General features: G+C 66.6%; 47 protein-coding genes (2 of these 47 running past the window's edge). 19 read left to right on the forward strand and 28 right to left on the reverse strand.

Annotated elements, in window-relative coordinates; genetic code table 11:
- From AC07YH_RS09140 to AC07YH_RS09155, 4 genes are all read right to left on the reverse strand, one after another.
- Positions 1-204, reverse strand: partial view of a CDP-glycerol glycerophosphotransferase family protein gene (locus AC07YH_RS09140; RefSeq protein ID WP_494746693.1) — the 5' end (the start) only. The gene continues 999 nt to the left of window position 1, outside the view; 204 of the gene's 1203 nt are visible here — the first part of the coding sequence; the start codon lies at positions 202-204; its stop codon lies beyond the left edge, outside the window.
- A 79-nt stretch (positions 205-283) separates the two neighbouring features.
- Positions 284-1204 carry a glucosamine inositolphosphorylceramide transferase family protein gene (locus AC07YH_RS09145; protein WP_494746694.1) on the reverse strand — a complete coding sequence of 307 codons (921 nt, stop codon included), beginning with the start codon at positions 1202-1204 and terminating at the stop codon, positions 284-286.
- Between the two features lie 203 nt (positions 1205-1407).
- Positions 1408-3468 carry a peptidase domain-containing ABC transporter gene (locus AC07YH_RS09150; protein WP_494746695.1) on the reverse strand — a complete coding sequence of 687 codons (2061 nt, stop codon included), beginning with the start codon at positions 3466-3468 and terminating at the stop codon, positions 1408-1410.
- Entirely contained in the window at positions 3465-4769 is a 1305-nt protein-coding gene (locus AC07YH_RS09155; protein ID WP_494746696.1) for an HlyD family secretion protein, read from the reverse strand. The genes AC07YH_RS09150 and AC07YH_RS09155 overlap by 4 nt, the downstream gene beginning before the upstream one ends.
- A gap of 136 nt (positions 4770-4905) precedes the next feature.
- Here AC07YH_RS09155 and AC07YH_RS09160 point away from each other — a divergent pair, with 136 nt between their 5' ends.
- The 12 genes from AC07YH_RS09160 (at position 4906) to AC07YH_RS09215 (ending at position 20458) form a co-directional block, all read left to right on the forward strand.
- Complete coding sequence (locus AC07YH_RS09160) at positions 4906-5175, forward strand: hypothetical protein (RefSeq protein WP_494746697.1); 270 nt, start codon at positions 4906-4908, stop codon at positions 5173-5175.
- A gap of 59 nt (positions 5176-5234) precedes the next feature.
- The gene (locus AC07YH_RS09165) at positions 5235-6512 is read left to right on the forward strand and encodes a radical SAM protein (protein ID WP_494746698.1); all 1278 of its coding nucleotides are present in this window, start codon (positions 5235-5237) and stop codon (positions 6510-6512) included.
- Positions 6509-7375 carry a hypothetical protein gene (locus tag AC07YH_RS09170; RefSeq protein ID WP_494746699.1) on the forward strand — a complete coding sequence of 289 codons (867 nt, stop codon included), beginning with the start codon at positions 6509-6511 and terminating at the stop codon, positions 7373-7375. Before AC07YH_RS09165 ends, AC07YH_RS09170 begins: the two co-directional genes overlap by 4 nt.
- 2 nt (positions 7376-7377) lie before the next feature.
- Positions 7378-8121, forward strand: a complete 744-nt coding sequence (locus tag AC07YH_RS09175) for a Fic family protein (RefSeq protein ID WP_494746700.1) — start codon at positions 7378-7380, stop codon at positions 8119-8121.
- Positions 8122-8158: 37 nt separating this feature from the next.
- Positions 8159-8371 carry a hypothetical protein gene (locus AC07YH_RS09180; RefSeq protein WP_494746701.1) on the forward strand — a complete coding sequence of 71 codons (213 nt, stop codon included), beginning with the start codon at positions 8159-8161 and terminating at the stop codon, positions 8369-8371.
- 1270 nt (positions 8372-9641) lie between these two features.
- Positions 9642-12824 (forward strand): TonB-dependent receptor, encoded by a 3183-nt coding sequence (locus AC07YH_RS09185; RefSeq protein WP_494746702.1) that lies wholly within the window; start codon positions 9642-9644, stop codon positions 12822-12824.
- A 7-nt stretch (positions 12825-12831) separates the two neighbouring features.
- On the forward strand, positions 12832-14709 hold the full coding sequence (locus AC07YH_RS09190; protein WP_494746703.1) for a glycoside hydrolase family 2 protein: 1878 nt from the start codon (positions 12832-12834) through the stop codon (positions 14707-14709).
- Entirely contained in the window at positions 14709-15824 is a 1116-nt protein-coding gene (locus tag AC07YH_RS09195) for an endo-1,4-beta-xylanase (RefSeq protein ID WP_494746704.1), read from the forward strand. Before AC07YH_RS09190 ends, AC07YH_RS09195 begins: the two co-directional genes overlap by 1 nt.
- A gap of 266 nt (positions 15825-16090) precedes the next feature.
- Entirely contained in the window at positions 16091-17227 is a 1137-nt protein-coding gene (locus AC07YH_RS09200) for a helix-turn-helix transcriptional regulator (protein ID WP_494746705.1), read from the forward strand.
- 276 nt (positions 17228-17503) lie between these two features.
- Entirely contained in the window at positions 17504-17791 is a 288-nt protein-coding gene (locus AC07YH_RS09205; protein ID WP_494746706.1) for a hypothetical protein, read from the forward strand.
- A 9-nt stretch (positions 17792-17800) separates the two neighbouring features.
- Positions 17801-19162, forward strand: a complete 1362-nt coding sequence (locus tag AC07YH_RS09210; protein ID WP_494746707.1) for a radical SAM protein — start codon at positions 17801-17803, stop codon at positions 19160-19162.
- Positions 19163-19174: 12 nt separating this feature from the next.
- Entirely contained in the window at positions 19175-20458 is a 1284-nt protein-coding gene (locus AC07YH_RS09215) for a S8 family peptidase (protein ID WP_494746708.1), read from the forward strand.
- 499 nt (positions 20459-20957) lie between these two features.
- Here the strand turns inward: AC07YH_RS09215 and AC07YH_RS09220 are convergent, their stop codons facing one another.
- The 5 genes from AC07YH_RS09220 to AC07YH_RS09240 all read right to left on the reverse strand — a co-directional run bounded on the left by AC07YH_RS09220 (position 20958) and on the right by AC07YH_RS09240 (position 25126).
- Positions 20958-22427 (reverse strand): serine hydrolase, encoded by a 1470-nt coding sequence (locus AC07YH_RS09220; RefSeq protein ID WP_494746709.1) that lies wholly within the window; start codon positions 22425-22427, stop codon positions 20958-20960.
- Between the two features lie 160 nt (positions 22428-22587).
- The gene (locus AC07YH_RS09225) at positions 22588-22905 is read right to left on the reverse strand and encodes a hypothetical protein (protein WP_494746710.1); all 318 of its coding nucleotides are present in this window, start codon (positions 22903-22905) and stop codon (positions 22588-22590) included.
- 15 nt (positions 22906-22920) lie between these two features.
- A complete protein-coding gene (locus tag AC07YH_RS09230; RefSeq protein ID WP_494746711.1) occupies positions 22921-23907 on the reverse strand; it encodes a saccharopine dehydrogenase family protein in 987 nt (328 codons plus the stop codon).
- A gap of 43 nt (positions 23908-23950) precedes the next feature.
- Positions 23951-24355 carry a VOC family protein gene (locus AC07YH_RS09235; protein WP_494746712.1) on the reverse strand — a complete coding sequence of 135 codons (405 nt, stop codon included), beginning with the start codon at positions 24353-24355 and terminating at the stop codon, positions 23951-23953.
- Between the two features lie 27 nt (positions 24356-24382).
- Positions 24383-25126: an SDR family NAD(P)-dependent oxidoreductase gene (locus tag AC07YH_RS09240; RefSeq protein ID WP_494746713.1), complete on the reverse strand. Its 744-nt coding sequence runs from the start codon at positions 25124-25126 to the stop codon at positions 24383-24385.
- A 137-nt stretch (positions 25127-25263) separates the two neighbouring features.
- On the opposite strand from AC07YH_RS09240, the gene AC07YH_RS09245 reads away from it, so the two are divergent.
- On the forward strand, positions 25264-26151 hold the full coding sequence (locus AC07YH_RS09245; protein WP_494746714.1) for an AraC family transcriptional regulator: 888 nt from the start codon (positions 25264-25266) through the stop codon (positions 26149-26151).
- Between the two features lie 51 nt (positions 26152-26202).
- Here the strand turns inward: AC07YH_RS09245 and AC07YH_RS09250 are convergent, their stop codons facing one another.
- The 8 genes from AC07YH_RS09250 to AC07YH_RS09285 form a co-directional block, all read right to left on the reverse strand.
- Positions 26203-26679, reverse strand: a complete 477-nt coding sequence (locus AC07YH_RS09250; protein WP_494746715.1) for a nuclear transport factor 2 family protein — start codon at positions 26677-26679, stop codon at positions 26203-26205.
- 116 nt (positions 26680-26795) lie between these two features.
- On the reverse strand, positions 26796-27680 hold the full coding sequence (locus tag AC07YH_RS09255; RefSeq protein ID WP_494746716.1) for a LysR family transcriptional regulator: 885 nt from the start codon (positions 27678-27680) through the stop codon (positions 26796-26798).
- Positions 27681-27959: 279 nt separating this feature from the next.
- Positions 27960-28961 carry a LysR family transcriptional regulator gene (locus tag AC07YH_RS09260; RefSeq protein ID WP_494746717.1) on the reverse strand — a complete coding sequence of 334 codons (1002 nt, stop codon included), beginning with the start codon at positions 28959-28961 and terminating at the stop codon, positions 27960-27962.
- Between the two features lie 9 nt (positions 28962-28970).
- Entirely contained in the window at positions 28971-30332 is a 1362-nt protein-coding gene (locus tag AC07YH_RS09265) for a lyase family protein (RefSeq protein ID WP_494746718.1), read from the reverse strand.
- On the reverse strand, positions 30329-31150 hold the full coding sequence (locus AC07YH_RS09270) for a carbohydrate ABC transporter permease (RefSeq protein ID WP_494746719.1): 822 nt from the start codon (positions 31148-31150) through the stop codon (positions 30329-30331). The genes AC07YH_RS09265 and AC07YH_RS09270 overlap by 4 nt, the downstream gene beginning before the upstream one ends.
- Complete coding sequence (locus AC07YH_RS09275; protein WP_494746720.1) at positions 31143-32006, reverse strand: carbohydrate ABC transporter permease; 864 nt, start codon at positions 32004-32006, stop codon at positions 31143-31145. Before AC07YH_RS09275 ends, AC07YH_RS09270 begins: the two co-directional genes overlap by 8 nt.
- Positions 32003-33334, reverse strand: a complete 1332-nt coding sequence (locus AC07YH_RS09280) for an extracellular solute-binding protein (RefSeq protein WP_494746721.1) — start codon at positions 33332-33334, stop codon at positions 32003-32005. The genes AC07YH_RS09275 and AC07YH_RS09280 overlap by 4 nt, the downstream gene beginning before the upstream one ends.
- On the reverse strand, positions 33331-34410 hold the full coding sequence (locus AC07YH_RS09285; protein ID WP_494746722.1) for an ABC transporter ATP-binding protein: 1080 nt from the start codon (positions 34408-34410) through the stop codon (positions 33331-33333). Before AC07YH_RS09285 ends, AC07YH_RS09280 begins: the two co-directional genes overlap by 4 nt.
- Before the next feature lie 152 nt (positions 34411-34562).
- On the opposite strand from AC07YH_RS09285, the gene AC07YH_RS09290 reads away from it, so the two are divergent.
- A complete protein-coding gene (locus tag AC07YH_RS09290; RefSeq protein WP_494746723.1) occupies positions 34563-37439 on the forward strand; it encodes a TonB-dependent receptor plug domain-containing protein in 2877 nt (958 codons plus the stop codon).
- Positions 37440-37591: 152 nt separating this feature from the next.
- Here AC07YH_RS09290 and AC07YH_RS09295 read toward each other — a convergent pair whose 3' ends face one another.
- Both AC07YH_RS09295 and AC07YH_RS09300 read right to left on the reverse strand, forming a co-directional pair.
- A complete protein-coding gene (locus tag AC07YH_RS09295; RefSeq protein WP_494746724.1) occupies positions 37592-38971 on the reverse strand; it encodes a sensor histidine kinase in 1380 nt (459 codons plus the stop codon).
- Positions 38971-39630: a response regulator transcription factor gene (locus AC07YH_RS09300; protein WP_494746725.1), complete on the reverse strand. Its 660-nt coding sequence runs from the start codon at positions 39628-39630 to the stop codon at positions 38971-38973. Before AC07YH_RS09300 ends, AC07YH_RS09295 begins: the two co-directional genes overlap by 1 nt.
- A 71-nt stretch (positions 39631-39701) precedes the next feature.
- On the opposite strand from AC07YH_RS09300, the gene AC07YH_RS09305 reads away from it, so the two are divergent.
- The 4 genes from AC07YH_RS09305 to AC07YH_RS09320 all read left to right on the forward strand — a co-directional run bounded on the left by AC07YH_RS09305 (position 39702) and on the right by AC07YH_RS09320 (position 47058).
- On the forward strand, positions 39702-40838 hold the full coding sequence (locus AC07YH_RS09305) for an ABC transporter substrate-binding protein (RefSeq protein WP_494746726.1): 1137 nt from the start codon (positions 39702-39704) through the stop codon (positions 40836-40838).
- 93 nt (positions 40839-40931) lie between these two features.
- A complete protein-coding gene (locus tag AC07YH_RS09310) occupies positions 40932-43769 on the forward strand; it encodes a TonB-dependent receptor domain-containing protein (protein ID WP_494746727.1) in 2838 nt (945 codons plus the stop codon).
- A gap of 20 nt (positions 43770-43789) precedes the next feature.
- On the forward strand, positions 43790-45739 hold the full coding sequence (locus AC07YH_RS09315; protein WP_494746728.1) for a CocE/NonD family hydrolase: 1950 nt from the start codon (positions 43790-43792) through the stop codon (positions 45737-45739).
- Positions 45736-47058 carry a 2-hydroxycarboxylate transporter family protein gene (locus AC07YH_RS09320; RefSeq protein ID WP_494746729.1) on the forward strand — a complete coding sequence of 441 codons (1323 nt, stop codon included), beginning with the start codon at positions 45736-45738 and terminating at the stop codon, positions 47056-47058. Before AC07YH_RS09315 ends, AC07YH_RS09320 begins: the two co-directional genes overlap by 4 nt.
- Positions 47059-47133: 75 nt before the next feature.
- On the opposite strand, the gene ku is transcribed toward AC07YH_RS09320, so the two are convergent.
- Both ku and AC07YH_RS09330 read right to left on the reverse strand, forming a co-directional pair.
- Positions 47134-47979, reverse strand: a complete 846-nt coding sequence (ku, locus tag AC07YH_RS09325) for a non-homologous end joining protein Ku (protein WP_494746730.1) — start codon at positions 47977-47979, stop codon at positions 47134-47136.
- A gap of 69 nt (positions 47980-48048) precedes the next feature.
- Complete coding sequence (locus AC07YH_RS09330; protein WP_494746731.1) at positions 48049-48312, reverse strand: DUF5961 family protein; 264 nt, start codon at positions 48310-48312, stop codon at positions 48049-48051.
- A 66-nt stretch (positions 48313-48378) separates the two neighbouring features.
- Between AC07YH_RS09330 and ligD the strand changes: the two genes are divergently transcribed.
- On the forward strand, positions 48379-50985 hold the full coding sequence (gene ligD, locus AC07YH_RS09335) for a DNA ligase D (RefSeq protein ID WP_494746732.1): 2607 nt from the start codon (positions 48379-48381) through the stop codon (positions 50983-50985).
- A 1333-nt stretch (positions 50986-52318) separates the two neighbouring features.
- Here ligD and AC07YH_RS09340 read toward each other — a convergent pair.
- The 7 genes from AC07YH_RS09340 to AC07YH_RS09370 form a co-directional block, all read right to left on the reverse strand.
- Positions 52319-53170 carry a DUF4198 domain-containing protein gene (locus tag AC07YH_RS09340; RefSeq protein WP_494746733.1) on the reverse strand — a complete coding sequence of 284 codons (852 nt, stop codon included), beginning with the start codon at positions 53168-53170 and terminating at the stop codon, positions 52319-52321.
- A gap of 2 nt (positions 53171-53172) precedes the next feature.
- Complete coding sequence (locus AC07YH_RS09345; RefSeq protein WP_494746734.1) at positions 53173-53562, reverse strand: hypothetical protein; 390 nt, start codon at positions 53560-53562, stop codon at positions 53173-53175.
- Positions 53563-53654: 92 nt separating this feature from the next.
- Entirely contained in the window at positions 53655-54263 is a 609-nt protein-coding gene (locus AC07YH_RS09350) for a HupE/UreJ family protein (RefSeq protein WP_494746735.1), read from the reverse strand.
- Between the two features lie 3 nt (positions 54264-54266).
- Positions 54267-55256, reverse strand: coding sequence for a P-type DNA transfer ATPase VirB11 (gene virB11, locus AC07YH_RS09355; RefSeq protein WP_494746736.1), 990 nt, complete (start codon positions 55254-55256; stop codon positions 54267-54269).
- Entirely contained in the window at positions 55253-56395 is a 1143-nt protein-coding gene (locus tag AC07YH_RS09360; RefSeq protein WP_494746737.1) for a TrbI/VirB10 family protein, read from the reverse strand. The genes virB11 and AC07YH_RS09360 overlap by 4 nt, the downstream gene beginning before the upstream one ends.
- Entirely contained in the window at positions 56392-57129 is a 738-nt protein-coding gene (locus AC07YH_RS09365; RefSeq protein ID WP_494746738.1) for a TrbG/VirB9 family P-type conjugative transfer protein, read from the reverse strand. The genes AC07YH_RS09360 and AC07YH_RS09365 overlap by 4 nt, the downstream gene beginning before the upstream one ends.
- On the reverse strand, positions 57129-57671 hold the 3' portion of the coding sequence (locus tag AC07YH_RS09370) for a VirB8 family type IV secretion system protein (RefSeq protein WP_494746739.1). The gene runs 174 nt beyond the window's last position; the window shows 543 of its 717 coding nt (coding positions 175-717); its start codon lies off the right edge, out of view — the gene reads right to left on this strand; it ends in the stop codon at positions 57129-57131. The genes AC07YH_RS09365 and AC07YH_RS09370 overlap by 1 nt, the downstream gene beginning before the upstream one ends.

Genomic DNA, 57671 nt, shown 5'->3' on the forward strand with positions numbered 1-57671 from the left:
GGACTTGCGCGTCAGGCCCAGTTCCACGACGGGAAGGCCAGGCCGGCCTCCGCTCAATCGCGTCACTTCGGCGGTCAGCCGGGGGTTCGACGTCGCGATGACGATCTCGGCGTCGAGGTTCGCGTCCAACATCGCCAGGGCGATCGGCAGGCTGTGCGCCACCTGATGGACTTGGTCGTGATTGAAGAGGAAACAGATCCGCATAACAGTCTGACGCCGCCGATCGGGCCAGGCCGTACTGATTGTTGAAAAAGGTTCCCTGCGACGTCTCGCCGCAGTGCGCCTAGACCTGCGAAGACCTGCCCGTGCGAGCGCCCCGCATGCGGATCTTGCGGGCGATATCGATCGCCAGGCCGTGCGGCGAGGTCTTGATCCACTTGGCGTCGAACAGGGTCACCGGCCCGCAGGCGGCCAGGGTGTGGCGTCCGCCGGTGTAGCGGCCGGCGTCGGCGGGGCCCTTCAGGATCGGGCTCGCCTCGGCCTCGAAACGGTCCGGGGTCAGGACGTTCAGCGCCAGCAGGCGCAGGTCGCCGCCATAGGTGCGCGTGCAGTCCTGGACCGGCAGATGCAGGCGGCCCTCATGCACGAACGGCGTGCCGCCCGGCCGGCTGCTGGCCAGGTCGATCCGCACGGGATTGCCCGGATGCGGCGTCCAGGGGCCTTGCAGGCGGTCGGCATAGGCCAGGTGCAGCTTGCCCTGTTTGTCGGCTTGCGTGCCGTCCGGCGAATAGGCGCACCACCAGCGGCCTTCCCACTGGAAGAAGGTCGGGTCGATGGCGGGGGTGTCGAAGGCGATCGTCGTGACCGGCTCCCAGACGTCCGGGAATTGCTTGGCCCGATAGAGCGTGAACGTCCCGGACCGGAAGGCCTCCGGCGTCAGCCAGGTCTCGCCGTCGGCCTCGAACACCACGGGGTAGGAGAGGTGCCAGGACTCGCGGATCACCGTGCTGCGGCGGACCGTCCGATAGTCGGCGTCGAGCTCGAGATGGTCGATGATCCCGTGCCGCGTGCGATAGTCATAGGCCTCGGCGAACAGATGCAGCCGCCCATCGCGCCACAGGCCGAACGGATCGGCCAGGAACGTGTAGCTGGGCTCCTCCGGCAGCCAGCGGACCTTGGCCTGATGCAGGCCGCCCGCCTGGGCGATCTCCTGGATGGGGCACTCGAGGACGCCGACGCGCCAGATGTCAGATAACAGCGGCATGCCCCTGCGCTAGCCCAACGGCGAATGGAATGGCAAGCGCTCTCCGCGTCCTTGCGCCGGGTAGGCGTCTCGCCAGATAGCGATCGTAGCGCTGAATTTCTGTTTTACGCCCGTGTGCTCTGTACGCGCGGCCAAGCGCTCAGTCTCGGCGCCTCTAAGCCGGGGCTCGTTTTCAAGCGCCTGACCGCCGCGACTGTTCGGCCTTAAAGCGAGATCACCCTGTCGGCCATCTCGATGGTCTCGGAGCGGTGGGCGACCACCACGCGCGTAATGTCCATGGCCTTGAGGGTCAGGTTGATCGATTTCTCACGCTTGACGTCGAGATGGGACGTCGCTTCGTCTAGGAAGAGAATCCGCGGCTGGCGATAGAGGGCGCGGGCCAGCAGGACCCGCTGCTTCTGACCGCCTGAAAGGCTGATGCCCATGTCGCCGATCAGCGTTTCGGCCCGCATCGGCATCTGGCCGATCTCCTCGTCGATGTCCGCCGCCTTCAGGCATCGCCAGACTAGGTCCATGTCGATTACGTCGGCGAAGAACGACACGTTGTCGGCGATCGAGCCGGACAGGAGCTCGTCGTCCTGGAGAACGATTCCAATCGAACGCCGGATCGCCCGCCGCCCGTGGCTGTCGAGCGGCTTCCCATCGATCCGGACTTCGCCCTCCGTGAGGTCGTAGAGCCCGCACAGGCATTTCAGGAGGGTGGACTTGCCCGCGCCGGACGGTCCCGTGATCGCGACAAACTCCCCCGCGGCGATATCGAAGCTCAGGTTCTCGAAGATCGGCCGCCCGCTGCCCGCATAGGCGAACTTGATCGCCTCGGCGCGGATGTCGCCATCGAGATCGCGGGCGATCACGGCCGGGCGATCCGCGCCGGTCTCGGCCTTCTGGAGCGCGATATCGACGATCCTGTTGGTGTGGACGTCGAGCAGCTTCCAGCCCACGGCCTGCTCGAACAGGCTTTGGGCGCGCGCCACCAGCTGCGTGCGATAGGCGATGAAGGCGAAGAGGACGCCCGCGCTCATCTGGCTGGCGATCATCGCCTTGACCCCCAGATAGATCGTCGCGACGACCACCAGCGCATCGACCAGGCGCTGGAGGGACGCAAAGCCCTGGTTCCACAGCGTGTTCGACTGCGTCGCGCGGACCAGGCGCGCGAAACGGTTGCTCCAGTCGCTCTCCCGCTCGACCTCGGCGGCCATGGCCTTGATGGTCTGGATGGCGCGCAGGGTCTCGATGCGTTTGCCCTGTTCGGAAATGGACGCGCCGATCATCTCCGACGACTGACGCATGCTCAGCGGGATCGCTACGCTTCGGATGACGGCGTAGACGGCCAGGCCCACACACGAGACCAAGGTCAGTTGTGGCGACAGGTAGATCATGAAGCCCAGCGTGGTCAGCGCCAGCGTCCCGTCGATGACCGCGCCGACCAGTCCGTTGGAGATCGTCGAGCGGATGGGGGTCAGGCTGTCGAAGCGCGCCAGCGTGTCGGCTAGCCGTCGGCGCTGGAACCACAGCAGCGGCAGGCGCAGCATGTGGTGGAAGAGGCGCAGAGACATGTCCCAGTTCAGCTGCGAGGAGATCCGCTGCAGCGTCACGTTCCGCATCAACTCGGCGATCGTGTTGAAGATCGCGAAAGCCGAGAATCCCAGCGCCAGCGCGGTCAGCAGGTGCTCATCGCCCCGGGTCGCCGCCGCGTCGACGGCCACCTTGATGTAGAGCGGTGAGGCGATGACGTAGATCTGCAGGATAAGGGACAGGATGAACGAATGGGCCAGGCTCGACAGCAGTCGCTTGTTGAACGGGATCAGGCTCAGGGCGCTGAGCGCGGGCTGCGCGGCGCGGCGCGTGAAGCCGGGCGCCGGCGAAAGCTCCAGCGCCACGCCGGTGAAGTCGCGTGAGAACTCCGCCTGGGAGACCGTCAGCGGCCCCTTGGCGGGATCGACGATGTGATACTGACCGCCGCGAACCTCGCGCAGGACCACAAAGTGATTCATGCGCCAATGCAGGATCGCCGGCGTCGCAAGATGATGGACAGCCTCCAGCTCGCATCGCACCGGGCGTGACACCAGGTCCAGCGAAGAGGCGATCTCGATGACGTCCTTGAGCGTCAGTCCGCGGGCGCCGACGGCATGGCGCTGCCGCAACGTCGAGAGTTCGAGTTCCTGGCCAAGCAGCGAGGACGCGATCGCGACGGCGACGAGACCACACTCGGCGGCTTCGGACTGGCGGAGCTGAAGGGCGTGGGCGTTCTTCCATCCGATCACTTTGAGCCACCGATCGCCCGGAGATTGTCGTAGAGCCAGTCCATCAGCGATTGCCGTTCCAGAATGATCTCGCCCTCGACGCTCATGCCCGCCGTCAGGGGCCACTTGCGGCCATAGGCGTCGATGTCCTCGCGATCGAGCATGACGACGATGCGATACAGCGCCTCGCTCTCGGTCGACCTGTCGGCCTGTTCGGGCGACCTGGACGGCGCGAGCGCCACTTCCGCGACCCGCCCGCGAGCGACGCCAAACTTCTGATAGGGATAGGCTGCGTACTTCAGGCGGACGCTGTCATGGAGGCGCACGAACCCGATCGACCGGGACGGCAGCCAGAAGACACCCTGCAACTGCGCCTTGCCCGGGATGACGGTCGCCAGGCTCTGGCCGGCTGAAACGGTTTCGCCGGGCTTGACGCCGATCGCGGTCACCCGGCCGGCGATCGGCGCGGTGACGAGCGTGGCCGCATCGCCCCGGGCCCCGATGCGTCTCTCGTCGAGTTCCGCGCGCTTCTGCTCCATGATGGCCAGTTGCCGGAGATCTTCCTGTTCGGCGCCCAACGCCTCGGCGTGGAGCGAGGCCAGATTCAGCGGCTCCTGGGAAATCTGCTTGTCGAGCGACGCCAGGTCCTGTTCGGCGGCGAGTACGGCGTCGTTGCGTTGCCGCACCTGCAGCGGGGAGCCCACGCCCTTTTCGGCCAGGCCCTGGATCGCCTCGAGGGACTCCCGCGCCAGCCTGACGCGCTGTGCCTGCAGGTCGCGCGCCTGCTTTAGCGCGCGGACCTCGGCTTGGAGGGCGGCGCGTTTCACGGCCGTTGCGCCCGCGCGCGCGCTCATGCCGCCGTGCAAGGCCTGCACCTGCCGGTCCACGGCGGCGATCTGGTCCGAAAGGCTGGCCTGGATGGCCTCGCCCGTGCGCCAGCGCTCCTCGGTCTGTCCGTCGGTGGCGAGGGTGACGATCGGCTGCCCCTTGCGGACGCGTTCGCCGTCACGGACCAGCAGGTCCTGGACCTGTCCGGGCCGGAAAGCGACGAGTTTGCCGTCGCCCAGCGTTGGCTCCAGTGAGCCTTTGACGATCTCTGTCCGGTCGTAGCGCGTCAGGGCGGCGGCCAGGCCGGCGGCGACGAGGATCAACGCCATGAAGCCGGCCAGCAGCCAGTTGGTCACCCCCAGCGGTTCGACCGGCGAGCCAAGACGATTGACCGCCGCATCGACGGATTGGGACCGGAAGATGGATACCGAAGACGCCGCTAACGGCGTTCGATCCGCGGCCGGATCTTCTTGGAAAAGATTTCTGTCGAACACTTACGCAGGGCCTGGCGAGTCGCGCCGTTCTCGGTATTTCCATCTAAGGTTATCTTTTCAAGGATGCTACTTGAAATTTAAAGACCCGCCATTAAACCTAAAATTGCGCGATTTTCGCGACAACTCTGGAGGGTGCATGTTATCCAAATTGGACTTCCTCGGCATGGTGAAGGCCGCCGTGGAAACGAACCGCGCGGACGACGCGGTCCGCGGTGTGACGCCGCTGGACAGCTCGCTGCTGGGCAACGTTTCCGGCGGTGGCTGGGGCTGGGGGTCGGACTATGACGACTGGGACGGCTGGGTGGACATCGGCTACATCGACAACGGCCAATACCAGCACTTCGACACGGTGAATGGCGGCGGGTTCAATGAATCCGGCCTGCCGTTCCTCCCCGACAATCCCTGAAACCTGACACTTCATGCGACGAGGCTTGGCCTCGTCGCAACCTCAACTAGGGCGGGGCCATGAACGCTATCAGTCTGATTGATAAATACTATTTTGACAAAAAATCGGAAATAACGCTCGATCTCCACGACAGGAGTTCGCTCGAAGTTGTTTTCAAGATTCAAGAAACTTGCAACATAAATTGCAAATATTGCTACATGTACAATGTAGGGAACGAACTTTACAAAAAAATGCCCACTAGGGCGTCTCTCAAGACTTGTGAGAGTGTCGCTGATCTGATCATCACTGAGTTCAAGCGGCGAAATCCGTCGTACGTGCGCCTCATCCTCCATGGCGGCGAGCCGATGTTGATGCGCCCGGAGGCGTTCGACGAGCGGATGACGCTGATGGCCGATCGGCTTCGCGCCAACCTCGCGCCGGGGCAGTACGCGAAAATCCAGTACGTGATCCAGACCAACGCCACGCTGGTCAATGACGCCTGGATCGCCTTGATCGAGAAGTGGAACATAGGCCTTGGCGTGAGCATCGACGGCTATGCCGAAGCGCACGACCAGCGCCGGATCGACAAGAAGGAGCGGGGAACGCACGCGTCGGTCGTCGCGGGCATCCAGCGCCTTCAGGCGGCCGAGGCGCAAGGTCGGATCGGGCGCTTCGGCGCGCTCTGCGTGGTGAACCCGGACGCCGATGGTGAACGTGTCTACCAGCACCTGGCCCACGAGCTGGGCTTCAGCAGCTTTGATTTCCTGCTGCCCTTCATGAACTGGGACGACGCCTCCGAGGAGACCCTCGAGAAGACGCGGGCCTACATCCTCGGCGCGTTCAAGGCCTGGCGCCGGGACCTGCGCGCGCGGCGTACGGTCAGGGTCCGGTTGTTTACCCGGCTGATGGGGTCCTTGCGGACGCCGGGCGGGGCCTCTGGATCGAAGGTCGAGCTCCCCCACTACGTCGTTATCGTCGAGAGCGATGGCTCCATCCTTCCGGAAGAGAGCCTGCGCCCCGCCTATGATGGGCATTTCTCTCCGATGTCTGTTCATCGGAACACGCTGTCGGAAGTGATCGCCGACCCTCGGTTCTACACGACCCTGGCCGCCACGCTCGAGCAGTCCGAGGAGTGCTCCGAGTGCGCCCTGATCGGGCATTGCCGCAGTGGACAGGCTCTGGGGCGTATCGGCATGCGCTTTTCCTCCGAGCGGCTCTTCGAGCGCAAGTCGGTCTATTGCAGTCTCTTCCAGGACCTCTTCGTCGAGGGCGCTGCCTTACTCTACGAGGACAACAAGGCCGGGCGCACGCCCTTGCTGGGCGATGTCGAGGTCGACAACTGGACCTTCGACGCATGATGCGTCGCCGCTTCGTGATGGCTGGTTTGACCGGCTTGACCCTGGCGCCGTCGTCGGGCCTGACCCAGGTGCTCGGCGACGCCTGCCGACCTGATCCGGCCGAACTGCAGGGCGCATTCGTCGTGACCTTCGGCGACCCCGATCCGGGGCTTTGGTTCGTCGCCACCCGTCACAGCATCAGTGTCGGTAGCCAGACCTTCCGGACAGTCGCCGCGGCGATCGCGCAGGCCGGGCCGAAGGCCGTCATCGTGGAAGGGCTGGCGACCGCGGCCGGGGACAGTCCCGACGTCGAGACGCTACGGGGGCTCGACGACGCCACGTTCAAGGGCGGGGAGGCGCGATACGCGGCCATGATCGCGGCCAAGCGGGGCGTCCCGTTCGTGGGCGGTGAGGCTTCAGCCGTCGACGTCAACACCGCCTTGCTCGCGTCGTACCCCGTCAAGGACGTCATACGCGCCTACCTCACCCGGGACATCCTCGGCTACGCCCGCTTGAAGCCGTTCCCGGGTGAGCCCGAATTTCGCGCGTTCGCGCATGAGGCCGCCGATCGCCTGGCCGTCACCGACGGCCGGCTTTGGGACCCGGCCCTGGCGGACGGAACCTGGTACCTGGAAGCTCACGGCCTGCCAGACCGTTCCATGGCCGCCAACGCCGGCACGCCTTGCGGCGGCGACGACGTCGGCCGCATCCTCGGCCAGGTCACCGAAATCCGGAATCGACGCCTCTACGCGCTGATCGCCTCGCGGGTCAAAACGGCCCGGCCCGTGGTCGTCGTCTATGGCAGCGGGCATCTCCGGGCCCTTCGGGCGCCCCTGGAGCAGTTGCTGGGACCCGCGCGCGTACGACCCATGCAGGACGTCTGACGGTGTCGCAACCTCTGCAACTCAGCGTGCCGGAAGCCGTGACCTTCGAGCGCACACCCGTCGTGAAGGCCGCCGAGGACGCCTTGGCCGAGCTCGCGCGGGTCTATCCCGCCGAGCCGCAACATGTTCTGGGCCTCGAGGCCTGGATCGTCTTCGAGCTCCTGCCGGTCGCCAGCGATTGGCGCTTGCAGCACCTGCTGCGCCAAAACTTCGTGCGACCAGCGCCGGAACCCGTCTTGCACAGCTACTGGAGTTTGCTCGGGCAAGGCCTTGATCGGAGTACTGCGCCCGAGCTCGTGACCTGCTTGCTCGGCGCGCCGGCGCGAGTGCGAAGCGGGCCGATCTTTAGTGGGGCGGCAGAGGATGGCCGTAGCGTCGTCTATCCACCCGCGCGCGCCCCGCACTTGCCGCTCGTGGCGACGATCGAGGCGAGGGGGCACCAGTCGCCGTTCACGGAGGCCTGCCTGAGAATGGCGGAAATATTCATCGGCCACCCGTTCCAGGACGGAAACGGGCGTTTCGCCCGCGCCGCCTTCTATGGCCCTCTCATCGCCGGCTACGGTTTCCGGGCGCCGTGCGTGCCAATCGCGCCTTTGGCGAAGGTGGTCGCGCCGGCCTGGGTGCAGGCCCTTCGACACTTGGGCTCGAAGGGTGAGATCGGCGCGTTCACGGACCTCCTCGCCGAGACGGTCTCGCGCACCTGCGAACTAACGTTGCTAAGAGCGCGTCGGCTTAAAGAAGCATGACGGCGACATCCTTCGGCCACCAGCAATAGGCGCACAGATGATATCCAAACTGGACTTCCTCCGCTTGGTGAAAACTGCAGTGGAGACCAATTGTAAAGATGACGTCGCGCAGGCCGTGACGCCGCTAGACAGCGGACTTCTGACCAATGTCGCAGGCGGGTACGGCACGGACGGCTTCGATTCATATTTCGACGTCTACTATCCTGACAGCAGCTTCAACGAATCCGGGCTGCCCATCGATGGCGGCTAACGTCCCGAGGGATGCTTCTCGCGCCGCGCGCCTGCGGGCGCCTTGCCAAAATCGATGAGCTCTCCGAAGGCCTGGATGCCTTCCACTTTGCGGGATGCGGGCTTGAGACCGAGGTCCAGCTCCCGCTCCACGCGGCGGGCCCAGGCCTCCGCGTCCTTGCGCAGGGTGAAGGTCTCGCCCAGATAGCGACCCTTGCGACGGACTTGGACGCGCCAGCGTCCGAATTTCTGTTTTACGATGGTGGCCAGTTTCGTGTGCTCTATACGTGCGGCCAGCGATCAATTTGCGGGAATGAGCGCGAAGTTTGGTCCAAAAGTCGATATGTGCTCGGATGGCGTAAATTATTGATAATGCTATAAGAAATGCAGAAATTCCAACCGCATAGATTTTCCGTCGCCCCGATGATGGACTGGTAAAATTTTATATAAAAATCAATAACTTATATCTGAAATTGTACACGGATTGTACACGCGCATTTGCGCTTTTCTTCGCCGCCTTTCGCTCGAATTCGTCCGCATACGCGCTCCTGCACCCGATCTGACGCCCTAGCGTCCGCAAACCTTCGCCAGCGCTTCAGGCTTCCCTCGGCATCTTTTGAAAGCACGCAAAGCTACGCCTCACCGGACAGGCCGTTCCTGACTCAATGCCGACCTTGAAAAGGTCTGCTTCCTGCACGCCCCTGCAGCGGCAGCGAAACAGCCGCAGGGAACAACAGATTCAGCCGGATGTCTGAGCAAACCTCTTATCGCCTAGGGATCGGGGTTCCCGCCACAGGGCGAGTAGGTTTGGCGCCCGACCACGACGCGTGATCCGGACGATTGTGCGGTCAGCGATCCGCGAAGGCTCGCAAGAGATTGTTGGCGCGATATGGCGGGCCCTAGCCCCGTGCGGGGCGCCTTTTGCCTTCCAAACTCTGTCCGCTCCCGCCTTGCAATCTCCACGCGAAATTGGTCGCCCAATTTCCAGAGTTGATAAAAGTGGTCAGGACAAAATCATCATCTGAGGCATTGATTTAGCGAGGGATTTCAAATTGGCCAGAGGACTTGGCGAATTTAGCTTTGACAGCGCTGCCAAGATGGCGGATTAAATCTGAAGCGACTGGAGGCGGCAAGGCGTTGGAAATCCAGCGTTACCGCTAACTTTTTCTGCGGGTGTCGCGACGCGGACCGCGTCTATCCGAGCCCGCGCCGCGCTGAACTTTGGCCAACCAATTGGCCAGGGGACTTAACAAAGATGGCGGGTTCGCCGCCTGTTTCGGAGGGGAGACGAGATGATTTTATCGCCAGAGAACCGCCACCCAGCGACCCGCCGGCGCCTTCACCTGGGCGCCTCGATGGTCGCGCTGGCCACGCTGGTGGTCGGGGGCCAAGCGCTGGCCCAGACGGCCGCACCGGCGCAGACAGAAGGTCAGGGCAGCGAGACGGTCAGCGAGGTCGTCGTCACCGGCCTGCGCGCCAGCATCCAAAGCGCCCGCGATATCAAGCGCGACGCCGACGTCGTCGTCGACAGCGTCTCGGCCCAGGACATCGGCGCGCTGCCGGACCGTTCGGTGACCGAAGCCATCCAGCGCATCCCGGGCGTCTCGATCACCCGCTTCACGGCTGGCAACAATCCGGACCGCTTCTCTGTGGAGGGTAGTGGCGTCGTGGTGCGCGGCCTGACCTACACCCGCAGCCAGCTCAATGGCCGCGACACCTTCACCGCCAACAACGGCCGGGGCCTCAGCTTCGCCGACGTGCCGGCCGAGCTGCTGTCGGGCGTGGACGTGTACAAGAGCCCTAGCGCCGACATGATCGAGGGCGGCATCTCCGGCACGGTCAACCTGCGCAGCCGCCTGCCGTTCGACGCCAAGAGCCGCCTGCTGGCCGCGACCGTCGAGCTGAACAACAGCGACTTCGCCAACCGCAACTCGCCCAACGTCTCTGTGCTGGCCAGCGACCGTTGGAACACCGGCATCGGCCAGATCGGCGCCATGGTCAGCCTGGTGCGCTCGGCGCTGCACTCGCGCGCCGACGGCATCCAGATCGCCAATTTCGGCCTGCGCGGCCTGGACTCGGCCGGCAACCTGGTGGCCCCGACCACGACGGGGGCGCGTCAAGTCTATGTGCCGCGCGGCGGCGGCCAGCGAACCCAGGAATATGACCGCCTGCGCTACGGCTATGCGGGCGCGCTGCAGTGGAAGAGCCTGGACGGCCGGGCCACGGGCACGGTGCAGTTCCTGCGCTCGGACGCCCGTGAGAAGTCCGACGAGCACACCGCTGAGATCGCCACCGACAATGTCACCTCGGCCGGCGACGCCCGGGCGCTGGCCGGTACGAGCCTGACCTTCGACGACGACGGCGTCTTCACCAGCGGCATTCTGACCGCGCCGGTCGGCTATCGCGACGACCAGTACAATGCCCGCGCCCGCGTGCCGCTGACCGGCATGAAGGCCAACAACACCGTCCGCTATGTCGACCGTCACCTGGTGACCGACGATTTTGGCGCCAACCTGAAGTTCGAGGTCAATGACCGCCTGGCCCTGACGGCCGACTACCAGCACGTCCGCTCGACCGTCGACGTCTACGACATGAGCGTGCGGGCCGTGACCTATCAGAACACCCAACTGGCGTTGAACGGCGACGACCTGCCGACGGTGAAGTTCCTGCCGATCATCCCCTGCACAACGTCCGCAGCCTGCCCGGGGATCACCTTCCGGCCGACCTACTTCACCTCCCCCAATGACGGATTTCTGAGCCCGGCCAATAGCTTCTACGGCGCGGCGATGGACCATGTCGAAAACAGTACGGGCAACGAAGACGCCGCCCGCATCGACCTGCGCTATTCGGCGCCGGAGGGCTGGTTGAAGTCAATCGACGTCGGCTATCGCTGGGCCAACCGCAAGAACACGGCCCGCTTCTCGACCTATAACTACGGTGTCCTCAGCGACATCTACGCCGGCGCCGGGCCGGTCTGGTTCGACGAACTGATCAACGGCCGTCCCGACAATGTCGGCACGGATCCGACCCGCCTGCTCGGGAGCCTGGGGCCACAGGAGGGCTTTGCGTTCGACAACTTCCTGCGTGGCAAGACCGACAGCCCCGCTGGTCCTGGCCGCCTCTACTTCCCGGCCGACCCACTGCGCGACTACGCCGCCGTCAGCAACATGCTGCTGCAGATCGGCGACGAGTGGCGGCCGCGCCTGCTGAACGGCTGCCCGCAGAACTGGGTCCCGCTGTCGCAGCGCTGCGGTGTGATCGCCGGGACGGACTATCTCCCCAGCGAGATCAATCCGGTCGAGGAAACGGTCAACGCCGCTTATGTCGTGGCCCGTTTCAACGGGACTCTGAGCAACGGCTGGGCGCTGAGCGGCAACGCCGGCCTGCGCTACACCAAGACCCAGCGCGAGGCCTCGGGCTATTATGCCTTCCCGTCGCGGGTCTATACCTGCACCCAGCCGACCTCGGCCTTCTGCGCCTTCGTGCCGCAAGCCAATCAGTTCGCCAACGGCGCCATGACGCCGATCACCGCCAAGCTGGACTACGACTACTGGCTGCCGTCGTTCAACGCCAAGCTCAACGTCGGCGGCGGGCTGCTCTTCCGAGCGGCGATCAACAAGTCGATCTCGCTGCCGGAGTTTGGCCTGACGCGCGCCTACTACAACGTGGTGCTGAACACGACCGACCAGTCGATCATCACCAACGGCCGTCCGGTGGCGGTGTTCAACGTCGGCAACCCGTACCTGAAGCCGGTGACGGCCAACAATGTCGACCTGACCGCCGAATACTACTTCTCCAAGGTGGGGCAGGTTTCGGTGGCCCTGTTCGGCAAGGACCTGAAGGGGGTCGTCACCAACGGCACCGAGCGCCTGACCTTCGCCAACAACGGCGTCAGCTTCGACGGCCTGGTCACCACGCCGCTGAACTCCAAGGACACCGGCAAGGTGCGCGGCGTCGAGGTCGGCTATTCCCAGGCCTACGACTTCCTTCCGGGCGCGCTGTCGGGCCTGGGCCTGACGGCGAACTACACCTATGTCCACGCCTCGGGGGTCCGCCAAAGCACGCTCAGCAGCACCGATCCGGACGTCGCGGCCGGCACGGTGGCGACGGTCGACACCAGCCGCTTGCCGCTGCAGGGCCTGTCCAAGCACACCGTCAACATCCAGCCGTTCTACCAGCGCGGACGACTGGAACTGCGCGCCGCCTACTCCTGGCGCTCGAAGTTCCTGCTGACCACGCGCGACGTGATCGTGCCGTTCGCACCGATCTTCTCGGAGGCGACCGGCCAGCTGGACGCCTCGGCGTTCGTGACCGTGTCGCCGAATGTCCGCATCGGCCTGCAGGGCTACAACCTGACGGCCGCCACGGCGCGCACCTCGCAGGTGATCAACAACGACCTGGTGACCGCGCCGCGCTCCTGGTTCGTGGCCGATCGCCGCGTGACGCTGTCGCTGCGCGCCAAGTTCGGCGGCTGATGCACCGATGGGCCTGACCAAGTTCCCCCTAGTCGCGGCGGCCCTCGTGGCCGTCGCGATCTTTTCCCAACCGGCCGTCGCCCAGATCGCTACTGGGCAAGCGCCTTCCTTGGTGGCGGCGGACCTGCGTCCGGGGCTCAGTCTTTCGGGTCTGTGGCGCTATTCGATCGATCCCTATCGGTCGGGCGTCACCGATTTCCACGGCCAGCCGGCCAACGCCAGCGAGCGGCGCTACGCCGAGACCGATGTCGACGCGGCGATGCGCGACGGCGAGGGGCCGTTCGAATACAACATGCAGGCGGCGCCGCAGGCGACCCTGCCGGGCTCGTGGCTGACCCACTCGGCCGAGATGCGCCACTACCAGGGGCTCGTCTGGTACCAGCGCCATTTCACGGCCGAGATCTCGTCTGGCCAGCGCCAGTTCCTGCGGTTCGGCGCGGCCAACTACAAGGCCCGCGTCTACCTCAACGGCGAATTCGTCGGCGAACACGAGGGCGGCTTCACGCCCTTCGCGTTCGAGGTGACCCAGCGCCTGCGGGCGGGAGACAACCAGGTGACCGTGGCGGTGGACTCCGTCGCCGGCCCGTCCAGCGTGCCGCCGCCGGTCACCGACTGGGAGAGCTATGGCGGGATCACCCGCGACATCCGCCTGGTGGCCACGCCGCAGACCTTCGTGGACGACGCCTGGGTTCGCCTGACGCCGGACAACAAGATCGCCGTCGATGTCCGCCTGGACGGCCCGCAGGCGGCGGGGAGGGCGGTGACCTTGCGCGCGCCAGCCCTGGGTCTCGTCCTGTCGGGCGTGGCCGACGCCAATGGCCGCTGGCAGGTCAGCGTCGCCGCGCCCAAGACCCTGGTGCGCTGGTCGCCGGATCGGCCGCAACTGTATGACGTGACCATCAACGCGGGCGAGGATCATTGGCGTGACCGCGTGGGCTTCCGCACGATCCAGACCAAGGGCAGCCAGATCCTGCTGAACGGCAAGCCGCTGTTCCTGCGCGGGATCAGCCTGCACGAGGAGGAGTTCGGCATCGCGCCGTCGCGGGCCATCACCCCCGCCGCCGCCCGCGCCCTCCTGACCGAGGCCAAGTCGGGCCTGCGCGCCAACTTCGTCCGCCTGGCGCACTATCCGCACGGTGAGGTGACGACCCGCATGGCCGACGAACTGGGCCTGCTGATCTGGAGCGAGATCCCGGTCTACTGGCTGATCGACTGGTCCAACCCCGACACCCTGAAGGCGGCGCGTCGGATGCTGGCTGAGAACATCGTCCGCGACCGCAACCGGGCCTCGATCGCGATATGGAGCATCGCCAACGAGACGCCCAATTCGCCCGCCCGCAACAGCTTCCTGCAGACCTTGGCCGGCGATGTCCGTGCGCTGGACGACACCCGGCTGGTGGGCGCTGCGCTGCTGACCGAGCGCACCGAGGAGAACGGTGTGCCGGTCATGACCATGAACGACCCGCTGGCGGCCTCGCTGGATGTCATGGGCATCAACACCTACAACGGCTGGTACACCAACGACCGGCTGGACCTGGTGCCGTCGATCCAGTGGCGCGTGCCAGCCGACAGACCGCTGCTGTTCTCCGAGTTCGGGGCCGACGCCAAGGCCGGCTTCCACGACCTGCGGGCCAGGCCCCAGAAGTTCTCCGAGGAATTCCAGCGCGACTACTACAAGGCCACCCTGGCGATGGCCGCCCGCATCCCGACGCTGCGCGGTATCTCGCCCTGGATCCTCAAGGACTTCCGCTCGCCGCGCCGGCAAAATCCGTATCAGCAGGGCTGGAACCGCAAGGGCCTGGTCTCGGAGACCGGTCAGCGAAAGCTGGCGTTCGACGTCCTGGCCGACTTCTATGCCGGCAAGGCCAAGGCAGGAGCCCAGTGATGCGCCTCGATCGACGAGAAATGCTGCTCGGCGCGGCCGCGGCCCTGGCGCCGCTGGCGTCCGCCAACGCCGCCGAGGATACGCTGGCCGCCGCCGCGGCGCGCCGAGGGATCACCTTCGGCACGGCCGTCGGCTCGCGCGGCTTCGCCAATGCCGACTACCGCGCCCTGGTCGAGCGCGAGTGCGCGGCGATCACGCCCGAGAACGCCATGAAATGGGTTCCGCTGGCGCCGGCGGCGGACCGCTTCAACTTCGAGGAGGCCGACCGCTACGCCGCCTGGGCGGGCAAGGCCGGCAAGGCGCTGCGCGGGCACACCCTGCTCTGGCCGCGCCAGGAGCGGCTGCCCGAATGGGTGAAGACCTACGACTTCGGGTCCAAGCCCGTCGAGGCCTGCGACGTCGTCGTGGGTCGCCATGTCGCGACGGTCGCCAAGCGCTACGCCAAGCGGGTCAGCAGCTTTGACGTCGTCAACGAGGCCGTGGATCCCAAAACCGGCGGCATGCGCGATAGCGCCTTGGCGCAGGCCTCGGGCGGGTTGGGCCGGCTGATCGCCCTGTCGTTCCAGCTGGCCCGCGAGGCCGCGCCGCACGCCCAGCTCGTCTACAACGACTACATGGACTGGGGCGACTGGTCTGCGACGCACCGCACGGGCGTGCTGCGCCTGCTGGAGTCCCTGAAGAAGGGCGACATCCCGGTCGACGCCCTGGGCATCCAGGGGCACATCAATGTGTCCGCGGGCCAGGGCGTGGTGCAAAGGCGCGAGCGCGACTGGCGCGTCTTCCTCGATGAGGTGACGGGCATGGGCTACAAGTTGCTGGTCACCGAATTCGACGTCGACGACCGCGAGATCACCGGCAGCATCGCCGAGCGCGACCAGCGCATCGCCGACTATGGCAAGGCCTGGTCGGACATCGTCCTGTCCTATCCGCAGACCACGACCTTCGTGACCTGGGGGCTTTCGGACCGCTTCAGCTGGCTCGACAGCTTCATGCCGCGTCCTGACGGCGCGCATAAGCGCGGCGACCTTTACGACGACGACTTCCAGCCAAAGCTGTTGCGCACTGCGCTCGCGCAGGTCTTCGCCGCCGCGCCAGCGCGGCATCCTGGCGCTTGACCTCGATCCCTCCGCGTCCGGACCAGAGATGACCGAGTTATCACGCGAGCCGCTCGGCTGAGCTCCATGAGCGTCAGATCAACGGCAAGTTCTCGGAGCTGCGCCAATGGCAGAAACTGGCGCGACGCAGGCGTTGGGCCTCCGCGGACGACACCTCCAGAAATAGGGCCAAGCGTCCGATATCGCCGTTAGAGGCGGACGCTGGAGGATAACTGCCAATGGTTGTATCGTCGCGGTTGCAGGATCGATGAACGACGGGCAGGGGCATGGACCACCAGACCTTCTCGCACTTGGTCTGCGCCATCTACGATGGCGCCATAGACCCGTCCCTGTGGCCGCAAACCCTGAGCCGGATTTGCGAAGCGCTCGGCTTTCGCAAGGGGACGATCGATCTCAATCGCGTCCCGGGGATGACGAACCTGTTTAACTTTCACCATGGCATCGACGACCGACAGGCCGCTACGATGGTGAGCCACTACCGTGGCATGCCCGAGGTATGGGGCGGGTTGGCCGCCGCGATGACGCGCCCCATCGACCGACCGTGGATCGTTAGCCGCATCATGACGCAGGAGGCGTTGCGACAGACCGACTATTACCGCAACTGGGTGGGCCCTATGGAACTGGTCGACGGCGCGGCTATCGTGCTCGCACGCGATCAAGGCTTGTTTGGCAGCATCCGGCTGGCGACTGACAACAGGCTCGGCATTATCGATGACGGCCTGATCGATTCACTTGCGCTGCTGCTGCCCCATTGCCAACGCGCCGCTCAAATCAGCGGACTCCTCGACGCCTCGCGGTCCGCCGCGCGGAACTTCCAGACCGTGATCGACTCGATGTCCGTACCGGTCATCCTGGTGTCGGCCGAGTGCGCGATCGTTCACGCCAATCCCCGAGCCAGGTCGCTATTGGCGCAGGGTACGATCCTGGCGTCCCATCACGGCTGCCTAGCCTCGCCCTTGTCGGGTCTGCAACAGGCCGTCGGTAACACCGTCCGTCGATTGGCCGCGGACGAAACCGACATTCCTGGCAACGGCGTTGGCCTGTCGATCAGAGCGCCAGATCACGCCGCCCGCACCCTGCACCTCCTACCGCTTGGCCAAGGCGAGATGCGTGCCCGGCTGGCAACGGACGCGGTGGCGGCCATCTTCATTTCAAACGCGCCGGCCAACCAGGATTTCGCCGGCAAAGCTTTGCAATCGACGTTCGAGCTGACGCAGGCCGAGCTTGGCGTGCTCGAACGCGTTCTGGCTGGAATGAGCACTCAAAAAATCGCGGCCGAGCTCAGCATCGCGTCAAGCACCGTGCGCACCCACGTGCTGCACCTCTTCCAAAAGACTTCCACCCATACCCGCGCCGATCTCGTTCGGTTGGCGCACGCCCTGGCTCAGCCGGTCGCGCAATAGGCCCCGCAGCGGCGCCGTCCACCGTGGATAGCGTGCTTTAGAGCGCTCGCGTCGGCGGACCCGCGCAACGCCCCGTCCGATTGGAACACCCTCGTGGCCGCCGCAACTAGCGCACCCTCGCTCTCGTCGAGCGCAAGCCATGAGTCTGATCGATCGCCAGGCGGCGCGCGAGCGGAAAGAAAACGCCACTTTGGATGGGCGCCTCCACCGTTTGGTGGATGCGCGGGCTCAACGTCTGGTCTCACCTGCCAGCGCCCGTTCTGACGGCCTCTCCCATTGACCACCATCCAGGACATGAAGATGACGGACCAGCCCGCGCCTATCGCCGCCACGCCCAGCCTGGGCGCCGCGAAAATTGTCAAACTCGGACCTGAAACCTTGCTGGTCGTTGAGATCAGCAATGGCGGCAGCGTGCCGGAAGGCGACGTGAACGTGTCTCAGATCAAGGCCATCCCAGCTGAATCCGATATAGGCGGCGCCGGTATCTGCGAGGCGCGCGTAAGCTGCAGCGGCAACTGCGTCGTCCGCTGGGGTCCTAGCCTGGCCGAAGAAGCAGAAGCCTAGGAGGGCGTCATGCAGCTTGCGCCGTCACGCTACAATCACGTCGTGCCTCGCGGCGATCGTTGGGTAGGCTACAACGCCCGGACGGGCGTCTTTGCGGCCCTGTCAGCGGAGGCTGCGCGTCTCCTCCAGACGCACGACGGCGTCCCGCTCACCCCTCTCGCACAAGACCTCATGGACATGGGGTTCTTGCACGACGGCCACGAGATCGACCAAGTAGTGTCGACCTACACCGGCGGCCGCGTCACGACCGGGGATCTCGGCGTCACCATCGCCCCGTCGCTCGATTGCAACAAAGCCTGCCCTTACTGCTTCCAGAACGCCTACCGCTCCAGCCGGATGATGTCGCCCGAAACCCAGGACGCGACGGTCGACTATATCCGCGCGCGGGTTCTGGCCGGTTGGACGCGTGTGTCGTTGACCTGGTATGGCGGCGAGCCACTGCTAGCCGCCGACATCGTCGTTGATCTGACCCAGCGGCTGCGCGCGGCGGTCTCCGAGGCCGGCGGAACCCTGAATGATCTGGCGATCGTCACGAATGGTGTGCTGCTCGACGCGGCCATGGTCGACCGTCTGCTGGGCGTGGGCGTCACCGCCGCGCAGATCTCTTTCGACAATCTGGTCGAGACCAGCCGCGAAACACGAGGGCTGATCGACGAGGAAGGACATCCTTCAGCGATCCTGAGAAACGCCACCGCAGCGGCGAGCCGGATGCACCTGTCGATCAGGATCAATGTTAGCCGCGCCAATCGGCCAGACCTTACCCGAATGCTCGAGATCCTCGGCGAGCACGGCCTTGATCGCATCGTCAATCTCGCACGAACGGACGACCTGGATGGCGAGGCGGGTTTCGTGACCCAGCCTTCCGGCCAGCGGGTCAAACCGCTGCCCGAGGACGGGGGGCGAGCGGAGCGCATCCGCCCAGACCCCGATACGCTGGGGCGGGCGAGCTTCGCCAAGGTCGAGAGCGAATATTTCGACATCATGCCCGGCGCGCTTCAGGGGCTTGTCCGCAAGCTCACGCCCAGGACGCACTTCTGCGGCGCCACCCAAGGCTCGATGTTCGCGATCGATCCGGCGGGCGATATCAGCCGGTGCTGGGAAAGTGTCGGCGTGCCGTCCGAAGCCATGGGCAATGTGTGCCAGCGAGAGTCGGACATGTCCGAGACCGAGGTCGCCGGCAAGTGGGCGAGGATGTCGCCGTTTCTCTATCCGTCGTGCGCGGGATGCAGGGTGCTGCCGCTTTGCATGGGCGGCTGCTCTCACCCGCGTGTGTTCATGGACGAGACCAAGTCGCCTTGCGAAGCGATCAAGTTCCAGATCGACGAGGCGGTCTCACGGGTGGCTAGGATCATCCAGCTACCGGCCGAGTAGAGGTCGCCACGCATGGTGAGGAAGCCGACCTTTGGGCCTTTCGTCATCCACGACGGTGACGAGCTGGTCATCGCCCTGGACCCCTCGGTCATTCCGCCGCTTGATGGCGGCGCGCGCCTGATCGCCCCCAACACCTTGATAGCGCATGGCGTCGCCGCCCCAGCGGGCGATGGACTGGTCGGTGACGCCTTCACGAACGCAATCATCGAATTTCCGCTCGATCCGAGCGGCATCGGTGGGGCCTCTGAGACCGAGAACGACGATAACTGGGGCGTCGGTGACGAAGGCGTGCAGGCGTCACTGTTCTGGGACAAGGGAGTCAACGGCGCGGGCGTGAGGATCGGGATCGCCGATAGCGGTCTGGACAGCACCCATCCAGCCTTCAGGACCCTCGTCGCGGAAGAACGACTGGTCGGCTACGCTCAGTTCGACAAGCTGGGCAACAAGGAGCTGCAACGCGACGAGCGCGGGGTGGTGGTTCCAGACGACAAGGCCATCCCGTCGTTCTCGCACTGGCATGGCACGCACTGTGCGGCGATCTTGGTCGGTGAGCCGACGGAGGGCAAGGCGAGGGGCGTTGCTCCTGGCTCGGAGCTTGTGGTCACTCGGGTGCTGGGCGCATCGAACGAGGGCTCGGTCGCGGGGATCCTTGCGGGACTGAGCTGGCTGTCGACACAGGATTGCGACGTGGTTTCCCTGTCGCTCGGTTGGCCAGGCCTGCATGAGGAATGGGTCGCGCCGATCAAAACACTCCTGCAGAAAGGCGTGGTCGTCGTCGCGGCCGTCGGCAACGAAATGCTCGCGCCTGGCGTAGGCAAGACGCGGTCTCCGGCCAACTATCTGCTCGACCCCGGCTCGCCCGTCGCAGGATTGCTGCTGGCCGTGGGCGCTCACGACGTCAGCGGCCAGGTATGGGACGAAAGCGGCGGCGAATTGGTGGACTGGAGCCAGGTCACCGTACCCCAGACCGATAGTTCCGTGCGCCCATCCAGTTTCGCGACGATCACGCCTCGACCCCTGCCCACGCTCGTAGCGCCCGGTGTGGATATCATTTCCGCAACCCCCGGAAACAGCTACCGATCCTCACCGGGCAGCTCCATGGCAACACCGCATATCGCCGGGTTGCTCGCCCTGGTCCTGTCGGCGTTGCGGCGTAAGGATCCTGCGGCCAGACCAAGAACGGCGGCGGATCTGCTTTTGAAGGCGCTAAAGGATCTCCCGCCGGACGGCCCAGACATCCGAAGCGGCCTTGGTCGGGCGAATGTCCCCAAGCTTTGCACGGCGGTCTTTGGCTAGCGTCGCGGACGGCAACCCTAGGCCTGGAGAAGGGCGAGATCGCGCCGTGAATGGACGCCGGGACGCTGGCCCGCTGTATGTCGCTATGCAGCAAGGCATGTCTATCCCGGCCCGGGACGGCGCGGACTGACCGACGCTCAAGGAGATGGCGTGGTCCGCGCTTGCGTCGCGGGGACTGCTAACGACCTCGCAGCGCCAGCCTCGGACAACGGCGCAATGGTAGGGGGCCGGACGCCCAGGATTTCAGGCTAGGCTCCGGGCATCATGGCCGAGGGAGAGCCGCTGGCGTGTCGACCCGATATATCTCGCGCACCTCTCCGATGGCTATAGGTTTGTAGAGCTTCGGCCTTGAGGACGAGCTCCGCGGCATGGGTTACCCGCCCCCGCGTCGTTCGGGCGACGCTGTCGCCCAGCACCGGGTTTTACTTGGCCTTGAGTTCGGCCTGGAAAGTCGCGGGCGTTGGCCTGCTCGTCTTGCTCTCCATCGGCCGTCGCCTCCCTAGACCGCCTTCAGCTTGCGAAGATGGTCGGTCGCGTTGCTGTTCTTCGGATTGAGCCGCAGCGAGCGATTGTAGTTCTCGATCGCGCCCGGGCGATCGCCAGTGTCCTCGAGAACCTCGGCTAGGCTGTCATAGACGTTCCAGCTGTCGGCGAAGAGCGCCGCGTTCAGCCTCAGGATCGCCAGCGCCTGGCCGGGCTGCTTCTGCTCCAGGAGCTTGTAGCCCCAGACGTTCAGTTCCTCTTCCTTGAGCTGGAACAACGGGTTTCGCGCCTTCAGATCGGCCACGACCTGCGGCGCCTTGTCGAACCCCTGTCGCAACAGTTCGCCGCGCAGGAGCTTGAGCGTCGGCGACAGGCCGAACCCGTTGGATTCGTGCATGTCGGGAATGTAGTAGGCGGCGACTTCGTCGACGAAGTTTTCGGGATTGGCGCCCTGCAGGTTGGTCAGGACGATGACCGACAGATCGTCCTTCGGATAGACGAAGAAGGTCGACCTCATGCCGCCGATCGGCCCCGCCGCCGGGTGTTCCGCGCGGGTCGTCACGGGCCAGCCCAGGCCTGATCCGTTGAGCAAGGGGCTCATGCCGCCGGTCGTGCCGTCGTTCAGGACGACCGAGGTCCACAACGTCTCCAGGCTGGCCTTGTCCTTGAGCAGCTTGCCCGACTGCAGCGCGATCAGCCAGTTGGCCAGATCGGTGGAGGTCGACAAGATCCCCGCCGCCGTCCTGAAATAGGGGGAGAAGGAGACGTGGATCGCCGAGAGGCGCTCGCCCTGGGTCCACACGCCGTCGACGTTCTTGAGGTAGGAATAGCCGCCGGCCGAGTGCGCGATGACGTCCGAGGAATCGCCGAATCGCGTGTGGGTCATGCCGGCCGGCTTGAACTGCCGCTCCTCGATGAACTGGGCGAAAGGCTGGCCGCTGAGCTTGTCGATGATCTTGCCCAGGATAACGTAGCCGGTCTGGTTGTAGTGAAAGCGCTCGCCCGCCTGGAATTCCAGCGGGAGCGTCTTGACCGTGGCCCAGGCCGAAGCCTCGCTGCCGTCGCCGATCAGGTCTTCATGGCTGTCGATGATATTGGGCAGGCCGGAAACGTGGGCGAGGACCTGCTTGATGGTGACCGAGCGCCAGGCCGGCGGCAGGTCGTCGAGATAGGTCGAGATCGGATCATCGACCCGAAGCTTGCCCGCCTCGGCCAGCTGCATGATCGCCACGCCCGTGAACGCCTTGGTGCAGGAGTTGATCGAGAAGACGCTTTCGGTGGACGCGGGCACGCCGTTCTCGACGTTGGCGACGCCATAGGCTGCGTTCTTGACGATCTTGCCGTGGCGGATGATGGCGACCTGCAAGGCCGGAATCTGCTCCTGACGCATCTTCGCCTTCAGGAAGGCCGTGACGCCATCCGCATCGGACTGAGCATGCGCCGGAAGCGCCAGGAACAGGCTGGCCAGCAGCAACAAGCGCTTCATCACGGAAATCCAACTGAAGATGGACGCGCGTTGTCAGCCTTATACCGGGCCAGCGCAATGGCCGGCGTGGACGATCTTACAGATCTCGGTTTTCAGCTGGTGACGGAATGTCCTGATATCGGCGCGGTGCGAAGGTCCGGAAATGGCGCACGTTGCCCAGTTATGTCTGGGTTGCTGAAGGCAAAAGTCGGTGATGAACGGTCGACACCGTCCACGACACGGTGGACTGGTCGATGGCGGCATGGACCGGAGAGGCCGCCAACTCGTCCATCAGCCGGGCCGCGGCGGTCTCTCCATCCCGGACGCTGGCCCAGATCAACAGATCGACCACCACGCCGTCGCCACGCTGGGCGATGCGCCGGGAAATGAAGCCCGGCTGCTTGAGCAGCCAGGTGTCCACGTCGGCATTGGCGGCGACGAAGTCGTCGATGGTCAGGCCGGGCGTGAGTTTGAAGGTCGTGACCTCGATGGCGTCCATGGGCGTCTGCTCCAACTACAGATCGATGATCTGGGTACCGGGGATCGACGTGGCGAAGTCGGGTCCAAACACGGTTGCCGGCGTCTGGAAGCCAGGGTGGTGCTCGCCCGCGAGGACGCGACGGGCGGCTTCGGCGGCGGCGAGCGGCGTGTAGGAATAGCCGTTGACCGTTTCGATCATGGCGCTGGCCAGCGATCCGTCCGCGCCCAGGACCTCGACGACGACCTTGGCTCGGTTTTCGTCCCGCTCCTGTGCGGTCGGGCCATCGGGCAGGGTCGAGAGATCGCCCTGCGGGAACGCCTCGCCCGTGACGTGGACGAACATCTCGATGTTGGGCACGCCGGTCGAGCGCCAGGCCGTCACCAGGTCGCCGAACGACAGCGGGAAGCACTCGACATAGCCGTCGCCGAAATTGAATTCCGCGCTCGCGGCCTCCGGCTTGGCGACGATCTTGCCGTCCTGGCGCACCAGCAGGCCGACGGCGATGATCTCGCCAGCGCTGATGGCCGAGCCGCGCGACATCGCGCCGGCCACCTGCAGGGCGATGCGCAGGCGCAGGGGATCGGCGACCTGGGCGACGGTGTGGACGGCCAGGGCGTCGCTGGGCACGACGTCCCAGCCGACACCCGGCAGCAGCATCACGCCGGCCTTGGCGGCGTCGTCCGACAGGGACTCGGCCAGAGCGTAGACGTTGAACTCAGCGGTGATGTCCAGGTAGTGCGCGCCGGTGGCCAGGCAGGCTTCGATGATCGGCCTGGCGGTCGCCGCGAACGGGCCCGCGCAGTTCAGCACTGTGGCGCAGTCGCCGAGCGCCGCGTGCAGGGCGGGCGTGTCACCGACGGCGAAGGCGCGATACGGCGCGTCGAGCTGGAGGGCCAGCTTGGCCAGTTTGCCGGCGTCGCGGCCGGCCAGCACGATGTCGAGGCCAGCGCCCTTGGCCGTCTGCGCCACCATCTGGCCGGTATAGCCGGTCGCGCCATAGATCAGCAGTCGCCCGTTCATGGAGTGTCCTTGCAAAGTCGATTGTGGAGAGAAGAGGCGAGGTCTAGCGCGCCGGGTGCTGCCAGCTCTTGTAGACGGCCTCGAGGGTGTAGCCGTCCGGATCGGTGACCCCGGCGGCGTAGTAGCGCGGGTCGTAATAGAGCCGCGCGCCGGGCGGGCCGTTGTCGTCGGCCCCGGCGGCGATAGCCGCCGCGTAGAAGGCGTCGACCTCCGCCTGGCCATCGGCGACGAAGCCGACATGGGCGGCCCGGGCGTCGGCCGGGCCGGCCCGCAGCCAGAAGAACACCCGGCCGCCGCGCCCGAAGCCCTTGAGGTCGGGATGGCCCTCGGGGCCGTCCTGGCCGTCATAGTCGACGGCGTGGGCGATCCCGAGCGGGGCCAAGGCCTGCTCATAGAAGGCGATCGAGCGTTCGATGTCGCTGACGGTGATGAAGACGTGGTCGAGCATGGTGTTCTCCTGGAGCGGGGCGCGCGGCTAGATGACGTAACCGCCGGCGACCTCGATCGACTGAGCGTTGACCCAGGCGGTGTCGTCCGAGAGCAAGGCCGCGATCACCTTGCCAACATCGTCCGGATCGCCCACCCGGCCCAGCGCCGTCTGGGCGGCCAGCGCTTTGGCGAAGTCGTCGGGCAGGCCGCCGCCCAGATCGGTGCGGATGGCGCCCGGCGAGACCGAATTGGCGCGGATGCCTCGGCCGCCGAACTCCTTGGCCATGTAGCGGGTCAGCACCTCCAGCCCGCCCTTGAAGGCGGCGTAGGGTGCGACGCCGGCCGTGGCGACACGGGTCGTGGCGCTGGTCAGGTTCACGATCGCGCCGCCGTCAGCCATCAGGGGCAGCAACGCCTGGGTCAGGAAGAACGGCCCCTTCAGATGGACGCCCAGCAGGCCGTCGAATTCGTCCTCGGTCACCGTCTCGATCGGGTTGAACAGGCCATAGCCGGCGTTGTTGACCAGGTAGTCGAAGGTCGCCTGGCCAAAGACGACCTGAAGGCGCTCGGCGACCAGGTCGCGGAAGGCGGCGAAGGTCGAGACCTGGCCGACGTCCAGCTTGACGGCCAGCGCCTTGCCGCCGGCCTGCTCGATCTTGGCGACGACCGCGTTCGCGCCATCGGGGTGGCTGTTGTAGGTGACGATGACGCCCAGGCCACGCTGGGCGCAGTGCAGGGCGGCGCTGGCGCCCAGGCCCCGGCTGCCGCCGGTGATGATGACGATCTTCATGCTGTTGCTCCGCGTCGGTTTGACGAGGACAGAGCTACGGATTTCGAGCGGGCCGGGCTGCGGGCGATCCTGGCGCAATCCTGCCTGATCCTGCTTTGGCATTGCCCCGCGCGCTGGATCGGCTCAGTAGCCCCTGCATGGAAACCGCGCTTGAAGAGCTGCGCCGCCTGGCGTCCCACGCCGAAAACCGCCGCACCGAGACGGGAATCCCGCGCGTGGCCATGGTTCAGGGCGAAATCCCGCAGCATCAGCTGGCTGCGCTTTATGATCCGATGATCAACCTGATCCTGCAGGGCTCCAAGTCGATGACCATCGGCGACCAGACCCTGCACTACGATCCGGCCAGCTACTTCGTGATGTCGGTCGACCTGCCGGCCGTGGGTTCAGTCCATCCGGCCGCGACGGGCGAGCCGTATCTGGCCATCAGCCTGACGCTCGACCCGCAGGTGATCGCCGGGGTTCTTGAGCAGGCCCCGGCTTCGGCGGGACGGGCGGCGGGGCAGGGGTTCTCGGTGGCCACGGTCACGCCCGAGCTGCTCGACGCCTGGGTGCGGATGCTGCGTCTGGTCGAGCGGCCCGACGACATCCCGGTCCTGGCCCCCGCCTATGAGCGCGAGATCCTCTATCGGGTGCTGCAAGGCCCGCACGGCTGGCTGCTGCGCGACATCGCCACGCCCGACACGGCCCTGTCGCGAATCCACGCGGCCATCACCTGGATCCGCGAGAACTTCGCCAAACCGCTGCGGGTGGAGACCCTGGCCGCCATGGTGGCGATGAGCGCCTCCGCCTTTCACCGTCACTTCAAGGCCGTCACCAACATGAGCCCGCTGCAGTACCAGAAGACCATCCGCCTGATGCACGCGCGCCAACGGATGATCACCCAGGCCCTGAGCGTGGCTTCGGCCGCGCTCGAAGTCGGCTACGAGAGCGCCACCCAGTTCAGCCGCGAATATGGCCGGCTGTTTGGTCAGCCGCCCGGCCGCGATGTGACCCGAGCCTTGGGCCAACTTCGCGCGAGCGCCTAATCACCGGCCGGCGCTGCGTTGTCTAGGCTGGAAGCTACCGGCCAGCCATGCCTAGACCCCGGCCAGGACGGCCGGATCACCGGTCCGCCAGACGTTGTCGATGGTGACGCGCTGGATGACCCAGTCGCCGCCCCGGCGGGTCAGCTCGACATCGTAGCGGTTCTTCATCAGGTAGTGGCGCGCGGGATCGCTGGACGGCACGTGCTGGGCTTCCACAAGAGCGTCCAGGCGAGCGCGATCGCCCTCGACGGTGACGCGCGGATTGCTGATGGAGTGGGTGGTGTCGATCGTGCTGAGCGAGGTCGCCAGAGCCGACACGATCGCATCCCGGCCTTCCAGCACCGGATAGTCGAAGCCGGCCTTGGTGGCGGCAGGCCGAAAGTCGGATACCGCGTCCGGCGCGAACGCCGAGGCCAGCAGGTCGGCGTCGCGCAGATCAATGCCAGCGGCAAAGCGGTAGAGCGCCTCGATCACGGCCAGTTTGTCGGCGGCGGTAGTGGGCGGCGGGTTGGCTGGGCTTATTGACATGATGCGTCTCGATCGAACCGCCTTCAGGATGGAAGGCTGCTGGTTCTAGGCTCCGGGGCGTAGCACCCAGAAGACGATCGTTTTGCATACCAACCATTCCCCGTTGGAATGACGGGCTAGAGGCGCAGGCTTGGTTCGTCGGCGAAGGTCGCCGCCAGGAAATCCATGAACACGCGCACGCGCTGGGGCATGTTGCGTCCGCTGGAATGGACCGCATGGATCGGGACCGATTCCGGAGAGAAATCCTGCAGGACGCGCACGAGCCTGCCGGCCTGCAGATCCGCTTGGACGAGGGCGCTCGGGCCGTGCAGGATTCCGAGGCCGGCGAGCGCCGCGGCGCGCAAATCCTCCCCGTCATTGGAGCGGATCGGTCCCGACGGTGTGATCGACACGGGGCCGTCCAAGGTTTGGAAATGCCAGAGCAGGGCGGCGCCTGCGGTCTGGCCAACGATGAGGCTGTGAACCGCCAGGGCGTCGAGGTCGGATGGCGCTCCGCGGTCGGCCAGGTACTGCGGCGCTGCAACCGTGATCGTGCGCAGGCGTCCGATCCGGCGCGCCACCAAGGTCGAGGATTTTAGGGCGCCGACGCGCAACGCCACGTCGATGCCGTCCCTGACGAAATCGACCACCCGCTCGGCGACCGAGAATTCCACGGTTACGCCGGGATATTGCGCCAGGAACGCGGGCAGCTTCGGGATGATGTAGCGGCGGCCCAAGGCTGGCGGGGTCGCGACGCGGACCAGGCCCGCCGGGCCATGGCCGGACCCGCGGACGCGGCCTTCAGTCTCCTCCAGGTCGGCGAGCAGCTTCACCGCCGATTGGTAGAGATCCAGGCCCGCCGCCGTTGGTCGCAGACCCCGCGAGGTGCGGTCGAGCAATTGGGTGGCCAAGTGGGTCTCGAGCGCGGTGATCTGCTTGCTGACCGCTGGCTGGCGAAGGCCAAGCTCGTGGGCCGCCCGCGTGAAGCTGCCCAGGTCGAGAACGCGAACGAACAGCTGCAAGGTCGAGAAGCGGTCGATGGCGGGGACTCCGAGGCGGCATGTCCATCTGAACTTCGGCCGTCAATGACGCAAGTCGTTGAGCCGAGACGGGCCCTGTAGAGGCCGCCAAAGGAGCGATCTGGCCCGATCGAGCGGCGACCTGAATGTCGCCTTTCTGAGGGCATTCCAACGGCAGCTAGTGGCGCGCCACTGACGAAGTGGATGCTTCTCGAGCGAGCGATACGCGTCCAGGTGTGACGAAGACTCATGTGTCGTCGGCCTTTGACGTGCAGGGGCCGTTCAGTCTGCCCCCAGCTTCACGGCCACCACGGGCTCGCTCAGCGAGGTCCCTGGCGGCTGCAGAGCGTGGATGGTTTCCAGGAAGCGTTGCATCCCCGGCGTCGGCAGTCGGGCGGGATTGGTCAGGACGCAGGTCTCGTAGACCAGGGTCTGTTCCAGGCGGGCGAAGCGGACGTTGCGGTGCGGCTGCAGCATAGCCGGGTAGGGATTGACGATCGCCAGGCCAATGCCTTGCTCGACATGCTCGATCGCCGAGAGGGCGTCGGCGGTTTCGACCACGATGTTGGGCAGGCCGCCATCACGCCACAGCAGGCGGTCGAGCATGGTGCGGAAGGGGTTGCGCTTGAGCAGCACGATCAGCGGTTCGTCGCCGATTTCCTGGGCGCCGATCACCTCGCGGCCGGCCCAGCGGTGATCCCTGCGCATGGCCACCGCCAGGTTCGAGCGGCGGAAGGGGTGCTTGCGCACGCCCCAGTCGCCCTCGGGCACCTCGGCGACGCCGATTTGGGCCTGGTCGCTGGCGATGGCGCTGAGCACGTTGACCGAGGTCTGGATGTCCAGCGACACCGACACATGCGGATGTTCCTGCTTGAAGCGCGCGATCACTGGCGGCAGCAGGCAGTGGGCCAGGGTCGGAGCCGCGACGATCGACAGGCGCTCCTGCTCAGGCTCCAGCCAGCGGAACTCCTCGATGCGAGTCAGGCCCTCGAACACGCTCTTGGTGGCGGCGAATAGCTGGAGGGCCTCGGCGGTCGGCGCTAGCTGCGAGCCCGTGCGAGTGAAGAAGGTGCGGCCCGAGCGTTCCTCCAACAGAGAGAGCGTGCGGCTGACGGCGGGCTGGGAGACGCCCAACTGGCGGGCAGCGGCCGTGACGCCGCCCTGCTCGATGACCGCCCGCAGCACCTCCAGGTCGCGGATGCTGGCCCAACTGCCCGACCAGCCGCCGCGCGGCGTGCGATCGCCGGTCTTGCTGTCGGTCGAGGCGTTGGATTCGCTGGACATGGGCAATCCTTATGGGCTCGTCGCCGCGTCCGCCAGGGTCTTGTCCGGGCCGGCCACCGCGTCGATCACGGCGTCGATCTCGCCGAGATAGCGGGCCGGATCGAGCATGGCGGCGACGTCGATGGCCTGGATTTCGCCGTTCAGGCCAGGATGGCTCCTAATCGCCGTGGCGAAGTCGACGCCGGTCTCCACGGCGGTCGCCGTGGCTTCGTGCAGGATGTGATGGGCCTCGCCTCGGCCGATCCGGCGGCCCAGATCCATCATCACCGCCTCGGCCGAGATCATGCCGCCGCTGATGTCGAGGTTGGCGCGCATGCGGGCCGCATCGACATGGATGTTGGCGACCAGACGACGCAGGGCCGCCACGGTCGAGACCGCCAGCACCCCGAAGTCGGACAGCAGGATGTCGGTGACGTTGGTCGAGGCCGCGTCGCCCTCGTCCTGGCGGACCATCGCCTCCAGTGCCAGCGGGATGCGCGAACGGGTCAGGCGCGCAAGGGCGATGACGCGTTGGGCTTCGGACGGGTTGCGCTTCTGGGCCATGGTCGAGCTGCCGACGCGGTCGGGATAGTGGTCCTCGGCGACCTCGGCGATCTCGGTGCGCTGCAGGAACGACAGGTCGGCGGCGATGCGCTCGCAGCAAGCGGCGCAGGCGGCCATGGCGCTCATAACCTCGGCCTGGCGGTCGAAGTCGGCGCGGCCGCCGATATCGGGTGCGGCCAGATCCAGCGCCTTGGCCAGCGCCTGCTCGACGGCCCGACCCTGGCCCAGCAGCGCCGAATAGGCGCCGACCGCGCCGCCCAGGCGGGCGACGAAGGCGTGGGGCAGCAGCGCTTCCAGGCGCGTCTGGTGCCGGCGCAGTTCCGCTAGCCAGCCGGCCAGCTTGAAGCCGTAGGTGATCGGCAGGGCGTGCTGGCCGTGGGTGCGGCCGGCCTGCAGGGTCGCGCGATGGCGTTGAGCGTCCTGGGCCAGGCGCGCGCAGACAGCGTCCAGGTGGTCGAGGATCAGCCGGGTCGTGGCCTTCAGCTGCAGGGCCTGGGCGGTGTCGAAGATGTTCTGGGTCGTGGCGCCCCAGTGCAGCCAGCCGCCGGCCTCTTCGCCCGCCAAGGCTTCGAGACGGTGTAGGATCGGCACCAGGGGGTGCTGGGCGACCGCGATGGCGTCGGCGAGGTCGGTCAGGTCGAAGGCTTCGACCCTGGCGACCTCGGCGATGCGCGCGGCGGCGGCCTGCGGAATGACGCCTAGCTCGGCCTGGACCTCGGCCAGGGCCGCCTCGACATCGAGCCAGCGGGTCAGGGTCGCCTTGTCGTCCCAGAGCGCCAGCGCCGCCTTGTCAAACCAATAGGCGTTGTAGAAGCTGATCCCGATCATCCCTTGACGGCTCCGGAAGACAGGCCGGCCACGATGTAGCGCTGGCAGGCCAGGAAAAACGCGATACTCGGAACCAGGGTCAGGGCGACGAACGCCAGCACCAAGTTCCATTCCTGAATATTCTCGCCCTGGAACGCCATGATCCCGAGAGGCCAGGTGTAGCGGTCCTCCGAGGCCAGGAGGACGAGCGGAATGATGTAGTTGTTCCAGCTCTGCACGAACTGGATGGTGGCCACGGTGGCGATGATCGGCGTGGCCAGCGGCAGCACGATCGTTAGGTAGAAGCGCACCGGTCCGCAGCCGTCGATCATCGCGGCCTGGTGTAGCTCCTCGGGGATCTCCTTGAAGAACTGGACCAGCAGGATGGTGGCGATGGCCAGGCCGAACGCGACCTGCGGCAGGATCAGGCCCAGGGGCGTGTCCAGCAGGTGCAGGTCCCGGATCTGCAGGAAGATCGGCATGATCGCGATCGCCGGCGGCACCATCAGGCCCAGGGCGAACAGGCGCATGATCCTCTGCCCCCAGCGGGCCAGCAGGAACACCGCCCCGAACGCGGCCATCGAGGCGATGGTCACCGTGGTGGCCACGGCCGAGAGGGTCACGACCGCCGAATTACCCAGGAAGGTCCAGAAGCGATGGTCGGTCAGGACGGCCTTGTAGGCGGTGAGCTGCCAGACGGCGGGCAGGCCGGCGGGGTTGGCGGCCAGGTCGTCCAGCGACTTGAAGCCGCCCAGCACGACCGCCGCCAGGGGCAGGACGATGACGCTGGCCAGGACCAGCAGCGCGGCGTGGCGCAGGAAGCGGGTCGGATCAGCCATGACGCGGTTTCCGGGCGTTGAGGATGATGGTGACCAAGAGGCAGGTGGCGAACAGGATCACACCGACCGCGCTGCCGTAGCCGACCCGCAGGCGCGAGAGGCCGTGGCCATAGAGGTAGGTCACCAGGGTCTGGGTGGCGTCGTTGGGGCCGCCGCCGGTCAGCGACGTGACGAGATCGAACAGCTGCAGGGCGGTCAGCACCCCGAAGAAGGCGACCAGGCCGATGACGGGCTTCAGATGCGGCAGGGTGATGTGGCGCAGGATCTGGACGCGGTTGGCCCCGTCGATCCGTGCGGCCTCGATCAGGCTGGGGTCCAGCGACTGCAGGCCCGCCACGAAGATCATCATGCCGAAGCCGAAGTACTTCCAGACCATCACCGCGACGACGGCGGGCAAAGCCAGGTTCGGATCGCCCAGCACGAAGACCGGCTCGGCGTGCAGCCAGCGCGCCACCTGGCCCGCCAGGCCGTACCGACCGTCATAGAGGAAGGTGAAGACCAGCCCCGTGGCCGTCTGGGCCAGGACATAGGGCAGGAACAACACCAGGCGATAGGCCGTCACGCCCCGGAACTTCGTCCCGACCAGCAGGGCGCTGGCCAGGCCCAGCGGCAGCTGGATCAGCAGGGCGGCGACGATCAGCACGGCCACGTCGAAGACCGCGCGCTGGAAGGCCGGCGCGGTCAGGGCCTCGGCATAGTTGGCCAGGCCCACGAAGTCCTCGGGTGCGCCGAAGCCATTCCAGTTGAACAGCGAGAAGCGCAGCGCCTGCAGCATCGGCAGGATGACGAAGAACCCGAAGAGCAGCAGCGCCGGCGTCATGAACGCCGCGCCCGTGATGCGATCGCGGCCGGTCATGCCTGTCCCTTTCCCACGAGGTCGGCCAGGGCGCCGGCGTAGCGGCCGTCCAGCTGGTCGGCCTTAAGCTCGATGCGCCAGCCGCGGCGGATCGCGGCCATGGCCTGGTCGGCGTCCATCTGGCCGCTGGCCAGGCGGACGACCGCGTCATTGGCGGTCGGACCGCCGTTGGAGCCGAGCAGCCCGTCCCAGGCCAGTTGGATCGACGGTGCGTTGTCCAGGCGTTGGGCGGCGGCGATGAGCACCGGATGGGTCAGGGCCGAGCGGGCGGCGAGGTTGGCTGGGATGATGTGGCCGGCGCGGGCGAGGGCGGCTTGCGTCTCCTGGTCCACCAGGTCCTGCAGGAAATCGATGGCGATGTCCGGTGCGTCGCGTGTGACCAGCCAGCCGTTCAGTTGGCCTTGCAGGGCAGGGCTCGGGCCGCCGTTCGGCGTCGGGAAGCCGATGAACGGGAACCGGTCGGCGACCTGCGCCGGCGGCTGGCCGGTCAGGGCGGCCGCCTGCCGGTAGAACCAGGTGCCGTGCATCATCAGGCCCGCGCCGTCCTTGACCAGGAACTGCATGGCCGCCTGGGCCTTGGCGCTGAGATAGCCCGGTTGGAACGGCGCGCGTCGCGCCAGGGTCTCGAACTTGCGGGCCGCCGCCAGCATCGGCGGGGCCGTGAAGCCGCCGCCCTGGTCGCGCAGGGCCGCCTCCATGCCTGCGTCGCCGCCTTCGTTCAGGGCCAGCTGCGTCAGCATCAGGGTCAGCGGCCAGGCGTCCATGCCGCCGGCGGCGATCGGCGCGAAGCCGGCGCGGGCGATGCGGGGCAGGGCGCTCAGGAAGCCGTCCCAGCTGGCCAGGTCCGCGATCGCGACACCGGCCTTGTCCAGCACGGTCCGGTTGGCGATCAGCCCTATCTGGGTCGCCAGGTACGGCAGGCCGTACAGCGCGCCCTCGCGGCGGTAGGTCGCCACCGCGCTTGGCATCAGCTGGGCCAGGGTCTCGGGCTTCACCCGGGCGGTGATGTCCTCGAGCAGGCCCGCCGCCCGCAGCGCGTCCACCGAGGCGCCGCCCCAGCTGTAGAAGAGGTGGGGGCGGCCATCGCTCTGCATCAGGGTGGCGCGGCGCGACTGGAAGGCGCGGGGCTCCATGACCCGGAAGTCGACACGCGCGCCGGTGCGGTCGGCGAAGCGGTCGGTCGCCTCGCGCCAGATCCGCAGCACGTCCTTGTTGGTCTCGATGTGCAGGATACGGACGGTCTTGCCGTCGTCGCGCCGGGCGCAGCTCGCCAGAGGCGCGGCCGCCATGCCCGCAACGACCGCGCGGCGTGTGAAGGTCGCGCTCATGCCGAGGTCACGCTCAGCATCCGCAGGCGCTCCTGGCTGGCGGTGTCGAAGAACAGGCACTTGGCCGGGTCGAGGGCCAGCCCGACCGTATCGCCGGGGCGGATCGAAACCGGCGGCTTGGCGATCAGGGTGATGGGGTCATCGCCCACCACGCCGCGCAGATGGACGTCGGCGCCGGTGTTCTCGACGGTCAGGGCGCGCATCGAGAAGCCCGCCTCGCCGGAGAGCGCCACGTGCTCGGGTCGCACGCCCAGCGTCACCGCATGGCCGTCCTCCAGGGCGGCGTCACCCGCCAGCGAAAGGCGCAGGCCGTTGTCGCCGCTCCAGATCCCGCGCTCCACGAAGCCCTGCAGGAAGTTCATGGCCGGCGAGCCGATGAACTCGGCCACGAAGCGGTTGTCGGGGTCGTCATAGAGCTGCTGGGGGGGGCCGGCCTGGGCGATCTCGCCCTGGTTCAGCACCATGATGATGTCGGCCATGGTCATGGCCTCGACCTGGTCGTGGGTGACGTAGATCGAGGTGCTGCCCAGGCTCTGGTGCAGGCCGCGGATTTCCGAGCGCATCTGCACGCGCAGCTTGGCGTCCAGGTTCGACAGCGGTTCATCGAACAGGAAGACCTTGGGATCGCGGACGATCGCCCGGCCCATGGCCACGCGCTGGCGCTGGCCGCCCGACAGCTGGCGCGGCAGGCGGTCCAGCAGATGCTCCAGCGACAGCTTGGCGGCCGCCTCGCCCACCCGCCGGTCGATCTCGGCGCGGTCGACTTTCCGCAGTTTCAGCGCGAAGCCCATGTTCTGGGCGACGGTCATGTGGGGGTAGAGCGCGTAGCTCTGGAACACCATGGCGATGTCGCGATCCTGCGGCGAGGTGCGGCTGACGTCCGCCGAGTCGATCAGGATCTGGCCCGAGGTCGGCGTCTCCAGCCCGGCTAGCAGCCGCAGCAGGGTCGACTTGCCGCATCCCGACGGACCGACCAGCACCGTAAAGGCGCCATCCGGGATCTTCGCGTTGATAGACTTCAGGATCTGCGTGTTCCCAAAGCTCTTGGTCACAGCGCGAAATTCGACGGATGCCATGTTTCTCTCCCCTGCCTCCTCTCCTAGGCCATAACTCTCATGTTATGCAATACATAATGTAAGTTGACATGTGTTATGGGCTCGATAACAAAAATAGCGACCAGCACCGAGCACGCCTGAAGCGCGCCGGTTACAGCTGAGGGGAGGAAGCCTTGAACCCATCATCGAACTATCACGCCCGTCGCCGCCTGATGGCCGGCGCGAGCCTGGCCTGCGTGGGCCTGCTGGCCGCCTCGCAGGTCTTCGCCCAGGACGCCGCCGCCAAGTCGCCGCAGTCGGAGGCCGAACCAGACACCGTCGAAGCGATCGTCGTCACCGGCACGCGTCTGAGCCAGGGCTTCGCCGCCCCGACGCCGCTGGCCGTGGCGACCTCGGATGATCTGAAGCGCGCCGCGCCGACCAACTTGGCCGACGGCCTCTCGCAGATGCCGCAGTTCGCCGGCAACAACCGCACCTCGGTCGGCGTGCCGTCGGTGGCCATCGGCACCACGGGCCAAAACCTGCTGAACCTGCGGGGCCTGGGCTTCAACCGGAACCTCGTCCTGCTGGACGGCCACCGCATGGTGGCGACCAATCAGGTCGGCTCGATCGACGTGAACATGTTCCCGCAGGGCCTGATCAGCCGCGTCGACACCGTCACCGGCGGCGCCTCGGCCGCCTACGGCTCGGACGCCATCTCGGGCGTCGTCAACTTCGTCATCGACCGCAAGTTCGAGGGCCTGAAGCTGGAGGTCCAGGGCGGCGTCACCTCGCGCGGCGACGCGCCGTCGGGTCTCGTCCAGCTCAGCGGCGGCAAGTCGTTCGCCGACGGCCGCCTGCACGTCGTGGTCAGCGGCGAGTACTTCAACCAGGAGGGGATCGACGTGAACGATCCCTCCAAGCGCAAGTGGTTTGACAAAGCCGCCGGCCGCATCGCCAACCCGGTCGCCGGCGCGACGCCGAAGTTCATCCTGGTCGACGATATCCGCAGCTCGACCGGCTATCCCGGCGGCGTCATCACCTCGGGGCCGCTGAAGGGCACGACCTTCCTGCCGGGTGGCGCGACCGGCGTCTTCGACTACGGCACGATCACCGGCTCGGCGTTCCAGAACGGTGGCGACGGCGCGCGGGCCAATGTCTCGCTGATGCCCAACCAGGAGCGCTACAACCTCTTCGGCAGCGCCCGCTACGACCTCAACGACAACCTGACCCTGACGATCGACGGCCTCTACGCCCGTTCGCATACCCTACAGTCGGCCTTCATCGAGCCCGAGACTGGCAGCGCCAGTCAGTTCACGATCTTCCGCGACAACGCCTACCTGCCGGCAAGTGTCCTGGCGCGGATGGTCACGGCCAACGTCCAATCGATCACGGTGGGCCGCTACGAAGCCGACTTCCCGCCGGTTACGCTGGAGTACACGACCGATCTCTACCGGGCGAGCGCGGGCCTGGACGGCAAGATCAACGATCGCTGGGCCTGGGACCTGAACTACAGCTACAGCCAGACCAACCAGGAGGCGGTCGAGGGCAACAACGTCATCAGCCGCAAGCTCTACGCGGCGGCCGATGCGGTGGTGAACCCGGCTAACGGCCAGATCGTCTGTCGCTCGACCCTGTCGGGTCTAGATCCGGGCTGCGTGCCGCTGAACATCTTCGGCCTGGGCTCGCCCAGCCGCTCGGCGGTCAACGCCGTCATCGGCGACGCGTCCAAGGACCTGAAGCTGACCCAGCACAACATCGCCTTCAACGTGCGCGGCGACCTGGGTGAGGCATTCCTGGCCAGCGACAATCCGATTTCGGTCGCGGCCGGGGTCGAGTATCGCGACGACGACGCCGACCAGACCTCCGACAAGCTCTCGCAGACGGTCAACGACTTCACCGGCCTGCGCGGCGCGCCCAGCGCCCAGAACGGTCGCCAGGGCGCGTTCCGCTTCTTCAATCCGCAGCCCTTCGCGGGCGGCATCAAGGTCAAGGAAGCCTATCTGGAAACCGGCGTGCCGATCGCCTCGGGCAAGCCGTTCTTCCACCAGCTGGACCTGAACGGCGCGGTGCGTCGCGCCCACTACAGCGCCAGCGGCCTCGTCTACAGCTTCGCCGGCGGCGTCTCGAGCTCGACCAATGTCTCCAACTCGTTCGAGGCCACGACCTGGAAGATCGGCGGCAACTGGTCGCCGGTCGAGGATATCCGGTTCCGGATCACGCGCTCGCGCGACATCCGCGCGCCCAGCATCATCGATCTCTACAACGGCAGTCAGTTCTCCAGCAGCACGGTGACCTACAACGGCGCCACCGTTCCACTCTTCCAGCTGACGCGGGGCAACCCGACCCTGACGCCGGAGAAGGCCGACACCCTGACCTATGGCGTGGTGCTCAAGCCCGGCTTCCTGCCCGGCTTCCAGGCTTCGATCGACTACTACGACATCGACCTGAAGCGGGCGATCGGCGGCCTGCTGGCCCAGCAGCAGGTCAATCTCTGCGCCGCCGGAGACCCGTCGTTCTGCGCCCTGCAAAGTGTCGCGAACGGCGCTGTGACGGTGATCACCCCGCCGTTCAACCTCAACACCCAGCAGGCGCGTGGCTGGGACATCGAATCCCAGTACCGGACCAGCCTCGGCGGGGGCACGCTGTCGTTGCGCGGCTATCTGAACCTGAACCGCAAGGACCTGATCAAGCCGGCTGTCGGCTCGCTGATCAACCAGCGCGGCGCGGGAACGAACGCCAAGTGGCGGGCGACCTTGCAGGTGAACTATGACACGCCGCGCTGGGGCGTCTTCGTCCAGGAGCGGGTGATCGCCAAGTCGCTAATCGACGCCAACCTGGTCGAGGGCGTGGACATCTCCGAGAACGACATCCCGCGTGTTGCCTACACCGATGCCACCTTCACGGCCAAGCTCTCGGGGCGGTCGGAGTTCTACCTGACGATCAGCAACCTGTTCGACAAGGACCCGCCGCCGTCGCCGCTGCCGACCACGACGTTCTCGGTGCCGTATTCGGGCGCCTACGAGACACTGGGGCGGACCTTCAATCTCGGGGCTCGGCTGCGCTTCTAGCAGCCGCCAGACGCGGAGCCGTTCGTCAGTCCGGCGGCTCCGCAGTCTCTGACACTTGCCCCAAACTGGCGAGCGCTCCCTCCTGCGAAGCGCTCGTCATTTTTTGCGTGCTCAGGCATACGATGGCGCATCCTCAGCGTACCCCCATGAGGCTAGACCGTCCTAGACGGAAACCGGACGCTGACGATCAGCCCGCCATCCCGTGTATCCAGTATGAACGCCTCGCCTCCGGCCCGCAGCGCCAAAGCCTTGACGATGGAGAGCCCCAGGCCGCTGCCGTGACCCGAACTCTGGGGGCCTCGCACGAAACGTTCGAAGGGACGTTGCTTTAGCCTATCAGGCAGGCCGGGACCGTCGTCCTCCACCCAGAGGACCGCTTGGCCTTCGACCTGGTGCACGCCGACCGTGATGGCGTGACCGCCATAGCGCAGGGCGTTGTCGACGAGGTTCTCCAGGATCTGGTCGACCAGGGGCGCGGCCAGCGCAACCAACAGGGGCGCGGTCTCGATGCTGAGGGTCAGGCGGGCGCCCTCGGCCGCCGCGCGCGGGGTCCAGCGATCGACGAGGCTATAAGCGCAGGCGGCCAGGTCGGCCTCTTGATGGCCATCGGCCTCCATCGCCTCGGCGCGGGCCAGGGCCAGCAGCTGTTCGATCAGGCGCTGCAGGCGGTCGACGGCTTCGAGGGCGTCGGTCAGCGACGCCTGGTCCGCGACCGAGCGCCGGCCCTTGGCCAGCACGGCCAGGTGCGTCTTGACGATCGCCAGCGGGGTGCGGATCTGATGCGACGCATCGGCGGTGAACCGGCGGACGCCGTCGACAGACCGCTCCAACTGGCCCAGCAGGCTGTTGAAGGCCACGACAACCGGCTGCAGCTCGCGCGGCACATCGCCGACCGCCACCGGCGCGAAGTCGGGATCGCGGGCGTCCGAACGTTCGGCGAGGCGCTTGCGCAGGCCTTCCAACGGATTGAGGCTCCACGTCGCCGCCGGCCAGATCAGCAGCGCCACCAGACCGACGAGCCCGACCTCGATCGCGCCGACGGTGGTCATCAGGGTCTTGCGGACGGCGGCGCGCGACTCCAGCGTCTGGGCCACCGAGATGACGACCGGCGCGGCCGCGCCGGGCACGCGCTGGGCGACGGCGGACTGGCGCACGCGGCGGTCCTGGTAGACCAGGGTCCGGAACACCGGCTCGCCGTTGGCGGCGATCGCCTGAGCGTCGAAGTCGGGCAGGTCGTCATAGCCGGTCAGCACCCGGCCGGACTGGCGGACATTGTAGAACACGCTGTCGCGTTGCGGGCTGTCGAGCAGGCCGAACGCCCAGGGCGGCAGGTCGACCTCGACGTGGTCGTTCTCCAGTGTCACCGACTCGGCGATGGCGCGGACCGAGCCGGCCAGCAGGCGGTCGGAGGTGTAGTCCACGACCCTTTGGGTGACCCAGGCGTCGCCGATCCCGATCAGCATGGCCGACACGACCAGAGGCGCCACGAGGGCGACCAGCAGGCGGGCGGTGAGGGACTGAATCCGGACCATCAGGGTTCGAGCAGATAGCCCTGGCCGCGCAAGGTGGTGATCCGCGGGCCGTTGGGCTCCAGCTTGCGGCGCACCCGGCCGACATAGACGTCCAGGGCGTTGGGGCCGGCTTCGTCGTCATGGCCGAAGACCTCGCCGATCAGCCGCTGGCGGGAGACGACCTTGCCGGCGCTGGCGGCCAGCACCAGCAGCACCGTGTGCTCGCGCCGGCGCAGTTCCAGGTCGCGGCCGTCGACATAGGCGCGGGCGCCATTGCGGTCGATGGTGAGGCTGCCGACAGAGAGCGTGGGGGAGGGATCGCCGCCCCGCCGGCGGGCCAGGGCGCGAATCCGCGCCGCCAGTTCCTCGGGCTCGAACGGCTTGAGCATGTAGTCATCGGCCCCGAGGTCGAGACCGCTGACCCGGTCCTTCAGGGCGTCGCGGGCGGTCAGGATCAAGAGCGGCGTGCGGTTGCCCGCCCGGCGCAGGCGCACCAGCACCTCAAGGCCGCCGATGTCGGGCAAACCCAGGTCCAAGACGATGACGGAATAGGGTTCGGCCAGCTGCTGAAGCGCGGTTTCGCCGTCGGTGACCCAGTCGACCGTGAAGGTCTCGGACCTGAGGAAGGCCACGACGCCGCGCCCCAGCGCCTCGTCGTCCTCCACGAACAGCAGCCGCATGCGGTCGGGCCTCGGGGGTTGGACGACTCCGCCCCTATCATGCAACGTCGCTGACTGTGAACAGGGCGACCATGCTTCGACGACAGCTTCTCCTCGCGCCGGCCGCCGCTCTGCTGACCGGCTGCGGGCGCATCGACATCCCGATCCTGAGCGGTCTGGAGCGCGCCGCGCGCCTTCGCGCGGCCGAGCGGGAACGGGGGCTGACCGTCTACGCCAACACCGGCGATGTCGAGATCGGCCCGGTCCTGGCGGCCTTCCATGCCGACCATCCGAACGTCCATGTCGACTTCCAGCGGCAGAACTCCGCCGAGCTCTATCAGCGCTACTTGGCCGAACGCCGAGCAAACCAGCCCAGCGCCGACCTGGTGTGGAGCTCGGCGATGGACCTGCAGATCAAGCTGATCAACGACGGCTACGCTCAAACGTTCGACACCCCGGCCCGGGCGATGCTGCCGCCGTGGACAATCTGGAAAAGCCAGGGCTTTGGGGTAACGGCCGAGCCGATCGTTTTCGCCTACGACCGCCGCCGGCTGTCGGACGCTGATGCGCCCAGGAGCCATGCGGCCCTACGCCGGATGCTGGAGGCCAAGGCGCTGAAGGGCTCGGTCGGTCTGTTCGACAACAGCCGATCGGGCGTTGGTTTTCTCTACTACTCGCAGGACCGCCTGGCCTCGGCCGACACCCAGGCGCTGACTCGGGCGATCGGGACGACCAAGCCGCACCTCTACGAGTCGACGGCCACGCTGCTGGAGGCGATCTCAGGCCAACAGATCCTGTTCGGCTACAACGTGATCGGCTCCTATGCCCTGCAGCACCAGCGCACGGACCCGAATCTGGGGGTGATCTTCCCCAGCGACTACACCCTGGTGATGTCGCGGATCGCGTTCATCTCCTCGCACGCCCGCCGTCCCAACGCCGCCAAGCTGTTCCTGGACTTTCTGCTGTCGGTGAAGGGCCAGAAGCTGCTGGCCGACACCAGCATGGCCCCGGTGCGCACCGATATCGACGGCGGCGCGGCGCGTGCGCCCGACGCCTTCGCCCGTCCAATCGAGGTTGGGCCGGCGCTCCTGGCGAACCTGGATCAGATGCGCCGCCGCCGCCTGGTGGGGGAATGGCGCGAGGCGCTGGGCCCGCTCCACGTCGATGATTATCGCCGTGTTCGCGACCAGAGCGCTCGCGACAGTCTCGTGACAGGTAACCGACCCTAGCCTCCGAATAAGCGGCGGGGAGCCGCGCAATTGAGCCGGCGAAAACGCCGGCTTGGAGGGGGATCTCCGGTGACCAGAATTCAGTCTGCTTTCGTGAGCGTTTCGGCTCTGGCGCTCGTGTTCGGCGCGGGCGAGGCCATGGCCCAGACCACGCCGGCGCCCGCAGAACAGGGCGCGGACGCCAACACCCTCGACGCGGTGATCGTCACGGGTTCCAAGACCCGCCGGCGCGACGCCGACTCCGTCGGCCAGTTGACCAGCATCACCGAGGAGGACCTGCAGCGCGCGGCCGTCGCCTCGATCGGCGAGCTGCTGCAGAAGCTGCCCAGCGCCGGTGTCAGCTACAACTCCAACGGCACGCAGGGCACATCGTACGGCGGCAGCTCGATCAGCCTGCGCTATCTGGCCAATACCGACGGCGCGGCTGACCGCACGCTGGTGTTGGTCGACGGCCACCGCTGGGTGGATGGCGTCGGCGCGCGCGGCATCCGTGACTTCGTCGACCTCAACACCGTGCCGATCGGCATGATCGGCAGCATGGAGGTGCTGCAGGACGGCGCTTCGGCCATTTACGGCGCCGACGCCATCGCCGGGGTCGTCAACCTCAAAACCAAGCGCAATCTCGAGGGCTTCAAGGTCGAGAGCAAATACGGCGTCTCCTCGCGCGGCGACGGCGAGTCGTTCAGCCTGCAGACCAACTGGGGCAAGAAGTTCGAGCGCGCCTCGGTGTTCGTCTCCCTGAGCTACGTCAACGAGGACCCGGTCGAGACCAAGGATCGCGACATCACCCAGGTGTCGCTGACCGCCGGCCCGAACAATCTGAGCGCCGCCCCGTCCAGCCCGCGCGGCCTCTACATCCTGCCGGGCTTCTCGACGACCGCCGCGCCGTTGACCCAGAACGTCGGCGTCACCGTCGCTACGGGCCTGGGCAGCTATCACCGCGCCACGCTGCCGGACGACTACTACAACACCATGGCCCAGGGCATTTACGCCGTGGGTCCCAGCGAGCGTTACGGTATCTTCGCCCGCGTCGACCAAGAGCTGACCGACCACGTCAAGCTGACCATGGACGTGATGTGGAACCGCCGCAGCAGCCAGCAGGTGTTCTCGCCGACCAACCTGTCGATCGGCGGCACGTCTGGCACCTATCGCGGCTTCTCGATCGCGGCCAACCAACAGTACAACCCGTTCGGCGTCGGCTTCGCGGCTAACCAGGCCTGGAACATCCAGCTCTTCACGACGCCGGTCGGCTACCGGATCAGCAACCAGCAGGTCGACACCTACCGCGTCTCGGGCGAGCTGGCCGGCGACACCGACCTCTTCGCGCGCAACTGGAACTGGTCGCTGTTCGGCTCCGCCTCGCAGAACCAGATGAAGTTCTCCTCGCCGGGCGGCATCGACCTGGAGCACCTGGCGCTGGGCCTGTCGGCCCCGTCGGTCTGCGCCGCGCAGGCCGGCTGTATCCCGATCAACATCTTCGGCCAGATGACCCCGCAGCAGGCGGCCTACATCAACTCGACGGCCCGCGAGACCAACCTCACCAAGCTCTATGACCTGACCTTCGACGTGAATGGCGAGCTGATGCAGCTGCCGGGCGGGCCGCTGGCCATGGCCTTCGGCTTCGAGTGGCGCAAGAACGTCGGCGAGGATCATCCGGACGCCTATGTGAACACCGTCTCGACCGGGACCGGCGCCCTGCCGCTGCCCTCGGCTACGGTGACCACCACCAACGTCATGCGCACGCCGACCGCCAACGGCTCGTACGACGTCAAGGAAGCGTTCCTGGAGTTCACCGCGCCGATCCTGGCCGACCTGCCGATGGTCAAGAAGCTCGAGCTGGACGTCGCCACTCGCTACTCCGACTACAACACCGCCGGCTCCAAGCTGACTTCCAAGGTCGGCGTCGGCTATCGCCCCGTCGATGGCGTCCTCTTCAGAGGCACGTGGTCGCAAGGCTTCCGCGCCCCCTCGCTGATCGAGCTCTACACCGGCTCGCGTCAGTCCAACCTCGCGGGCAGCAATACCGACCCCTGCAACGGCGGCGCGGCCGCGCACCCCAACCTTCCAGGCTGCGCGGGCGTGCCGTCGACCTATAACCAGAGCTCGTACAACGGCGGCCTGCTGCCGCTTACCGTCTCGGGCAACGGCAAGCTCGATCCCGAGACGGCCAAGACCCTGAGCTATGGCGTGGCCCTGCAACCGGCCTTCGCGCCGGGGCTGTCCCTCACGCTGGATGGCTACGAGGTTACCATCAAGAACGCGATCTCGACGCCGTCGGTGGCCAACGCCCTGCAACTGTGCGCCACCCAGGCCGGGGACTTCTGCTCGGCCCTGACCCGCGACGCCTCCACCGGCCAAGTGCTGAACTTCGCCTCGTCGTTCATGAACCTGAACCAGATCAAGACGGCCGGCTATGACGTGGCGCTGCGCTATCGCCGCAGCACCGACATCGGTCTGCTAGAAGGTTCGATCCAAGGCACGCGCCTGCAGAAGTTCGACGTGACCTCGCCGAACCCGGCCGGCGGCGATCCGATCGTCACCCACGCGGTCGGCACCTCGACCGGCGGCACCACCCCGGCCACGGCGCGGGCGACCTATCCGCGCTGGAAGGGCCTGGCCTCGTTGCGCTGGTCCAACGACGACTGGGCGGTGATGTGGCGTGGTCGCTACATCGGCTCGACCAAGGACGGCGCCGCGCCGGCCCTGCCGACGACGCCGGTGAAGGGCGACCGCGTCAAGGCGGTGACCTACCAGGACCTGCAGCTGGAGAAGGCGTTCGAGAAGGTGCGGGCCAATGTGACCGTGGGCGTCAACAACGTCTTCGACACCCAGCCGCCGCTGTCCTACGCCAACGCGCCGATCAACTTCGACATCTACACCTACGACGTCATGGGGCGGTACTATTACATCCGCTTCGGCAAGTCGTTCTAAGCCGGTCGGAGCCCAAGTACATGGCGACCTCGCCGATCACCCGCCGCGCCTTTGGGGGCGCGGCGGCCCTCCTTGGACTGTTCGGCTCGACCGGCGCGCTGGCCGCGCCGGCTCCCGACGAGCCCTTCGACATGGTCCTAGACAGCAATGTAGGCGTAAAGACGCGCGACGGCGTGAGGCTGGCCACCGACATCTACCGCCCGGCCCGTAACGGCAAGGCGGTGGCCGGGCGCTTCCCCGTGATCATGGAGCGCACGCCCTACGGCCGGAATGTCGCCAGCTTCCGCGACATCACCGCCACGGAGAAGACGCCCCGCAGCCGCGCCGATGTGGCCCGGATCTATGTCTCGCAAGGCTATGTGGTGATCTTCCAGGACTGCCGCGGGCGCTATGACTCCGAAGGCGAGTTCATCAAGTACCTGAGCGAGGGCGCGGACGGCTACGACACCTGCGCCTGGATCGTCCGCCAGACGTGGAGCGACGGCAAGATCGGCACGATGGGCCTGTCCTACGCCGCCCACACCCAGATGGCGCTGGGCTGCCTGAACGCGCCGGGCCTAAAGGCGATGTTTTTGGATTGCGGGGGCTTTTCCAACGCCTATCAGGGCGGCATCCGCCAGGGCGGGGCGTTCGAGCTGAAACAGGTGACCTGGGCCTACAACCTGGGCCTGGAAAGCCAGGCGGCGCAGAACGAGCCGCGCCTGCTGGCGGCGCTGAAGACCGTCGACCTGAAGGCCTGGTTCGCCAGCATGCCCTGGAAACGCGGCCACACGCCAATCAGCCTGCAGCCCGACTACGAGGCCTATGTCTACGAACAGTGGGAGCACGGCAATTTCGACGGCTTCTGGAAACAGGCCGGCATCTATGCCGAGGGCTACTACGCCACCTTCCCGAAGGTCGATATGGTCCACATGTCGGGCTGGTACGACCCGTATTCGCGCACGGCGACCGATAACTTCGTCGGTCTGAACAAGGCCGGTCGCGCCCAGCGTTTGATCCTGGGTCCTTGGACTCACGGCGCGCGCTCGACCTCGCACTCGGGTGATGTCGAGTTCGGCCCCGCCGCCACCATCGACGCCGACGGCGGCGCGGACTTCTTCACCCAGCGCCTGAAATGGTACGATCGACACCTGAAAGGGCTGCCGGCCAAGGCCGCCGAACCTTCCGTGCGCCTGTTCGTGATGGGTGGCGGCGATGGCCGCAAGACCGCCGAGGGCCGCCTGCGCCACGGCGGCGTCTGGCGCAGCGAGACCAATTGGCCGATCCCGGATCGCCGCGAGACGACCTTCTATCTCGGCGCCGACGGCGGCCTGCGGACCAGCAAGCCGGCGGCCGAGGCGTCAACGCTCAGCTACGACTTCGACCCGTCCGATCCTGTTCCAACGATCGGCGGCGCGGTCACCTCGGGCGAGCCGCTCATGCGTGGTGGCGGCTTCGACCAGCGCGAGACCGAGGACGTCTACGGCGCGCGCGAGCCCTTCCTGCCACTGGAGGCGCGGCCCGACGTGCTGGTCTTCCAGACCGAGCCCCTGAAGGAGGATGTCGAGGTCACCGGCGCGATCACCGCCCAGTTGTGGATCTCGTCCGACGCGGTCGACACCGACTTTGTCGTCAAACTGATCGACCTCTATCCGCCCAGCGAGGACTATCCCGCCGGCTACGCCCTGAACCTGACGGACGGCATCCTGCGCTGCCGCTATCGCGACAGCTGGGAGAAACCCGAGCTGATGGCGCCAGGCCAAGTCTACCGGATCAAGGTGGAGGCCTTCCCGACTTCCAACCTGTTCAAGAAGGGCCACCGGATCCGGCTGGATGTCTCGTCCAGCAACTTCCCGAAGTTCGACGTCAATCCCAACACTGGCGCGCCCGAGGGCATGGGTCTGACCCGCAAGGTCGCCCGCAACACCGTCCATGTCGACGCCACGCGGCCTTCGCACGTGGTGCTGCCGATCATCCCGAGGCGCACATGAACACCATCGACGACACCGCGCCCGGGCCGCTCCTGACCCGCTGGTGGGCGCTGATGGAGACGCGGCTGGGCGTCGCGCCCGTGCCGCTGCTGCTGATCGTGATGGGCCTGGCCGCAGCCTATGTCGCCATAGGCAATGCGCCGTCGGACATCCTGGCCAATATCGCCTTCCTGATCACCGGCGGCTTCCTGTGCGCCGAGATCGGCAAGCGGATTCCGATCCTCAATCGCTTGGGTTTTGCGGCCATCTTCGCGACCTTCGCGCCGTCCTATCTGGAATATGCCGGCCTGCTGCCCAAGGTGCTGGTGACCTCGATCTCGGACTTCACCGAGAGCTCGAACTTCCTGTACCTGTTCATCGCCTCGATCGTGGTCGGCAGCATCCTGGGTATGGACCGCCGGTCGCTGATCACGGGCTTTGGCAAGATCTTCATCCCGCTGGCCCTGGGCTCGATCGTCGCCTTCGGGGTCGGCTGCTCGACCGGCGTGGCGCTGGGCCTGGGCTTCAAGCACACCCTGTTCAAGGTGGTCGCGCCGATCATGGCCGGCGGGGTGGGCGAGGGGGCGATCCCGCTGTCGATCGGCTACGCCCACTTCTCAGGCCAGCCTCAGGGCGAGGCCTTCGCCGAGGTGCTGCCGGCGGTGATGCTGGGCAGCCTCAGCGCCATCGTCCTGGCGGGCGGCCTGAACTTCCTGGGTCGTCGCTTCCCCACGCTGACCGGCGAGGGCCGGCTGCAGCCGGGCGAGGAGGTCGCGTCCCCGGCGGCCCATGCCTCGGTCGGCGGCGCATCCTCTCCTCAGACCCTGGGCGCGGCGCTCTTGATGGTGGCGGTGCTCTACCTGCTGGGCGGCCTGACCCAGACTCTGTTCCATTGGCCGGGGCCGGTCGTGATGCTGGGCCTGGCGGTCGTCATCAAGCTGGCCCGCCTGGCGCCCCCGTCACTGGAGCAGGGCGCCTATGCCAACTACCGGTTCTTCTCGACCTGCGTGACCTATCCGCTGCTGTTCGCCATCGGCGTGGCTAAAACCCCGTGGGAGAAGCTGATCTCGGCGTTCAACATCCCGACCCTGGTGACGATCTTCGTTACCGTCGTTTCTCTGATCGCCACGGGCTTTCTGACCTCCCGCTGGGTCGGGCTCTACCCGATCGAGGCGGCGATCGTGAACGCCACGCACTCGGGGCAAGGCGGCACCGGGGACGTGGCCATCCTGACGGCGGCCAATCGCATGCAGCTGATGCCGTTCGCCCAGATCGCCACCCGGATCGGCGGAGCCATCACGGTGACGGTGATCCTCGCGCTATTTGCGCGTTGGGGCTGACATCGCATTTTCGGATGTCGACTTCCTGGAACTTGCTTCGCGTCTGCTCCTGGCGCGTATGAGCCACATTCAAATCTATCCCGCCTTGCGCCGGGGTTTGCCTCGCTCGGTCTTCTCGGCCTTGGTCTTGGCTACCTTTTGAGTGCCGGATTTGCCATCCAGGCTGGCCCGTAAGGCGGCCATCAGGTCCACGACATTGGTGTCTTCCACCTGTGCGACCTTCTCGATCTTGTGGCCTTTCTGCTTGTCGGCGATCAGGGCCTTGAGGGCCTTTTCATAGCGATCGACGAACTGGCTCGGATCGAAGGGCCCTTTGCGTTGCTCGATGATCTTCTCGGCGATGGCGATCATCGAGGCGTCCGGCGCCTTGTCGCTGATCCCCGCGAAGATGTCGTCGGCCTGGCGCACCTCGGCGTCAGCGCGCAGGGTGTAGGCGAGGATGCCGTTACCGCGCGGCTCAAGCGCCAGCAGGCGTTCGCGGGCCGACATCACCACGCGGCCAAGAGCAATCTGGCCCGAGCGTTCCATCGCCTCGCGGATCACCCCGAAGGCCTCCTGGGCCAGCTTGCCGTCGGGCGCCAGGAAGTAGGGGTTGTCCCAATAGATGCGGTCGATGTCCTTGGCCGGCACGAAGTGCTCGATGTCGATGATCTTGGTGCTTTCCAGCTTCACCGACTTGATCTCCTCGTCGGTTAGCAGGACGTACTGGCCCTTCTCGATCTCATAGCCCTTGACCAGCTTGGCGCGCTCGATCGGCCCCGTATCGGGGTCGGTCGTGACCATCTTGATCCGGTTGTTGGTCTTGGGATTGATCAGGTTGAAATGGACGTCGCCACCGCTGTCGGTGGCCGTATAGAGCGCGACCGGACAGGTCACCAGCGACAGTCGAAGATGTCCCTGCCAGGTCGGACGATAGGCCATGTCGAGATCCTCGGACGACCGTGACGGCCGGAGCGCCGATTCAACGAGCGCTGCGCCAATTCGTTCGCTCTAGCCGCACGGTGCGGCTTCACCCGTTTCCAGATCGATCCGGAAGCAGTGCTCGTGACCGCTTTCCAAGTCGCGGACGACCAGGCTGATCTCCCCCTCCGTATCGCCATGCGGCAGGTCTTCGGCATAGGCCACGGCGGCGGCCTCGAACGAGGGTTCCATCACCACCCGGGCGAGATGGCGGTCTTGGTGTCGGGCGTGGACGCTGAAGCGGTGGGTCATGACGAAGGAACGCACCAGGACGCGATTGGATTCATCGGCCAATAGCCCACCTCGCGGATCGACGCGGCGACCTGTTCGTTGATGCAGCGCCGATCTCGCGGAGCATCCATGGCCGCCTCGAAACTCGCCCGCTACCAGGAGATGCGGGATTTCAAGCAGACCTCGGAACCCTCTGGCCGCAACGCTCGAGTCAAGAAGGCCGACCAGCTACGTTTCGTGATCCAGAAGCATGCGGCCACGCGATTGCATTTCGACCTGCGGCTCGAGCACGAAGGCGTCTTCAAGTCCTGGGCGGTGACGCGAGGACCGTCGCTGGATCCCAGCGACAAGCGGCTGGCGGTCGAGGTCGAGGACCATCCGCTGGATTATGGCGACTTCGAAGGGACCATTCCCAAAGGCCAGTATGGCGGTGGCACGGTGCAGCTGTGGGATCGCGGCTATTGGGCGCCGGAGCCGGGCTTCGAGAACGTCGATAAAGCCTTGGCCAAGGGCGAGCTGAAGTTCGTCATGGAAGGTGGCCGCCTGCATGGCTCGTGGGTGCTGGTGCGGCTGCGCGATGAGGGCAAGCGCCACAACTGGCTGCTGATCAAGCATCGTGACGAGGCCGCCGTCGACAAGAACGGCGGCGCCCTGGCGGCCGAGGACCGCTCGATCGCCTCGCAGCGGACCATGGCCCAGATCGCCGCCGGCGAAGGCCAGGGCGCGACACCCTTCATGACCGCCGCCAAGGGCTCGGCCGACGCCGTCTGGCAAAGCCGCCAGAACGCGGCATCGACGGCGGCGGCCTCGCCGAAGGTCGCCAAGGCCGCGCCGAAGCCAAAAGCGGTTTCGGCCTTACCAACCTTCGTCGAACCCCAGCTGTGCAAGTCGGCGGAAAAGCCTCCGGGTGGCGGAGACTGGGGTCATGAGATCAAGTTCGACGGCTATCGAATGCAGCTGCGCGTCAAGGGCGGCAAGGCCAACCTGCTGACGCGCAAGGGTCTGGACTGGTCTGCCAGATTTTCCGCCATCGTCGAGGCGGGCGCGCATCTGGCCGACGGCGTCCTGGACGGTGAGGTCGTGGCCCTCGACCACACCGGCGCGCCCAGTTTCGCCGCGCTGCAGGCGGCGATCTCGGACGAGAAGACCGACGACCTGATCTTCTTCGTCTTCGATCTGCTGTTTGAGGGCGCGGAGGATTTACGTCCGTTGCCGCTAGTGGAGCGTAAGACGCGCCTGAAGGCCCATGTGGATGGCGCGCCGGCCACGATCCGCTATGTCGACCACTTCGTCAGCGCCGGCGACGCGGTGCTGCAATCGGCCTGCCGTATGGACCTGGAAGGCATAATCTCCAAGAAACTCGACGCGCCCTATCACTCCGGGCGTAGCGAGACCTGGGTCAAGTCCAAGTGCCGTCAGGGCCATGAGGTGGTGATCGGCGGCTGGACCACGACGGGGCAGGCCTTCCGGTCGCTGATCGCCGGCGTCCATCGCGACGGTGAGCTGATCCATGTCGGCCGGATCGGCACAGGCTTTGGCCGCGCCACGGTCGAGCGGCTGATGCCCAAGCTTGAGGCGCTGGAGACCGACCAAAACCCGTTCTCGGGCAAGAGGGCGCCGAAGAAGGCGGCGGGCGTCCATTGGGTCAAGCCGCAGTTGGTCGCCGAAATCGAGTACGCGGGCTTCACCGGCGACGGCGCGATCCGCCAAGCCGCGTTCAAAGGGCTTCGAGAAGACAAGCCGGCATGTGAGGTCGAGGCCGAGGCGCCGGCGGCCAAGGCGAAAATCCGTCAGCCTGGCGCCCAAGGCGTCGTGAAAGCAAAGGACTCGGCTGTGGTGATGGGCGTCACGCTCTCACACCCAGACAAGGTCTTGTGGCCCGACGGGGGTGACGATCGGCCGGTCACCAAGCTGGACCTGGCGCGGTACTACGAAGCCGTCGGCGAGTGGATGATCGGCCATCTCAAGGGGCGCCCTTGCTCGATGATCCGCATGCCCAACGGGATCGGTGGTGAGCAGCATTTCTTCCAGCGCCATTCGGGCAAGGGGCGGTCGTCTCTGATCACTGAGGTGAAGGTGTCCGGCGATCGTCAGCCCTACATCCAGTTCGACCGCGTCGAGGCGTTGATCGCCGCCGCGCAGGTCGGGGCCTTGGAGCTTCATCCGTGGAACTGCGAGCCTTTTAAGCCTGATCAGCCCGGTCGGCTGGTGTTTGACCTCGATCCCGGCCCGGACGTGCCGTTCGAGGCGGTGATCGACGCCGCGCGCGAGGTGCGCGACCGGCTGGAGGACCTGGGGCTGGTCAGCTTCTGCAAGACCACGGGTGGCAAGGGCCTGCACGTCGTCACGCCGCTGAAGGCCTCGGGACAAAAGGCGGGGACCGTCGATTGGCCGGCCGCCAAGGCCTTTGCGCGTGATGTCTGCCAAGCCATGGCGACCGATGCGCCCGACCGTTTTCTGATCACCATGGCCAAGAAGGACCGCACCGGCCGGATCTTTCTCGATTATCTGCGCAACGACCGGATGGCGACGGCGGTGGCGCCGCTGTCACCGAGAGGACGCGAAGGCGCGCCGGTCTCGTTTCCGCTGACCTGGAGCCAGGTCAAAAGGGGGCTGGATCCGGCCAAGTTCACGATCCGCACCGCGCCTGGTCTCATTCACAAGTCGACGGCCTGGGAAGGCTACTGCGAAGGCGAGCGGTCTCTCGCCTCCGCGATCCGGCGCCTCAAGCCGTAAACGCAGAGGGAGAACGATCGTGGCGCGATACGCATTTGAGCTCTCACTCCTGCCTCGAAAGCATTGGGATCTTTCAAGGACGACAACCGCTTATGGGCGGCTGCTGATGGCCGTCGCCGCAACGGGAGGATCGGTCGGGGGAGGGGCAGGTATGTTGTGCGCCATTGTCCCCGACGTCCAGGCGTTGCGTTTTGAGAGGCTCGCCCGAGCGGTGATCGACGATTTTGGCGCTTAAGCCGAGGGCGCAACATTGACGCCCCTCTACTCCAGTTTGTCAGGGTCCAGGTCGTAGCGTCACGTTCGCGGCAGTGGGCCAAATGTCAGCAATTGACGCATCGCTCGACCTGGGAAGGATGGCAGGTTGACCGCCTCACCGAATGCCCGGTTTCTGGAGCGGTCCCAATGTCAGCTTGTGGCGCGTCAAGGAAGCGCGATCCCGGTGAGACGTCTCATGATTATGAGGCGGGGGAGCGCGCGGCGGTTCTCGCTAGCGTAAAACTGGTCGGTTGTTACGTTGAATGTGTTATAATATAACACTCACTTCGAGTGGAGTATCATCATGACGGATCAGGGTGACGCCTCATTTCCGAGCAAGTTTCTGCGCACGCATGAGGCGGGAGCTTTACTCAATCTCTCGCCCAGAACTATGGAGAAGCTCCGTACGACCGCAGGAGGCCCGCTTTATCGCAAGCTAGGTGGTCGAGTCGTCTATGCCCTCGCGGATTTGCAGGCTTGGGCCGACGCAGGAACGAAACGCCATACGGCCGACCCTCACGGTGGACATCCAGCGCCGCTAAGCTCGACGAGTAAGCGTCCCCGTCCTGTTAGCAAATAGGCGCCTGGCGTGTAGAACGCCTTTAGTGAGGGTGGTTTTGAGTGTGTTTTCGCACTTAATACTCCACTCATTGAAACCCCTTGGACCAATTTCTGTTCACCCAATCCTCCATTAGAGCAATTGGTGAATAAAATCTTCAGTAAAATCAAATAGTTATGACGAAATTCTCCATAGCGCTCATGATGGATTGGTAAAATTATTTATAATAATCAATAGCTTATTGCGTTAATTGTACACGAATTGTACACGCGCATTTGCGCTTTGCTTCGTTGCTTTTCGCTCGAATTCGTCCGCATACGCGCTCTTGCACCCGATCTGGCGCCCTAGCGTCCGCAAGCCTTCGCTAGCGTTTCAGGTTTCCCTCTGCATTTTTCGATGGCGCGCAAAGCCACGCCTCACCGGATGGGCCGGAGCTGACTCTTATCTGCCGTCGGGGAGGGCCGCTCTCGGCAGCGACGACTTCGACGACTTGGAGCGGCGCGATCCGTGCAGCGACGCTCAGCTTTTCCAGCCCGGCGGAAAGCCAAACGTCAGGCTCGAGAACGTGGTGTCGAAATCGGCCTTCGGGTTATTCGACAGCGGCTTGGTCCAAAGTACGTTCAGTTGCCAAGCGCCGGTGCGAGGAAAGGTGAAGGTCGCGCGGCCGGCCTTGTCCGTGACCACTGTCTGCAGCGGATGGCCGTCGAACTGCAGGTTGTTCAGCATCACGGTCGCGCCGGGCAGCAGGCGGCCCTCATAGTAGACGCGGACCGCGAGCGGCCCGTTGGCGCCCGGCGTGTAGGGGTTGGTCTCTGGCACGATCTCCAAGCTGAGACCCACGGGCTTGACCACCCAGGGCTGGGGCGTCGTGACCACCGGGCCGACCTGGACCAGGGCCTTGGCGCGGCGGCTGTAGATCTCGCGGCCGGGCTGGTCTTCGCTGCGTGTCCGCGCACGTAGTTCGAGAGCGGGCGTGAGGCCTTCCTGTTTCAGGTAGTCCTGGAAGCGCAGGCCCGGTAACTGGCTCTCGGCGTGGCTGGTGGCCAGAACCAGGATGTGCGTACCCGGCTTGCCGAAGGGCACTACGTGGTCCTCGTCCATCGATCCCGACTTCAGGACCTTCAGGTGATCGGTGTAGGCGCCGCCCGGACCGATATCGCCGAACTTGGCGACCCGGTCCGCGTCGGCGTCCCAACGTTGGCGGTCCTTGCCGTGACCGACCTGGAGGCTGGTCACGACCGTGCTGTTGGGGACGGTCCAGAACCGCAGGGGCTGGAGCCAGAAGTCGTGGGCCTGGGCGCTGGCGGCCGCCAGGACGACGGCCAGGGCCAGACCGGTGCGGAGCGAGATTTGGCGAAGGTTGCTTTGCATCGTCATTCCATGTGGTCGGGCGCGTAGCCGGGCGTTGGGGTGGTGGTCGGAAGAGCGGCGGCCAGGATCGCCACGGCCGCCAGCCAGCTGGAGACGACCTTGATCGCGACCGACAGGCGGCGGCCGGCCAGCCAGCGGGCGGGCAGGCACAGCAGCACCCAGGGCAGGCTCTTGGCGATGTCGAGCGGCGCGCCGGTGGTCGACAGGACTGCGCCCGCCCAGACACCGGCATTGACGGCTAGCGCCAGGGCCGCCGGCGAAGGCAGGCCCTTGGGCAGATGGACGCTCAGCGCCGTGACGATCACACTGGCCCAGCAGGCGTAGAACACCGCGTCGATCCAGGGCTGCGGGATCTTGGTCAGGGCGATGCCGATGAAGACGACGGCGAACACCGCGATCGCGGGCGCTAAGATCCGGCGTGGCGCGAAGGCCAGCGCGAAGCCGAGCGCTGCAGCCAGCAGGGCAGGCGGAAGCGCGCCACCCCTCACGAGACGAGGGCCCGATAGAGGAAGTAGACGCCCGTGGCGGCGATCAGTCCGCCCAAGCCTCGGTTGATCACGACGCCACTGGGACGCGCGTTGAGCATGCCCAGACCAATGCCGCCGACGTGCAGCAAGCCGGTGCAGAGCACGAAGCCGACACTGTAGCCAAGCGGATCGGCGGCGGAGGGCAGCTCGCGGCCGTGCGCATAGCCGTGGAAGATCCCGAAAATCCCGACGAGGACGCAGGCGACCCACACCGGCGGCCGCAACGCGAAGGCGATGGCGCCGCCCAGCACGATCACCGAAAGGGCGATGCCCAGCTCGGTCGGCGGCATCGGGACATTGGCCATGCCGAGCACGCCGCCGATGGCCATGACGGCGGGAAAGATCACGGGCAGGGCGACGAGCAGGGGGCGCCCCAGGAAAGCGCCCCACAGGCCAACCGAGACCATGGCCAGCAGGTGATCGAAACCGGTCAGCGGGTGCAGGAAGCCGGAGGTGAAGCCGCCGACGACGCCCGTGCCGTCATGGGCGGCGGCGGGCGAGGCCGTCAGCAGGGTGAGGATCAGGGCAAGCGCGCCGAGCGGCGCGGACGGAGAGGAGGGCTTCAAGGATCAGTCCTGCTTCTGGAAGGCGATTTCCGAGACGACGCGGCGGCCGTCGTGTCGGGAGAGCTGGACGAAGACGTCGATGACGTCGCGGACATAGGCGGCGATCTCGGCTCGCCCGAGGTTCAGGCCGGCCTGCAGCACCATCAAGGACAGCTGGTCGACCGCGCCCTTGGGGCTGTCGGCATGCAGGGTGGTGATCGAGCCGGGGTGGCCGGTATTGACCGCGCGAAGGAAGCTGGCGGCCTCGCGCCCGCGAAGCTCACCCAGGATGATACGGTCCGGGCGCATGCGCAGCGAGGCCTGGACGAGGTCCTCGGCGGTGACCCGCGCCTCGCCGTTCTCGCCGCGCACGGCGATCAAGCCGACGGCGTTAGGGTGATCCAGCTGAACCTCGCCGGCGTCCTCGATCAGGATCAGCCGCTCGTCGCGCGGGATCTCTTTCAGCAAGGCGTTGAGGAAGGTGGTCTTGCCGGTCGAGGTGCCGCCGGCCACCACGATGTTCTTCCGATGCCGCACGGCTTGGCGCAGGAAGTCGGCGGTGCGTCCCGTGGCGAGCAGGTCGCGGAGCTCGGCGTTGATCGCCTCGGCGTGCGAGAGGCCGTCGACGCGCGTGGCCGCGAAGGCGCCGACGCGTTCGTAGTCCTCGATCCCGAGGTCGGCGACCACGTGCTTGCGCAGGGCCAGAGCCATCTCCCCACGCGTGGCGGGCGGGGCGATGATCTGCACACGCTCGCCATCGGGCAGGGTCGCCGAGAGCAGAGGATGCTCGCGGCTGATCCCCTGGTGCGACAGGCTGGCGATCTGCCGGGCCAGCCGCCACAGCGAGGTGGCGTCCAGCTGCGGCGCGGGATGGCGTTCGACGCCGCCGGTGATGGTCTCGACCCAGACCTCGCCCGGTCCGTTGACGAAGATGTCCGTGACGTCGGCGCGCTCCAGGAACGGTGCGAGGGGGGCCAGGTAGGTGCGGAGGTAGACGGCGGTGGCGGCGCTCACCGGACGGGCGCCACGCCGGAGAAGTCGAGGTCTCGCGCGACGAAGATGTTGATGATCTCGCCCTGGGCGACCTTGATCGTCGGTGGGATGGCGTCGCCCTGCATGGCGGAGCTGGCCAAGCCGGCCGCCGTGGTGGCGTTGCCGATGCTGATCTGGGTGGAGGGCGTCGTGCCGATCGCGGCGACCCCGGCGTTCAGCACCGACAGCAGGATCGATCCCGAGAAGCGGCGGAAGAAGTGACGGTTGACGTCGCCGGTCAGCCCGCCGCGACCGAGCGCGTCGGTGCCCGGCGAGCCGATCTGAATCGAGACGCCGTCGGGGCGGATGATCCGGGTCCAGATGATGAAGGCGCGCGATTGGCCCAGCGCCACGCCGCTCTTGTACTGGCCGATCAGGCGGCTGCTGCGCGGGATCAGCACCGCCTTGCCGTCGAAGCTCAGCACGTCGCGGCTGACGATGGCGCGGGTGAAGCCCGGCAGGTCCGAATTGATTGCGGTCTCCAGCACGCCGGGAATGACCGTGCCTTGCGGCGCGATGGCGTCGAGGTTGCGCATAGTGACGGCGCGGGCGCGGTCGGGGGCTTCCTCGCCAACGCGCTTGGCGAACTGCTCGCTGTCGTTCAGCTGCGGACGCTGGCCAGCGCCGCCCTCGGCGACGGGCGCGCCGATCGTGGCCCCGGAGGCCGCGGCGCCGGCTTCGCGCTGCCCACCGCCGAGATCGACCACGACAGAGGGAGCTCTGCGACGCTGATCGAGATTGCCGGAACCGATAGGCGGCGGAGCGGCCATGACGACGCCGGCGCTGGGCGGGCGGTTGTCGACGACGGTCACGGGCGTGGGCATGACCTGGGTGGGCAGGCCGCTGAACGGCGCGCCGGGGCCGGTCGCGATCGGCTGGGGCTCCAGCTCCAGCGGCGGCGGCGACCAGACGGCGGGCTGCATGTCGCCGGTCGTGGCCTGGGCTGCCGGCTCGGCTTGCCGCATGCGGTGGTTGTTCAGCACGACGAACAGCAGCACCGCGGCCAGCGCGAAGCCGGCGAACACCAGCGCGCCGCTGCGTCCGCTCGCGGGGCTGCCAACCGTGGGTTCGGCGTCATCTTCCAAGGTCTCGTCGATCGGCGGGGAGGGAGGCATGGTCATGGGTTCGCCGCCTGGAGTGCGCCCGCCGCGCCGAACGCGGTGTTGGTGACGGTGGTGACGGCCTTGCCGCTGCGCAGGACGAAGCGTGGGGCCAACTGCTGGACCACGGTGTAGGCGCCGCGAACGCCGTAATTGACGAGGTTCTCCTTGCCGTCCGTTCCGACGGCGAAGATGGCCGGCGCCGAAGCCAGGGGCGGCCAGGCGAAATAGGTCATGCGGCCGTCGTCGAAGACCCGGGCGGGCGCGTTCTCGGCCGAGCCGGTGACGGTGTAGGCGCGGTTGCGCTCTTCCGGCGGCAGCTCGGGCGGCGGCGCGGTTTCCAGCGCCACGGCGATCTGCGGATAGACGAAGCGCAGGATGTAAGGCGCGGTCGTGGTGCGCGCCCCCTTGGGCAGAACGCCCAGCTCGAAGGCGTAGCGGCGCTGGTTGGTGACCACGTTCATGTTGGTCGCGGCGTTGCGCTCTAGGGGCTTGAGGAACAGCACGCTGGCGTTGCGGTTGGGCGTGACCTGCCAGCCCAGGGAGTCGCCGATGGAGACGCTCTCCAGCCGCTCGCCCGGCCCGAACTCGATCATGATCTGGTAGCCGAGCTGGCCCTTGAGCAGCACCAGCTGATCGGGGTCGTAGTCGACGCTCTGGATATGCGGATCGGCCAGGCCCAGCCGGGGCACCTGGGCGGCGTGCGCGGCCAGGGGCGACGCCACCAGCGCCATGGCCAGAAGGCAGGCGCGCATCAGCGTGTGCCCTGCGAGGCGGCGGTCGAGCCGATCATCTCGGAATCGCGCCGATACGAGGTCGCCTGGAAGCCCAGCGGGTTGAGCAGGCGGTCTTCCATGCGCAGCGGCGCGTCGCTGTAGCGGTAGCCGATCACGGCCGCATAGGACCGCCGCTCGCCCGAGGCGGCGCCGTAGTCGCGTCGCTCGACGTCGAAGCGGACGATGGCGCTGTTGGCTGACAGGATCGAGATGCTCTTGATGATCGGCTGCAGCACCGAGGTGGCGGGGTAGAGCTTGACCGGGCTCTGCGGATTTGTGGCGGCCATGTCGCGCAGGTAGCGGTTGCGCGCGTCGCCCGAGGACCAGACGGCGACCTTGCGATAGTTGGCCTGCAGGTCGGTGGCGTCGAAGCCTTCGCGCGCCAGGACATACTGGGCCAGGAAGGCCTGGGTGACGGCGGTGTTCTGGGTCAGCTTGCCGGGCAGGATGCTGGCGGCGGTCTCGACATAGCCGGTCTGGCGATCGACGGTGATCGTGTAGGGCACGACCGTCTTCAGCGG

This window comes from Caulobacter sp. GW456-12-1-14-TSB4 (genome assembly GCF_059424195.1).

Excerpts from the sequence above, each read along its gene's own strand:
- AC07YH_RS09265 (WP_494746718.1), bottom strand. The coding sequence starts at position 30,332 with ATGATCGGGATCAGCTTCTACAACGCCTATTGGTTTGACAAGGCGGCG.
- AC07YH_RS09235 (WP_494746712.1), bottom strand. The coding sequence starts at position 24,355 with ATGCTCGACCACGTCTTCATCACCGTCAGCGACATCGAACGCTCGATC.
- AC07YH_RS09270 (WP_494746719.1), bottom strand. The coding sequence starts at position 31,150 with ATGGCTGATCCGACCCGCTTCCTGCGCCACGCCGCGCTGCTGGTCCTG.
- AC07YH_RS09315 (WP_494746728.1), top strand. The coding sequence starts at position 43,790 with ATGGCGACCTCGCCGATCACCCGCCGCGCCTTTGGGGGCGCGGCGGCC.
- AC07YH_RS09360 (WP_494746737.1), bottom strand. The coding sequence starts at position 56,395 with ATGACCATGCCTCCCTCCCCGCCGATCGACGAGACCTTGGAAGATGAC.
- AC07YH_RS09305 (WP_494746726.1), top strand. The coding sequence starts at position 39,702 with ATGCTTCGACGACAGCTTCTCCTCGCGCCGGCCGCCGCTCTGCTGACC.
- AC07YH_RS09145 (WP_494746694.1), bottom strand. The coding sequence starts at position 1,204 with ATGCCGCTGTTATCTGACATCTGGCGCGTCGGCGTCCTCGAGTGCCCC.
- AC07YH_RS09230 (WP_494746711.1), bottom strand. The coding sequence starts at position 23,907 with ATGAACGGGCGACTGCTGATCTATGGCGCGACCGGCTATACCGGCCAG.
- AC07YH_RS09275 (WP_494746720.1), bottom strand. The coding sequence starts at position 32,006 with ATGACCGGCCGCGATCGCATCACGGGCGCGGCGTTCATGACGCCGGCG.
- AC07YH_RS09190 (WP_494746703.1), top strand. The coding sequence starts at position 12,832 with ATGGGCCTGACCAAGTTCCCCCTAGTCGCGGCGGCCCTCGTGGCCGTC.
- AC07YH_RS09220 (WP_494746709.1), bottom strand. The coding sequence starts at position 22,427 with ATGAAGCGCTTGTTGCTGCTGGCCAGCCTGTTCCTGGCGCTTCCGGCG.
- AC07YH_RS09260 (WP_494746717.1), bottom strand. The coding sequence starts at position 28,961 with ATGTCCAGCGAATCCAACGCCTCGACCGACAGCAAGACCGGCGATCGC.
- AC07YH_RS09320 (WP_494746729.1), top strand. The coding sequence starts at position 45,736 with ATGAACACCATCGACGACACCGCGCCCGGGCCGCTCCTGACCCGCTGG.
- ligD (WP_494746732.1), top strand. The coding sequence starts at position 48,379 with ATGGCCGCCTCGAAACTCGCCCGCTACCAGGAGATGCGGGATTTCAAG.
- AC07YH_RS09285 (WP_494746722.1), bottom strand. The coding sequence starts at position 34,410 with ATGGCATCCGTCGAATTTCGCGCTGTGACCAAGAGCTTTGGGAACACG.
- ku (WP_494746730.1), bottom strand. The coding sequence starts at position 47,979 with ATGGCCTATCGTCCGACCTGGCAGGGACATCTTCGACTGTCGCTGGTG.
- AC07YH_RS09225 (WP_494746710.1), bottom strand. The coding sequence starts at position 22,905 with ATGGACGCCATCGAGGTCACGACCTTCAAACTCACGCCCGGCCTGACC.
- AC07YH_RS09170 (WP_494746699.1), top strand. The coding sequence starts at position 6,509 with ATGATGCGTCGCCGCTTCGTGATGGCTGGTTTGACCGGCTTGACCCTG.
- AC07YH_RS09240 (WP_494746713.1), bottom strand. The coding sequence starts at position 25,126 with ATGAAGATCGTCATCATCACCGGCGGCAGCCGGGGCCTGGGCGCCAGC.
- AC07YH_RS09215 (WP_494746708.1), top strand. The coding sequence starts at position 19,175 with ATGGTGAGGAAGCCGACCTTTGGGCCTTTCGTCATCCACGACGGTGAC.
- AC07YH_RS09245 (WP_494746714.1), top strand. The coding sequence starts at position 25,264 with ATGGAAACCGCGCTTGAAGAGCTGCGCCGCCTGGCGTCCCACGCCGAA.
- AC07YH_RS09165 (WP_494746698.1), top strand. The coding sequence starts at position 5,235 with ATGAACGCTATCAGTCTGATTGATAAATACTATTTTGACAAAAAATCG.
- AC07YH_RS09185 (WP_494746702.1), top strand. The coding sequence starts at position 9,642 with ATGATTTTATCGCCAGAGAACCGCCACCCAGCGACCCGCCGGCGCCTT.
- AC07YH_RS09340 (WP_494746733.1), bottom strand. The coding sequence starts at position 53,170 with ATGCAAAGCAACCTTCGCCAAATCTCGCTCCGCACCGGTCTGGCCCTG.
- AC07YH_RS09180 (WP_494746701.1), top strand. The coding sequence starts at position 8,159 with ATGATATCCAAACTGGACTTCCTCCGCTTGGTGAAAACTGCAGTGGAG.
- AC07YH_RS09295 (WP_494746724.1), bottom strand. The coding sequence starts at position 38,971 with ATGGTCCGGATTCAGTCCCTCACCGCCCGCCTGCTGGTCGCCCTCGTG.
- AC07YH_RS09365 (WP_494746738.1), bottom strand. The coding sequence starts at position 57,129 with ATGCGCGCCTGCCTTCTGGCCATGGCGCTGGTGGCGTCGCCCCTGGCC.
- AC07YH_RS09200 (WP_494746705.1), top strand. The coding sequence starts at position 16,091 with ATGGACCACCAGACCTTCTCGCACTTGGTCTGCGCCATCTACGATGGC.
- AC07YH_RS09210 (WP_494746707.1), top strand. The coding sequence starts at position 17,801 with ATGCAGCTTGCGCCGTCACGCTACAATCACGTCGTGCCTCGCGGCGAT.
- AC07YH_RS09280 (WP_494746721.1), bottom strand. The coding sequence starts at position 33,334 with ATGAGCGCGACCTTCACACGCCGCGCGGTCGTTGCGGGCATGGCGGCC.
- AC07YH_RS09250 (WP_494746715.1), bottom strand. The coding sequence starts at position 26,679 with ATGTCAATAAGCCCAGCCAACCCGCCGCCCACTACCGCCGCCGACAAA.
- AC07YH_RS09300 (WP_494746725.1), bottom strand. The coding sequence starts at position 39,630 with ATGCGGCTGCTGTTCGTGGAGGACGACGAGGCGCTGGGGCGCGGCGTC.
- AC07YH_RS09195 (WP_494746704.1), top strand. The coding sequence starts at position 14,709 with ATGCGCCTCGATCGACGAGAAATGCTGCTCGGCGCGGCCGCGGCCCTG.
- AC07YH_RS09160 (WP_494746697.1), top strand. The coding sequence starts at position 4,906 with ATGTTATCCAAATTGGACTTCCTCGGCATGGTGAAGGCCGCCGTGGAA.